Source organism: Streptomyces sp. NPDC001678 (assembly GCF_042892945.1).
Lineage (GTDB): Bacteria > Actinomycetota > Actinomycetes > Streptomycetales > Streptomycetaceae > Streptomyces.
Genome location: NZ_JBIAUP010000001.1, coordinates 581828 through 637758 on the forward strand (window position 1 = coordinate 581828; position 55931 = coordinate 637758).

Annotated in this window: 50 protein-coding genes and 3 tRNA genes (2 of these 53 running past the window's edge); 20 read left to right on the plus strand and 33 right to left on the minus strand. The window is 72.8% G+C overall.

What is annotated here, in order from left to right; all coding sequences use genetic code 11:
* Both ACFYZR_RS02655 and ACFYZR_RS02660 read right to left on the minus strand, forming a co-directional pair.
* Window positions 1-225, minus strand: the 5' portion of a protein-coding gene (locus ACFYZR_RS02655; RefSeq protein WP_391903897.1) for a peroxiredoxin. It extends 234 nt beyond the left edge of the window; only the first 225 of its 459 coding nucleotides appear in the window; the start codon lies at window positions 223-225; its stop codon lies off the left edge, out of view.
* Window positions 226-476: 251 nt separating this feature from the next.
* Window positions 477-917 (minus strand): DUF3052 domain-containing protein, encoded by a 441-nt coding sequence (locus tag ACFYZR_RS02660; protein ID WP_391903900.1) that lies wholly within the window; start codon window positions 915-917, stop codon window positions 477-479.
* A gap of 481 nt (window positions 918-1398) precedes the next feature.
* Here ACFYZR_RS02660 and aceE point away from each other — a divergent pair, with 481 nt between their 5' ends.
* A complete protein-coding gene (gene aceE, locus ACFYZR_RS02665) occupies window positions 1399-4131 on the plus strand; it encodes a pyruvate dehydrogenase (acetyl-transferring), homodimeric type (RefSeq protein ID WP_391903903.1) in 2733 nt (910 codons plus the stop codon).
* 125 nt (window positions 4132-4256) lie between these two features.
* Here aceE and ACFYZR_RS02670 read toward each other — a convergent pair whose 3' ends face one another.
* Entirely contained in the window at window positions 4257-4619 is a 363-nt protein-coding gene (locus ACFYZR_RS02670; RefSeq protein ID WP_391903907.1) for a peptidase inhibitor family I36 protein, read from the minus strand.
* A 99-nt stretch (window positions 4620-4718) separates the two neighbouring features.
* Window positions 4719-6311: an MFS transporter gene (locus ACFYZR_RS02675; protein WP_391903910.1), complete on the minus strand. Its 1593-nt coding sequence runs from the start codon at window positions 6309-6311 to the stop codon at window positions 4719-4721.
* 113 nt (window positions 6312-6424) lie between these two features.
* On the opposite strand from ACFYZR_RS02675, the gene ACFYZR_RS02680 reads away from it, so the two are divergent.
* The 5 genes from ACFYZR_RS02680 to ACFYZR_RS02700 all read left to right on the plus strand — a co-directional run bounded on the left by ACFYZR_RS02680 (window position 6425) and on the right by ACFYZR_RS02700 (window position 11487).
* The gene (locus ACFYZR_RS02680) at window positions 6425-7063 is read left to right on the plus strand and encodes a TetR family transcriptional regulator (protein WP_391903913.1); all 639 of its coding nucleotides are present in this window, start codon (window positions 6425-6427) and stop codon (window positions 7061-7063) included.
* Window positions 7064-7161: 98 nt separating this feature from the next.
* Window positions 7162-8406, plus strand: coding sequence for an alpha/beta hydrolase (locus ACFYZR_RS02685; protein ID WP_391903916.1), 1245 nt, complete (start codon window positions 7162-7164; stop codon window positions 8404-8406).
* A 65-nt stretch (window positions 8407-8471) separates the two neighbouring features.
* Window positions 8472-9335 carry a DUF4429 domain-containing protein gene (locus ACFYZR_RS02690; protein ID WP_391903919.1) on the plus strand — a complete coding sequence of 288 codons (864 nt, stop codon included), beginning with the start codon at window positions 8472-8474 and terminating at the stop codon, window positions 9333-9335.
* Window positions 9336-9508: 173 nt separating this feature from the next.
* A complete protein-coding gene (locus ACFYZR_RS02695; RefSeq protein WP_391903922.1) occupies window positions 9509-10813 on the plus strand; it encodes a sensor histidine kinase in 1305 nt (434 codons plus the stop codon).
* Window positions 10810-11487 (plus strand): response regulator, encoded by a 678-nt coding sequence (locus tag ACFYZR_RS02700; RefSeq protein ID WP_391903925.1) that lies wholly within the window; start codon window positions 10810-10812, stop codon window positions 11485-11487. The genes ACFYZR_RS02695 and ACFYZR_RS02700 overlap by 4 nt, the downstream gene beginning before the upstream one ends.
* Before the next feature lie 372 nt (window positions 11488-11859).
* Here the strand turns inward: ACFYZR_RS02700 and ACFYZR_RS02705 are convergent, their stop codons facing one another.
* Both ACFYZR_RS02705 and ACFYZR_RS02710 read right to left on the minus strand, forming a co-directional pair.
* Window positions 11860-12594: a carbon-nitrogen hydrolase family protein gene (locus ACFYZR_RS02705; RefSeq protein ID WP_391903928.1), complete on the minus strand. Its 735-nt coding sequence runs from the start codon at window positions 12592-12594 to the stop codon at window positions 11860-11862.
* Between the two features lie 7 nt (window positions 12595-12601).
* On the minus strand, window positions 12602-13900 hold the full coding sequence (locus ACFYZR_RS02710) for a pyroglutamyl peptidase (protein ID WP_391903930.1): 1299 nt from the start codon (window positions 13898-13900) through the stop codon (window positions 12602-12604).
* A 90-nt stretch (window positions 13901-13990) separates the two neighbouring features.
* Between ACFYZR_RS02710 and ACFYZR_RS02715 the strand changes: the two genes are divergently transcribed.
* Entirely contained in the window at window positions 13991-14779 is a 789-nt protein-coding gene (locus ACFYZR_RS02715; protein ID WP_391903932.1) for an MgtC/SapB family protein, read from the plus strand.
* A gap of 268 nt (window positions 14780-15047) precedes the next feature.
* Here the strand turns inward: ACFYZR_RS02715 and ACFYZR_RS02720 are convergent, their stop codons facing one another.
* Complete coding sequence (locus ACFYZR_RS02720; RefSeq protein ID WP_391903935.1) at window positions 15048-15959, minus strand: SGNH/GDSL hydrolase family protein; 912 nt, start codon at window positions 15957-15959, stop codon at window positions 15048-15050.
* A gap of 331 nt (window positions 15960-16290) precedes the next feature.
* Between ACFYZR_RS02720 and ACFYZR_RS02725 the strand changes: the two genes are divergently transcribed.
* Together ACFYZR_RS02725 and ACFYZR_RS02730 are read left to right on the plus strand one after the other, a co-directional pair.
* On the plus strand, window positions 16291-16785 hold the full coding sequence (locus ACFYZR_RS02725) for a DUF3145 domain-containing protein (RefSeq protein ID WP_391903937.1): 495 nt from the start codon (window positions 16291-16293) through the stop codon (window positions 16783-16785).
* Window positions 16786-16841: 56 nt separating this feature from the next.
* The gene (locus tag ACFYZR_RS02730) at window positions 16842-17720 is read left to right on the plus strand and encodes an NAD(P)-dependent oxidoreductase (protein WP_391903940.1); all 879 of its coding nucleotides are present in this window, start codon (window positions 16842-16844) and stop codon (window positions 17718-17720) included.
* 93 nt (window positions 17721-17813) lie between these two features.
* Here ACFYZR_RS02730 and fabF read toward each other — a convergent pair whose 3' ends face one another.
* The 5 genes from fabF to ACFYZR_RS02755 form a co-directional block, all read right to left on the minus strand.
* Window positions 17814-19076 carry a beta-ketoacyl-ACP synthase II gene (gene fabF / locus ACFYZR_RS02735; protein ID WP_391903943.1) on the minus strand — a complete coding sequence of 421 codons (1263 nt, stop codon included), beginning with the start codon at window positions 19074-19076 and terminating at the stop codon, window positions 17814-17816.
* Between the two features lie 67 nt (window positions 19077-19143).
* On the minus strand, window positions 19144-19392 hold the full coding sequence (locus ACFYZR_RS02740; RefSeq protein WP_391903946.1) for an acyl carrier protein: 249 nt from the start codon (window positions 19390-19392) through the stop codon (window positions 19144-19146).
* Between the two features lie 105 nt (window positions 19393-19497).
* Window positions 19498-20502: a ketoacyl-ACP synthase III gene (locus ACFYZR_RS02745; protein WP_391903949.1), complete on the minus strand. Its 1005-nt coding sequence runs from the start codon at window positions 20500-20502 to the stop codon at window positions 19498-19500.
* Entirely contained in the window at window positions 20499-21467 is a 969-nt protein-coding gene (locus ACFYZR_RS02750) for an ACP S-malonyltransferase (RefSeq protein ID WP_391903952.1), read from the minus strand. The genes ACFYZR_RS02745 and ACFYZR_RS02750 overlap by 4 nt, the downstream gene beginning before the upstream one ends.
* A 98-nt stretch (window positions 21468-21565) precedes the next feature.
* Entirely contained in the window at window positions 21566-22741 is a 1176-nt protein-coding gene (locus ACFYZR_RS02755) for a PucR family transcriptional regulator (protein WP_391903956.1), read from the minus strand.
* A gap of 81 nt (window positions 22742-22822) precedes the next feature.
* Between ACFYZR_RS02755 and ACFYZR_RS02760 the strand changes: the two genes are divergently transcribed.
* On the plus strand, window positions 22823-23497 hold the full coding sequence (locus tag ACFYZR_RS02760; protein WP_391903959.1) for a pirin family protein: 675 nt from the start codon (window positions 22823-22825) through the stop codon (window positions 23495-23497).
* Window positions 23498-23551: 54 nt separating this feature from the next.
* Here the strand turns inward: ACFYZR_RS02760 and ACFYZR_RS02765 are convergent, their stop codons facing one another.
* Complete coding sequence (locus ACFYZR_RS02765) at window positions 23552-24370, minus strand: serine hydrolase domain-containing protein (RefSeq protein WP_391903961.1); 819 nt, start codon at window positions 24368-24370, stop codon at window positions 23552-23554.
* Between the two features lie 122 nt (window positions 24371-24492).
* Between ACFYZR_RS02765 and ACFYZR_RS02770 the strand changes: the two genes are divergently transcribed.
* A complete protein-coding gene (locus ACFYZR_RS02770) occupies window positions 24493-24963 on the plus strand; it encodes a MerR family transcriptional regulator (protein ID WP_391903963.1) in 471 nt (156 codons plus the stop codon).
* A 6-nt stretch (window positions 24964-24969) separates the two neighbouring features.
* Window positions 24970-25989, plus strand: coding sequence for an aldo/keto reductase (locus ACFYZR_RS02775; protein ID WP_391903965.1), 1020 nt, complete (start codon window positions 24970-24972; stop codon window positions 25987-25989).
* 21 nt (window positions 25990-26010) lie between these two features.
* On the opposite strand, the gene ACFYZR_RS02780 is transcribed toward ACFYZR_RS02775, so the two are convergent.
* Window positions 26011-26841: an EI24 domain-containing protein gene (locus ACFYZR_RS02780; RefSeq protein WP_391903968.1), complete on the minus strand. Its 831-nt coding sequence runs from the start codon at window positions 26839-26841 to the stop codon at window positions 26011-26013.
* 41 nt (window positions 26842-26882) lie between these two features.
* A complete protein-coding gene (locus ACFYZR_RS02785) occupies window positions 26883-27908 on the minus strand; it encodes an NADP-dependent oxidoreductase (RefSeq protein WP_391903971.1) in 1026 nt (341 codons plus the stop codon).
* A gap of 88 nt (window positions 27909-27996) precedes the next feature.
* Here ACFYZR_RS02785 and ACFYZR_RS02790 point away from each other — a divergent pair, with 88 nt between their 5' ends.
* Entirely contained in the window at window positions 27997-28434 is a 438-nt protein-coding gene (locus tag ACFYZR_RS02790; protein ID WP_391903974.1) for a MarR family winged helix-turn-helix transcriptional regulator, read from the plus strand.
* Window positions 28435-28509: 75 nt separating this feature from the next.
* Here ACFYZR_RS02790 and ACFYZR_RS02795 read toward each other — a convergent pair whose 3' ends face one another.
* Window positions 28510-29025 (minus strand): isochorismatase family protein, encoded by a 516-nt coding sequence (locus ACFYZR_RS02795; protein ID WP_391903977.1) that lies wholly within the window; start codon window positions 29023-29025, stop codon window positions 28510-28512.
* Window positions 29026-29198: 173 nt separating this feature from the next.
* Between ACFYZR_RS02795 and ACFYZR_RS02800 the strand changes: the two genes are divergently transcribed.
* Together ACFYZR_RS02800 and ACFYZR_RS02805 are read left to right on the plus strand one after the other, a co-directional pair.
* Window positions 29199-29795, plus strand: coding sequence for a hypothetical protein (locus ACFYZR_RS02800; RefSeq protein WP_391903980.1), 597 nt, complete (start codon window positions 29199-29201; stop codon window positions 29793-29795).
* Between the two features lie 150 nt (window positions 29796-29945).
* Window positions 29946-30509 (plus strand): sortase domain-bontaining protein, encoded by a 564-nt coding sequence (locus tag ACFYZR_RS02805; protein ID WP_391903982.1) that lies wholly within the window; start codon window positions 29946-29948, stop codon window positions 30507-30509.
* Between the two features lie 18 nt (window positions 30510-30527).
* Here the strand turns inward: ACFYZR_RS02805 and ACFYZR_RS02810 are convergent, their stop codons facing one another.
* The 6 genes from ACFYZR_RS02810 to ACFYZR_RS02835 form a co-directional block, all read right to left on the minus strand.
* Complete coding sequence (locus tag ACFYZR_RS02810) at window positions 30528-30953, minus strand: OsmC family peroxiredoxin (RefSeq protein WP_391903985.1); 426 nt, start codon at window positions 30951-30953, stop codon at window positions 30528-30530.
* Between the two features lie 92 nt (window positions 30954-31045).
* A complete protein-coding gene (locus ACFYZR_RS02815; protein WP_391903987.1) occupies window positions 31046-31648 on the minus strand; it encodes a histidine phosphatase family protein in 603 nt (200 codons plus the stop codon).
* Window positions 31641-32039 (minus strand): thioredoxin, encoded by a 399-nt coding sequence (trxA, locus tag ACFYZR_RS02820; RefSeq protein ID WP_391903990.1) that lies wholly within the window; start codon window positions 32037-32039, stop codon window positions 31641-31643. The genes ACFYZR_RS02815 and trxA overlap by 8 nt, the downstream gene beginning before the upstream one ends.
* A 236-nt stretch (window positions 32040-32275) precedes the next feature.
* Window positions 32276-32349: transfer RNA gene (locus ACFYZR_RS02825), tRNA-Ile, on the minus strand.
* Window positions 32350-32539: 190 nt separating this feature from the next.
* Window positions 32540-32612, minus strand: a tRNA-Asn gene (locus ACFYZR_RS02830).
* A gap of 5 nt (window positions 32613-32617) precedes the next feature.
* Window positions 32618-32690, minus strand: a tRNA-Asn gene (locus ACFYZR_RS02835).
* Window positions 32691-32883: 193 nt separating this feature from the next.
* Here ACFYZR_RS02835 and ACFYZR_RS02840 point away from each other — a divergent pair.
* Window positions 32884-33174: a YtxH domain-containing protein gene (locus ACFYZR_RS02840; protein WP_391903992.1), complete on the plus strand. Its 291-nt coding sequence runs from the start codon at window positions 32884-32886 to the stop codon at window positions 33172-33174.
* Between the two features lie 61 nt (window positions 33175-33235).
* Window positions 33236-34675 (plus strand): FGGY family carbohydrate kinase, encoded by a 1440-nt coding sequence (locus ACFYZR_RS02845; protein WP_391903994.1) that lies wholly within the window; start codon window positions 33236-33238, stop codon window positions 34673-34675.
* 18 nt (window positions 34676-34693) lie between these two features.
* Here ACFYZR_RS02845 and ACFYZR_RS02850 read toward each other — a convergent pair whose 3' ends face one another.
* The 4 genes from ACFYZR_RS02850 to ACFYZR_RS02865 all read right to left on the minus strand — a co-directional run bounded on the left by ACFYZR_RS02850 (window position 34694) and on the right by ACFYZR_RS02865 (window position 40915).
* Window positions 34694-35767, minus strand: coding sequence for an RNA polymerase sigma factor (locus ACFYZR_RS02850; protein WP_391903997.1), 1074 nt, complete (start codon window positions 35765-35767; stop codon window positions 34694-34696).
* Between the two features lie 333 nt (window positions 35768-36100).
* Complete coding sequence (gene dnaG / locus ACFYZR_RS02855) at window positions 36101-38053, minus strand: DNA primase (protein WP_391904000.1); 1953 nt, start codon at window positions 38051-38053, stop codon at window positions 36101-36103.
* 45 nt (window positions 38054-38098) lie between these two features.
* The gene (locus ACFYZR_RS02860) at window positions 38099-39361 is read right to left on the minus strand and encodes an NAD(P)/FAD-dependent oxidoreductase (protein ID WP_391904002.1); all 1263 of its coding nucleotides are present in this window, start codon (window positions 39359-39361) and stop codon (window positions 38099-38101) included.
* Between the two features lie 189 nt (window positions 39362-39550).
* Window positions 39551-40915 carry a deoxyguanosinetriphosphate triphosphohydrolase gene (locus ACFYZR_RS02865; RefSeq protein ID WP_391904004.1) on the minus strand — a complete coding sequence of 455 codons (1365 nt, stop codon included), beginning with the start codon at window positions 40913-40915 and terminating at the stop codon, window positions 39551-39553.
* Window positions 40916-41066: 151 nt separating this feature from the next.
* On the opposite strand from ACFYZR_RS02865, the gene ACFYZR_RS02870 reads away from it, so the two are divergent.
* Entirely contained in the window at window positions 41067-41789 is a 723-nt protein-coding gene (locus ACFYZR_RS02870) for a vancomycin high temperature exclusion protein (protein WP_391904007.1), read from the plus strand.
* Window positions 41790-41849: 60 nt separating this feature from the next.
* Here the strand turns inward: ACFYZR_RS02870 and ACFYZR_RS02875 are convergent, their stop codons facing one another.
* Window positions 41850-42920: a hypothetical protein gene (locus ACFYZR_RS02875; protein WP_391904009.1), complete on the minus strand. Its 1071-nt coding sequence runs from the start codon at window positions 42918-42920 to the stop codon at window positions 41850-41852.
* Window positions 42921-43015: 95 nt separating this feature from the next.
* Window positions 43016-43900, minus strand: a complete 885-nt coding sequence (locus ACFYZR_RS02880; RefSeq protein ID WP_391904012.1) for a trypsin-like serine peptidase — start codon at window positions 43898-43900, stop codon at window positions 43016-43018.
* Window positions 43901-44123: 223 nt separating this feature from the next.
* Here ACFYZR_RS02880 and ACFYZR_RS02885 point away from each other — a divergent pair, with 223 nt between their 5' ends.
* Window positions 44124-45041 carry an oxidoreductase gene (locus ACFYZR_RS02885; protein ID WP_391904015.1) on the plus strand — a complete coding sequence of 306 codons (918 nt, stop codon included), beginning with the start codon at window positions 44124-44126 and terminating at the stop codon, window positions 45039-45041.
* Between the two features lie 93 nt (window positions 45042-45134).
* Here ACFYZR_RS02885 and ACFYZR_RS02890 read toward each other — a convergent pair whose 3' ends face one another.
* Entirely contained in the window at window positions 45135-45725 is a 591-nt protein-coding gene (locus tag ACFYZR_RS02890; RefSeq protein WP_391904018.1) for a hypothetical protein, read from the minus strand.
* 224 nt (window positions 45726-45949) lie between these two features.
* Between ACFYZR_RS02890 and ACFYZR_RS02895 the strand changes: the two genes are divergently transcribed.
* The gene (locus ACFYZR_RS02895; protein WP_391904021.1) at window positions 45950-47821 is read left to right on the plus strand and encodes an APC family permease; all 1872 of its coding nucleotides are present in this window, start codon (window positions 45950-45952) and stop codon (window positions 47819-47821) included.
* A gap of 60 nt (window positions 47822-47881) precedes the next feature.
* Here the strand turns inward: ACFYZR_RS02895 and ACFYZR_RS02900 are convergent, their stop codons facing one another.
* The 4 genes in view from ACFYZR_RS02900 to ACFYZR_RS02915 are tightly spaced (at most 26 nt apart) and all read right to left on the minus strand, a layout consistent with a single transcriptional unit that may run on beyond the window.
* Window positions 47882-49162, minus strand: a complete 1281-nt coding sequence (locus tag ACFYZR_RS02900) for a hypothetical protein (RefSeq protein ID WP_391904024.1) — start codon at window positions 49160-49162, stop codon at window positions 47882-47884.
* A gap of 26 nt (window positions 49163-49188) precedes the next feature.
* Entirely contained in the window at window positions 49189-52776 is a 3588-nt protein-coding gene (locus tag ACFYZR_RS02905; RefSeq protein WP_391904027.1) for a hypothetical protein, read from the minus strand.
* Window positions 52769-55141: a hypothetical protein gene (locus tag ACFYZR_RS02910; RefSeq protein WP_391904030.1), complete on the minus strand. Its 2373-nt coding sequence runs from the start codon at window positions 55139-55141 to the stop codon at window positions 52769-52771. Before ACFYZR_RS02910 ends, ACFYZR_RS02905 begins: the two co-directional genes overlap by 8 nt.
* Window positions 55138-55931, minus strand: the 3' portion of a protein-coding gene (locus tag ACFYZR_RS02915; RefSeq protein ID WP_391904366.1) for a DUF6603 domain-containing protein. 3916 nt of this gene lie beyond the right edge of the window; the window shows 794 of its 4710 coding nt (coding positions 3917-4710); its start codon lies off the right edge, out of view — the gene reads right to left on this strand; it ends in the stop codon at window positions 55138-55140. The genes ACFYZR_RS02910 and ACFYZR_RS02915 overlap by 4 nt, the downstream gene beginning before the upstream one ends.

The following is a 55931-nucleotide window of genomic DNA, read 5'->3' on the forward strand; positions in this document are numbered from 1 at the left end:
GGGGGCGTCGTTGGAGACGGCCAGCAGCTGCACGTCGTCGTTGGCGAAGGCGGGCAGGTTGTCGCGCAGGGCGCACAGCTCGCCGGTGCACACGCCGGTGAAGGCGAAGGGGTAGAAGAGCAGCACGACGTTCTTCTCACCGCGGAAGTCGGAGAGCCGGACGGTCTCACCGTGCTGGTTCTTCAGCGCGAAGTCGGGCGCCTTGTCGCCTGCGGCGATAGCCATGGGGGTAACACCTCTCTGGTGACGGGGAGCCGGTCGGCGGGGCCTGTCGGCGGGCCCAGTCTGTCACTGCCCGCACGGCCGTCACGCGCGGGGGATCGTCCTCGAGTGATCCCCCCGGTCCCGGCCCAGCCCCCGCTCGCTCCCCGCCCGGCGCGGGTTCCGCCCCGCGCGAACAGCCGCGAACGCGCGAGCCCCCGGCGACAGGTGTCGCCGGGGGCTCGCGGGCGTCCCGATGCCGGTGTCCTGACGGACTAGCGGCGGCCGCCGGTCTTGGCGCCCTTCGGGGTGGCCAGACGGCTGCCGTTCCAGTCCTTGCCCACGCTGATGGACTTGGTCTGGGACAGACCGGCGGTCTGCACCGCCTCGCTGATGTCGCTCGCCTCGATGTAGCCGTCACGGCCCGTCTTGGGGGTCAGGAGGCAGATCATGCCGTCCTCCTCCAGGTAGCCGATGGCATCCACCAGCGCGTCTGTGAGGTCGCCGTCCTCATCGCGGAACCACAGCAGGACGGCATCGGCGACGTCGTCGTAATCCTCGTCGACGAGCTCCGTGCCGGTGTGCTCCTCGATGGCCTCACGGAGATCCTGATCGGTGTCCTCGTCGTAACCGATCTCCTGGACCACCTGCCCGGGCTGGAAACCCAGCCTCACGGCCAGGGTCCGCTCCTCCGCGTGGTCCGCGGTCGCGCTCACGGATTGCCTCCTGTCATGTTTCGAGAAATTGTCTTGTGTTCCTCGCGTACGCGAGGCATTGGGCGTAGTCCACACGTGCCGGACCGATCGCGCAAGTACCCGGCCGTCAGGCCCGCCGAAACGTTGACGGACGCGGACGTCTCATGGCAACTCCAACCATGAGGCAACAAGCGCGAGTGATTCACGCCACAGCGTTCTGCCGGGTTTGCGAAGTTACTCCTTGCGATGACAGGGGTCGAGCCCGAACGGCCGTACGCGAGCGACCCCCATCGGGGGCGTATGGTTGCGATTTGGCCGCCCTGGGCGACCAACCCTCGACGATTCGTCTCATGTGCGGTGGTTACCGCCCAGTAGAGATGACGTTTGCGCCGCCGAGGTCCACGATGGGAGCCGGCGCGACATATAAGCAAAGACAGTGTTGACCCCGTGCGCAGCATCCCGGCGCGCAGAGCACGACACGACCGAACAGCGAAGGAACAGCGTGGCTTCCGGATCCGATCGCAACCCGATCATCATTGGCGGTCTGCCCAGCCAGGTCCCGGACTTCGATCCCGAAGAGACCCAGGAATGGCTCGACTCGCTCGACGCTGCCGTCGACGAGCGGGGCCGGGAACGTGCCCGCTACCTCATGCTTCGCCTGATCGAGCGGGCGCGTGAGAAGCGTGTCGCCGTGCCCGAGATGCGCAGCACGGACTACGTCAACACCATCGCGACCAAGGACGAGCCGTTCTTCCCCGGCAACGAGGAGATCGAGCGCAAGGTCCTCAACGCGACCCGCTGGAACGCGGCCGTCATGGTCTCCCGCGCCCAGCGCCCGGGCATCGGCGTCGGCGGCCACATCGCCACCTTCGCCTCCTCCGCCTCGCTCTACGACGTGGGCTTCAACCACTTCTTCCGCGGCAAGGACGGCGGCGACGGCGGCGACCAGATCTTCTTCCAGGGCCACGCCTCCCCCGGTGTCTACGCCCGCGCCTTCCTGCTGGACCGACTGTCCGAGCAGCAGCTCGACGCGTTCCGCCAGGAGAAGTCGAAGGCTCCCTACGGCCTGTCGTCGTACCCCCACCCGCGTCTGATGCCGGACTTCTGGGAGTTCCCGACCGTCTCGATGGGCCTCGGCCCCCTCGGCGCGATCTACCAGGCCCGGATGAACCGCTACATGGAGGCGCGCGGCATCGCCGACACCTCCAAGTCCCACGTTTGGGCGTTCCTGGGCGACGGCGAGATGGACGAGCCCGAGTCGCTCGGCCAGCTGTCCCTGGCCGCCCGTGAGGGCCTGGACAACCTGACCTTCGTCGTCAACTGCAACCTGCAGCGCCTCGACGGCCCGGTCCGCGGCAACGGCAAGATCATGCAGGAGCTGGAGTCGCAGTTCCGCGGCGCCGGCTGGAACGTGATCAAGCTGGTCTGGGACCGCTCCTGGGACCCGCTGCTCGCGCAGGACCGCGACGGCATCCTGGTCAACAAGCTCAACAGCACCCCCGACGGCCAGTTCCAGACGTACGCCACCGAGACCGGCGCGTACATCCGTGAGCACTTCTTCGGCGACGACCAGCGTCTCCGCAAGATGGTCGAGGGCATGACCGACGACCAGATCCTCCACCTGGGTCGCGGCGGTCACGACCACAAGAAGATCTTCGCGGCCTACGCGGCGGCCAAGGCCCACAAGGGCCAGCCGACCGTGATCCTCGCGCAGACGGTCAAGGGCTGGACGCTCGGCCCGAACTTCGAGGGCCGCAACGCGACCCACCAGATGAAGAAGCTCACGGTCGAGGACCTCAAGCGCTTCCGTGACCGTCTCCACATCCCGATCGCGGACAAGGAGCTGGAGTCCGGCCTGCCGCCGTACTACCACCCGGGCAAGGACTCGGAAGAGATCCAGTACATGCACGACCGCCGCAAGGCGCTCGGCGGGTACGTGCCCTCCCGTGTCGACCGCTCCAAGCCGCTCGTCCTGCCGGGCGACAAGGCCTACGCGCCCACCAAGAAGGGCTCCGGCCAGCAGTCGATCGCCACCACCATGGCCTTCGTCCGCCTGCTGAAGGACCTCATGCGGGACAAGGAGATCGGCAAGCGCTTCGTGCCGATCGCCCCCGACGAGTACCGCACCTTCGGCATGGACTCGCTGTTCCCCTCGGCGAAGATCTACAACCCGCTGGGCCAGCAGTACGAGGCCGTGGACCGCGAGCTGCTGCTCGCGTACAAGGAGTCCCCGACCGGTCAGATGCTCCACGACGGCATCTCCGAGGCGGGCTGCACCGCCTCGCTGATCGCCGCCGGTTCCGCCTACGCCACCCACGGCGAGCCGCTGATCCCGATCTACGTCTTCTACTCGATGTTCGGGTTCCAGCGCACGGGCGACCAGTTCTGGCAGATGGCCGACCAGCTGGCCCGCGGCTTCGTCCTCGGCGCCACCGCCGGTCGCACCACCCTGACCGGTGAGGGCCTCCAGCACGCCGACGGCCACTCGCACCTGCTCGCCTCGACCAACCCGGGCGTCGTCGCGTACGACCCGGCGTTCGGCTACGAGATCGCGCACATCGTCCAGGACGGTCTCCGCCGGATGTACGGCGAGAACGCGGAGGACATCTTCTACTACCTCACCGTCTACAACGAGCCGATCCAGCACCCGGCCGAGCCGGAGAACGTGGACGCCGAGGGCATCCTCAAGGGTCTGTACCGCTACAAGGCGGGCGAGGCCGGCGCCATCCCGGCGCAGATCATGGCCTCCGGTGTGGCCGTGCCGTGGGCGATCGAGGCCCAGCGCATCCTCGCCGAGGAGTGGAACGTCAAGGCGGACGTCTGGTCGGCGACCTCCTGGAACGAGCTGCGCCGCGACGCCATCGAGGTGGAGGAGTACAACCTGCTCCACCCGGAGGAGGACCAGCGCGTCCCGTACGTGACGAGCAAGCTCGCCGACGTCGAGGGCCCGAAGGTGGCCGTGTCCGACTGGATGCGCGCCGTCCCGGACCAGATCTCGCGCTGGGTGCCCGGCACGTACACCTCGCTGGGCGCCGACGGCTTCGGCTTCGCGGACACGCGTGGCGCGGCCCGTCGCTTCTTCCACATCGACGCGCAGTCGATCGTCCTGGCGGTGCTCACCGAGCTCGCCAAGGAGGGCAAGATCGACCGCTCGGCCCTGAAGCAGGCCATCGACCGCTACGAGCTCCTCGACGTGGCGGCGGCCGACCCGGGCGCGGCCGGTGGTGACGCGTAAGCGTCACATCCGAACGGAACGGGCCCCCGACCAGCAAAGCTGGTCGGGGGCCCGCCCGCTTGTGGGCAATCGTTCCGCAGGGCGGAACGGGTGGGCACAAGCGGCCCGCAGCCGTCAACGGATAGCTACCGCTCCCACACCTTGTACGCCCGCACGACGTACGGCGACTCGGGCACCCAGCTCCCCGACGGATACGTATCGAACTCGCCGGTCTCGGCACACGTACCGCTCTGATAAGTGGTGACCGGATGCCCCGTCCGATTGACGAGCGAAGCCCCCGTCACCCCGGCCGGCAAGGCCATACAGCTCTCGATGTCGATGCCCGCCAGCTCACTGGCGTGGACGGCCCCCCGATATCCCGGCTTGGGCCAAAGACACAGCTGCCCTGCCGAGCAGGCACCCGTGGCACCCGTGGCACCCCGCGCCTGCGCGGCAGGCGCCCCCGCCAGAGCCAGAACGGCGGCGAGCCCGAGAACAACAGCACGCATCACAGAGATCACTCCCCCAGTCCGATGGTGCGAGGAGTCTCACGCCCCGTGATCACCACGGCCAAGGGCTTCCGCCGATCCGTGCCCTGATAGGGGAAGTCAGATGTGCCCGGCCCCGGCCCCCGCCGGGCCCGTGTTCTCCCCCCGCTTGGCGAAGGCCGCGACCAGCGCCGCGACGATCGCCACGCACCCGGCGACCCGGAATCCCACCTGCATCCCCGACACGAACGTGTCATGCGCGACGGTGGAGATCTTCTCCGCGTACCGCGCCGGCGTGCCCGCCGGCACCGGGGCCACGCCGACCGAGACCGCGCCGGCGGCCTGGTCCAGCTGCTCGGGCGCGAGCGGCCGGAGGCCCGCCGCGGCCCACTTCTCCGGCAGCAGGTGCTCGACCCGGGACGCCATCACCGCGCCGAGGACGGCCGTGCCCAGCGAGCCGCCCACCTGCATGGCCGACTGCTGGAGCCCTCCGGCCACGCCCGCGTGCCGCAGGGGCGCGTTGCCGACGATCACCTCGGTCGCGCCGACCATGACCGGCGCGAGGCCCACGCCCATCAGCGCGAACCACAGCGACATGGTGAGCGTGCCGGTGCCGGCGTCCAGCGTGGCCAGCCCGAAGCAGGCCACCGCGGCGCTGGTCATGCCCGCCATCAGCGGGATCCGCGGGCCGATCCGGGTGATGAGCGCGCCCGCCAGCGGCGAGCCGACGATCAGCATCCCGGTCAGCGGCAGCAGATGGGTGCCCGCGTCCACCGGGGACATCCCGTGGACGTTCTGGAGGTAGAAGGTGACGAAGAACAGCCCCCCGATGAAGGCGAAGGCCATCAGCACCATCAGGACCACCCCGGCGGACAGCGGCACGGAGCGGAAGAGGCTCAGCGGGAGCAGCGGTTCGCGGCTGCGGGTCTGCCGGAAGGCGAAGAGGTGGAAGGCGGTGGCCGAGGCGGCGAGGAAGATCCAGGTCCGGGCGTCGCTCCAGGACCAGGCGGGTGCCTTGATCAGCGCCCAGATCAGGCAGAACATCGCGGCGGAGAGCAGGACGATGCCCGGGACGTCGAAGGACCGGGCCGCGCCCTTGACCCGGTGGCCCGCGAGGAAGACCGCGCCGAGCGTCAGCGCGAGGGCCCCGACGGGGACGTTGATGAAGAAGACGGACTGCCAGTTGACGTGCTCGACGAGCAGGCCGCCGACGATCGGGCCGCCGGCCGTGGAGGCGCCGACGACCATGCCCCACAGGCCGATGGCCATGTTGAGCTTCTCGGCCGGGAAGGTGGCGCGGATCAAGCCGAGCGCCGTGGGCATCAGCAGCGCGCCGCACAGGCCCTGGAGCACCCGGAGGGCGACGACGAGCGACACGCTCCCCGACAGGGCGATGAGTCCGGAGGAGAGGGCGAATCCGGTGGTACCGATGAGGAAGACCTGTCGGTGGCCGAAGCGGTCACCGAGCTTGCCCGCGGTGATCAGGGCGACGGCGAGGGCGAGGAGATAGGCGTTGGTGATCCATTGGACGTCGGCGAGCGAGGCGCCCAGGTCCTTCTGGATGGCGGGATTGGCGATGGCGACGATCGTGCCGTCGAGCGCGACCATCATCACGCCGATCGCGACGGATAACAGGGTCAGCCAGGGATTGCCCCGTAAGCCGCTGCGGGGCTTCTGGTCCGGCGTCGCCTCGGCGACGGTGGTCCGAGTCATGCCACCGAGATTATGGCAGCCGCTGACAATCGACAACGAACGCCAAGAGGCGCAGTCTGTCATCTTGGCCACAACTATCCTGAGCAGCGGAAACGCACCGAGAAGAGGCGGCGATGCACACGATCGAGAGCACCACGGGCCTGCGTGAGCGCAAGAAGCGCCGCACCCGCGAGACCCTCGTCCGGTGCGCCCAGGAGCTTTTCGCCCTCCGGGGGTACGAGGGCACGACGGTCGACGAGATCGCGGCCGCCGCGGACGTCTCGCAGCGCACCTTCTTCCGCTACTTCGCGGGCAAGGAGGACGTGGCCCTCGCCGTCCAGCGGATGATCGAGTCGCATATCTTCGCCGCCGTGTGCGCGCGCCCGGCGGCGGAGCCGCCGCTGACCGCGCTGCGCACGGCCGTCGTCGAGTGCTGGGACGGCATCGAGGAGGCCATCGAGTCGGCCGTCCCGCTGGAGCTCTACGTCCGGACGTACCGGATGATCCAGGAGACCCCGCAGCTGCTGGCGGCCCATCTGCGCCGGCTGGCCGAGCTGGAGGACCGGCTCACCGACGAGATCGCCCGCCGGGAGGGGCTGCCGGCGGAGGACCCCCGGCCGCGCATCCTGGTCGCGGCGTTCAGCGGGGTGATGCGCGAGGTGGGCAAGCGCTGGGGCGATCTGCTGGACGGGGACATGGAGGGGTTCCGGCAGCGTACGGCCGCCTATCTGGATCAGATCGGTCCCGCACTGGCGGAAAACTGGCGTTCTTGAGCTTTAGACGTACGAGTGCGCTCAATCACGGCCATTGAAACGTGAGATAGCTCACCGGCTCCCCGGACGCAAGCCGATTTCTCCTAGGGTGGTCGGCGGTGACTTCCTTCCCGGAGCTCGGCTCCTCCTCCATCCCCTGGACCAACGCCTCCACGGCCTGGCGCGCACTGCTGGCGCTGGCCGTGGTGTTCGTGATGCTGGCGACCACCGGCTGGACGGCGGTCAGAAGCCACAAGGGCATGCCGGACCCCCGGGCCGCCTCGCTCAAGGCCTGGCGGCACGGCTCCGTGAACGGCCGCCCGCTGCCCTCCCCCGACGCGGAGCCCTCGGCGCTCTCCCGTTTCTTCACCACGCTCACCGCCAACCAGCGCGAGCGGCTCGCCGACCGCTATCCGCTCGTCGTCGGCAACCTCGGCGGCGCCCCCACCGAGCTGCGCTACCGCGCCAACCGCGCCGCGCTCGCCCAGGCCCGTACGGTCGAGGAGCAGCGCACCCACGACGCCGGGCTGACCCCCGCCGGCCGCTACGAGGCCGGCCGCCGGATGCACCGCTTCGAGTCGCTGCTCGGCCCGGGCCGGCAGATCCTCGCCTTCGACCCCGCCGGGGACGGCCGGGTCGCGGAGGTCTTCGGCGACCTGGACACGGCGCGACGGGTCTCCGTCGTCGTCCCGGGCGTCGACACCAATGTGCTGACCTTCGAGAAGACCCAGCGCGCCTACAGCGCCCCCGTCGGCATGGGCCGCTCCCTCTACGCCGCCGAGCGGAAGGCGAGCCCCGGCGGCAGGACGGCCGTCATCGCCTGGGCCGACTACACCTCGCCCGTCGGCGTCGGTATGGACGCCGCCACCGGCAAGCTCGCGGCCGAGGGCGCGCTGCGGCTGCGCCGGCTCGTCACGGCCCTGCCCGGTGAGTCGAAGGTCGCGCTGTTCTGCCACAGCTACGGCTCGGTGGTGTGCGGCGTCGCCGCCCGCGAGCTCTCCCCCCGGGTCACCGACGTGGCCGTGGCCGGCAGCCCCGGCATGCGCGCCCAGAGCGTCTCCGACCTGGACACCACCGCCCGGATATGGGCGATGCGCGACGCGGACGACTGGATCCAGGGCGTGCCCCACATGGAGGTCGGCGGCCTCGGCCACGGCGCCGACCCCGTCTCGGCGGGCTTCGGGGCGCGGGTGCTGTCCGCCGGCGACGCCCAGGGCCACACCGGCTACTTCGCGCCCGGCACCACCAGCCTCGCCAACTTCGCCGGGATCGGCATCGGAGCCCCCGCCTCCGTCCGGTGCGCGAGCGACAGCGGTGACTGCGCGGCCGGGCTGGGCCCGGACGCCGAGGCCACCGCGATTTGACGGGTTCGACGCGCGTAGCGCCACGAGGGGGGACGGGCGGGCGGGCGCCGCTTACGATGAGCGGCATGGGTGATGTGCTGGCCGGTTTCCACACCGTCTGGGAGTTCGGCACCGACTCCGTGCTCATCCGCTTCGAACGGGGGATCCGCACACCGAAACTGCTCCAGGCGCTCGGCGAGCGACGCGTTCCCTTCGAGGCGCTCGCGGCCGTCGAGGCGGCCCCGGGGAAGCACGGGACGGTGGTGCTGCGCGCCGTGCCCAGACCGGGCGCCGATCCGCTGATGGACGTGGCCGACGGCCAGCTCAAGGAGGGCAACGACCCCTACCGGCTGGTGCTCCCGGCCGAGCGCGAGCTGCTCGCCGAGTACTACGCCGAGCGGATACGCGACGGGCTCGGCCCCCTTGCCGGTGAGCCCGCCGAGCGCCACCTGGTGACCGCGCCGACGCCCCCGCTGACCTTCAAGGCCTACGACGGCAAGGCGTCCTTCGACGGCAAGGCCGTCTCCTTCCGCTGGTTCTGGACCGGCGCCTCCTCCGCCAAGTGGAAGGCCGGCGACCAGCGCTTCCCCCTCGACGAGCTGACCGGTGTCGAGTGGCGCTCCCCCGAAGCCGCCGGCGGCCATCTGCGGCTGGTGCTGCGCGGGGACGACGCGGACCGGCGCCCCGCCGAACCCGACCAGGACCTCGCGGCCGTGGCCTTCGGCATGGGCTACGGGCTCGTCCACGAGTCCCTGCCGTTCGCGGCGGCCGTCCTCGCCGCCGTACGGGCCAAGGTGCCCGCGGCTCCCGGCCACCGTCGCGTGACCGCCCGGCCGGACCCCGCCGGCATCGCCGAGCGCATCCGGCACCTGGGCGAGCTGCACGAGGCGGGGCTGCTGACCGACCACGAGTTCAGCACGAAGAAGGCGCAGCTGCTGGCGGAGCTGTAGCGCTCTGCTGGATGTGCGGTCGGTCGGCTGCGGGCCGTCCGTGGCTGGTCGCGCAGTTCCCCGCGCCCCTTCGGGCGCCAAGGGGCGTGATACCACGGTATGACCCCGCCCCCCGGGGTCGGCACCGTGGTGTGACGTCCGGCGGCGGGCCCGCGATCTACGCTGGTCGGGCCATGCCCACCAAGACCATGACCCCGCTCGTCCGGCTGCGCGAGACCTTCACCCCCGCCGGGCCGCCCACCCCGCTCTTCGGCCACTCCCCGCGCCGGTTCGTCCGGCGGCTGCCGTATGCCGTGGCGATCGTGTTCGTCGCCATCCTGCTGCCGGTCACGGTCATGTTCCTGGGCGAGGGCTACCACCTGAACTCCGACCTGGCGCTGGTGCTCGGCCTCTTCCAGGTGCTGCCGCTGCTGTTCGCCGTGCGGCGGCCGCTGCTGTCCTGGGGGGTCGCCTTCACCGCCCACACGGTCTGCGCGGCGGCCATCCTGGGCTTTCCGCCGGGCCCCAACCCCCAGCCCTGGCCGTGGACGCCGATGGGCATCATCGGCCTGCTGCTGCTCCTGCTCGCCGTCGGCCTGCGCGAGCGCAACCGCACCCTGATCGCGGTGTGGACGCTGACGGGCGCTGTCAGCGTGGTCTTCGAGCTCATCGCCCCGGAGCGCAGCAACGGCTCCTGGGTGGCGCTGTTCGTCATCGGCGGGGTGCTGCTCGTCATCGGCGGCCTGCTGCGCGAACGCGCCGTCACCCAGCGGGCGCTGGCCGAGCAGGAGACCATCAGCGAGGCCGAACGGGCCCGCCGCACGCTGCTGGAGGAGCGCGCCCGGATCGCCCGCGAGCTGCACGACGTGGTCGCCCACCACATGTCCGTCATCACCGTGCAGGCGGACAGCGCCCCCTACCGCATCGAGGGCCTCCCGGACACGGCCCGCGAGGAGTTCGCCTCGATCGCCGCCACGGCCCGGGAATCGCTGACGGAGATGCGCCGGCTGCTGGGCGTGCTGCGCAACGAGGACACCGCCGGCGCCCCCGGCACGGCCGAGCGGGCCCCGCAGCCGGGGGCCGCGCGGATCCCGCAGCTGGTCGAGGCGACGGTACGGGCGGGGGTGCCGGTGGAGCTCTCGATGCCCGAACTGCCCGAACTGCCGCAGGCCGTGGACCTGTCCGCCTACCGCATCACGCAGGAGGCCCTGGCCAACGTCGTCCGGCACGCCCCGGGCGCGGCCACCCGGGTCTCGGTCTCGCCGGACCCGGACGGGACGGGCCTGGTGGTCCTCATCGTCAACGCGGCACCGGAGGAGAACACCCCGCCGCTGGAGACCGGTGACACGGGGCACGGTCTGGTGGGGATGCGGGAGCGGGTCCGGCTGGTGGGTGGCACGCTCGACACCGGCCCCCTGCCGGAGGGCGGCTTCCGGGTCGCGGCCCGGCTCCCGCTGCGCACAGAGCTCCGTACAGAAGAGGAACCCCCCACCGAATGACCATCAAGGTGATCATCGTCGACGACCAGGCCATGGTGCGGGCGGGCTTCGCCGCGCTGCTGGCCGCCCAGTCCGACATCGACGTCGTCGGCGACGCGGCGGACGGCCGGCAGGGCGTGGCCCTGAGCCGTTCCGCCCACCCGGACGTGGTGCTGATGGACGTCCGGATGCCGGAGATGGACGGCCTGGAGGCGGCCCGGCAGATCCTCGACCCGCCGCTCGGAGTGACGCACCGGCCCAAGGTGCTGATGCTGACGACCTTCGACGTCGACGACTACGTCTACGAGGCGCTGCGCGCGGGCGCCTCCGGCTTCCTCCTCAAGGACGCCCCGCCGGCCGACCTGATCTCGGCGGTCCGGGTGGTCGCCGCGGGCGAGGCGCTCCTGGCCCCGTCCGTCACCCGCCGGCTCATCGCGGACTTCGCCAAGCGCCCGGCTCCCCGCCGCCGCTCGGGCACGGTCCGCCCCGGCGGGCTGACGCCCCGGGAGACGGAGGTGCTGGAGCTGATCGCGCGGGGCCTGTCCAACCAGGAGATCGCGGACCGGCTGGTCCTGGCCGAGCAGACGGTCAAGACGCACGTCGGGCGGGTCCTGGCGAAGCTGAACCTCCGGGACCGCGCGCAGGCGGTCATCTTCGCGTACGAATCGGGGCTGGTCACGCCTGGCGAGGGCTGACCGCCCCCCCCCCCCCCGGTACGGGTGGTCGCGCGGCCGAAACCGGGACGGGGAGGCGCCGGGCGCGCGACGATGCCGGTATGCGCTGCAATCGTTGCCACAACGCCATGTGGTGGGACGTGACGCCGGGCCAGCCGCCGTCCTGGTACTGCTCGGTGTGTGTGCATCCGCCGGAGCGGCGGGTCAACGCGGCGGCTGTGCCGACGCCGTGTCCTCGGGGGTGCCGGTCTCCGATTACGGAGCATCGGGGTGGGGAGCGGCGGTTCATCTGCCACTGAGGGGTGCCGAGCCCCGTAAGGGGCGCGGGGAACTGCGCGACCGGCCACGGACGGCCCGCAGCCGACCGACCGCACATCCAGCGGGGCGCTGAGCTCACGCCGCGCCGACGGCGACCGTCGCCAGGACCAACCCCTCCGCGTCACCCGGACCCTCCGCCAGCAGGCCGCCGTCCGGTCCCCACACCGCGCTCAGCCCGCACGCGTCGTAGGGGCCCGCCACCCCGACGTGGTTGGCGAGCAGCACGTGGAGGCCGTTGGCCTCGGCCAGGGCGGGGAAGATCTCCATCCGTTCGCGGGCGCCGCCGCCCCGGCCGTAGAGCGAGCTCGCCAGCAGTACGTCGCAGCCGTCGGCGGCGGCCCGGCGGGCGAGGTCGGGGAAGTGGGCATCGAAGCAGATGACGAGGCCGAAGGCGAGCCCGGCCAGCGCGAAACGGCCGTCCTCCGTGCCCGCCGTGAAGCCCGCCGCTGTCTCCGTGTCCGTGACGTGGCGCTTGTCGTAGCGGGTGAGGAGCTCCCCGTCCGGGCCGTACACGAAGGTGCTGATCGTCGGGCCGGCCGGGGCGCGGCCGGCACAGTTCACCGCCGCCGCGACACCCGCCGTGCGGCAGGCCGCGCGCAGCGGGTCGAGCCGGGGGTCGTCCGGGGCCAGGGTCAGCCGGCCGGGGTCGCCGGTGATGGCGTCGAGCTCGTAGCCGGTGACGGCGAGTTCGGGGAAGACGACGAGGGCCGCGCCCCGCTCGCCCGCCTCGGCGACCAGGCCGGCCATGCGGGTCACGTTGGCGGCGACGTCGCACGGCCGGGCGGTGAACTGCGCTGCTGCGATGATCATGTGCACATCATGACCCGGCCGTGGCTCCCACGGCCACCGCGAGCACGGCCCTGACCTGCGCGGTGATCGCCATCCGCGCGGCGACGAACTCGGGGTCGCTGATCCGCCCGGTGGCGGGGTCGGTGTTGCCCGCGCCGAAGTTCAGCACGGGTGTGTGGAGATGGCCGCCGGGCGCCTTGAGGCCCACGGCGTCACGGAGCAGGGTGGCGCGGTAGGCGATCTCGTTGGAGAGGTAGTCGCCCCCGCCGCCCGCGCGGGCCGTCGAGCCCGGGGTGGGGCCGTCGGGCCGGACGACGGGGGCCGTGCCGCCCGCCGGGATCTCGGTGACGGAGGTGTTGTCACGCACCGGGAACGGGCCGGTCGTGGCCGCCGTGACGGCCCCGTACGGCAGGGTCGTGGTCGTCCACTGCGGCTGCGGGGTCACGGTCGGCACGCCCGGCGGCACCGGCACGGTCTCCGTGCGCGAGGCCCTGGCGTTGTCCGGGGCACCGCCGCGCCAGGCGCCGTTCGTGCGCTCAAGATCGAAGCGGCCGGGGCGGCCCTGGCTGATGGTGGTGAACAGATCGACCTTCCGGGGGCCGGGCCGGAAGTACGGGAGCAGGGTCCGTTCGACCGTGCCGTCGGCGAAGTCCGCCCAGCGCACCGGGAAGACGGCCGCCTCCACGCGCGCCGGGCCGGCCGGGGTATCGATCACGGTCCCGTCCAGGGCCAGCGCTGCCGCCCCGGAGGGGTTGGAGCGACGGATGTCGGAGTCGAGCTGGAACGGGTCGAAGCCGGTGATCAGCACCCGCTTCACCGCGCCACCCTGCGGAAGGTCGAGGGAGTCCTGGCCGCGTGAGGCGCGTTCCACGGCGGCCTCCAGGGCCGCGCGCCGCCGCTCCGGCAGCGGGAACGCCGGCCGCCACTCGCGCAGCGCCCGCGTCATGCCCAGCCGCGCCCAGTACAGCGGACGGTCGTCGTCCCGGCTCAGATCGCCGCCGTCCGGGCCGCGCCCCTGGGCCCGGTCCACGGCCCGGCGCCACAGCCGCCGGCCGTCGGCGGCCGCCAGGCGCTCGGCCTCGGCGGCGCCGCGCGTACGAGCCAGGGCGCGGGCGAAGCCGGGGGCGACGTCGTCGAAGCCGCTGCGGCGCAGGATCTCCTGCGGCACTGCCCCGGGGAGCCGCTGCTCCTCGACGGTGAGCGCGGGGGCGGCGGGCACGGCCCCGGCGGGGGCGGCGAGGGCGAGAGGGTAGCAGGCGAGCAGGACGGCGCCGAGGACGGCGAGCCGGAGCGGGCCCGGCGTCCGGGATATATCACGGGGTCTCATGGGACGGAAGGAAATCACCGTGACCGCATGGAGCGATAGAGGGCTGCCAACACCCTTCGGGTAGTGGCGATTTCAGGCCACAATGGCGAGATGGACACAGTGCAGTTCCTGATGGCCCCGCTGATATCCGCCGGACGAGCCAACACGGCCCCGCTGTTCGACCCGGGGGCGGGCCAAGGCACCCGCCAATTAGCCGAGTTGGCCCTCGCCCTGCTGCTCTCCTCGCTCATCGGGCTGGAGCGGGAGCTCCAGCAGAAGAGCGCGGGGCTGCGCACCCACACGCTGGTCGGCGTGGGCAGCGCGCTGTTCATGGAGGTCTCGATCCACGGGTTCGCGGGGGCGGGCCAGTTCGACGGCTCCCGGGTCGCCGCGCAGATCGTCTCGGGCATCGGCTTCATCGGCGGTGGCCTGATCTTCGTCCGCCGCGACGCCGTGCGCGGTCTGACGACGGCCGCCACGATCTGGCTGACCTGCGCCGTGGGCATGGCCTGCGGCGGCGGGCTGCCCCTGCTGGGCGGTATGGCGGCCGCGGTGCACTTCCTGGTGGTGCGCGGCTTCCCGATGGCGACCCGGCGGCTGGCCGCGGCGCCCTCGCTGGAGCACGTCGAGCTGATCCTGTCCTACCGCACCCGCAAGGGGCTGCTGGGCCGGGTGCTGGAGCTGTGCACCCGGTCCGGCTTCCGGGTCACGGACGTCCAGGTCCACTCCCGGGCCCAGCAGGAGGGGGGCACGGAACGGGCCAGGGGCAAGCTCAGGGAGGCGGGCGTGGTGCTGAGCCTGGAGGGCAAGGGGTCGGCGCATCCGCTGATGGAGGAGCTCGCCGATTGGGAGGGCATCCTCGACATCGATCTCCACGCCCACCGCGAGAGCACGGAATGACGCGTCCCCGCGCGGGTGAACTCGCTTATGAGAAGCGCTCGTTCATCGGATAACGTGCGGGGCGGAAGGCGGTACGGGCCGGTCGCGGTCACCCGTGTCCGCCTTCGGTCACGGCCCGGGCGCCATCGCGCGGGCGCGGTTGGCGCCGGGTGCCCGGGGCGAGGGTACGGGCCCCGGTGCCGGAGGTTCCGCGCCGGGCGCGCCGGTGGCGGACCGGGCCGTGCGCGGTCCGGGGGCGGGGTCACCTGACGGACCCCGCCCCCGCGGCCTACGCGGCGGGCGGCTCCGCGGAAGTGATGGTGCGGTAGGCGAGGGCCGCCAGTTCGCCCTGCCCCTGCTTGCTGGGGTGGAACCAGTCCCACTTGCTGAGCGCCTGACCGCTGAAGCCGTAGCCGTGGACGGAGCCGTCGAAGCGGCACAGCTCATCGCGCGCGCAGACGCTCTTGAGCACGGTGTTGTACTCGAGGACCCGCTGCTCGACCCGTACGCGCCGGGCCTCGGCCGCCGCGTCGTCGGAGCCGGAGTCCGCCAGCATCGACGGGCAGACCGAGCCCAGCTTCCAGATCTCCGGCCCGATCAGGCTCTTGCGCCCCTCCGCCCACAGCCGTCGCAGGTCCGGCACCCCGGCCACATACACCTGGGACTTCGGCAGGGCGGTGCGCAGCTCCCGCAGCGACTTCTCGAAGTCGGCGCGGAAGTCGTCCACCGTGGTCATGTCGTCCACGTTCTTGCGGCAGGCGTCGTTGGCCCCCATGAGCACGGTCACGAGCTGCGGCTTGTTGACGACGGCCGCGCGCGTCTGCTCCGGCAGGTCGGCCATCCGGGCGCCGGTGCGGGCGTGGTTCCAGCTGCTGGTCCCGGGCGAGGCGAGCAGCCGCCGGGCGAGGCTGTCGACGGAGGTGCCGGTGGCCCAGGACGCCTCGGGGCAGTCCTTGAGCACGGAACAGGCGTCGAAGCCACGGGTGATGGAGTCGCCGAGGGAGGCGATCGACTCGGGGTGGGTGTTCCAGGCCGGACGGGCGGGCTTTGGCTTCGCCGGAGCGGCGGCCGCCTTCTCGGCGCCGGTGCCACCCGCGCTCTCGCAGCCCGAGGCCAGCAGGGCGACGCAGACCACCGCCACGGCCGCTTTGCCGGCCGCCCCTCGCCTCTTCCCCCGCTTCTTCCCCCGTGCGACGTTCATGCTCGTGATCCCCTCCGGCCGGGTGATATCTGTCCGGGACCGACGGTACGTCACGCCCGCGACACGCCCGCACGGTAGCTTTTCCCCGGGTGATCGAGTCGGTCCGGCATCTTTCGGTCCGTCTTTCGCTCTACGACGGCCCTAAATCACAACACGTCACATCCTGTCCCTTTTCAGGAGAATTGCTCCCGATGGTGTTTACTGTTGGTAACCTCGCGGGCTGGTGCGGGAGTGGCCATTGGGGCAGAATGTCTGCTGCTGTCCCGGGCGGGACCGGTTCGGCTGCGAGGCCGCTGGGGAAGGCGAACCTCGAACCGCACTGGAGGACCCGGTGACGACACGTGGAGTTCTGTATGTGCACTCCGCGCCCCGAGCGCTCTGCCCGCACGTCGAGTGGGCCGTGGGCGGCGTCCTCGGCGCGCGTGTCACCCTCGACTGGATCCGGCAGCCCGTCTCCCCCGGCACCTGGCGCTCCGAGCTCTCCTGGCAGGGCCAGGTGGGCACCGCCTCCAAACTCGCCTCGGCACTGCGCGGCTGGCACCTGCTCCGTTTCGAGGTGACCGCCGAGCCCTGCGCCACCGCCGAGGGCGAGCGCTACAGCTCCACCCCGGACCTCGGCATCTTCCACGCCGTCACCGGCATCCACGGCGACATCCTGATCCCGGAGGACCGCCTCCGCGCCGCGCTCTCACGCGCCGACCGGGGCGAGACGGACTTCCGGGCGGAGGTCGAGAAGCTGCTGGGCAAGCCGTGGGACGACGAGCTGGAACCCTTCCGCCACGCGGGCGAGGGCGCGCCGGTGCGGTGGCTGCACCAAGTGGTGTGACCACGCCTCGTGCGCGGACTTGCGTTGGAGCCCGCTCCAGGCCCTAGCGTCGACGCATGACCTCACCCAGCACCGTCACCGTCCTCGGCACCGGCATCATGGGCTTCGCCATGGCCCGCAACCTCGCCCGCGCCGGGCTCCCCGTCCGGGCCTGGAACCGCAGCCGCGACAAGGCCGAGCCGCTGGCCGAGCACGGTGTCACCGTCGTGGACACGCCCGCCGAGGCGGTCACCGGCGCCGATGTGGTCGTCACCATGCTGTACGACGGCCCGGCCGCCCGCGATGTGATGCGCGCCGCCGCCCCCGCCCTGCGCCCCGGGACGCTCTGGGCGCAGTCCACCACCGCCGGGCTCGACGGCACGGCCGTGCTCGCGGAGTTCGCCCGCGAGCACGGCCTCGTCCTGGTCGACGCCCCCGTCCTGGGCACCCGGCGGCCCGCCGAGGAGGGCACGCTCACGGTGCTGGCCGCCGGGCCGGAGGAGACCCGTGACACCCTGGCGCCCGTCTTCGACGCCATCGGCTCCCGGACCGTCTGGGTGGGGGACGACGCGACGGGCGGCGCCGCGACCCGGCTCAAGCTCGTCATCAACAGCTGGGTGCTGGCCGTCACCCACGGCACCGCCGAGGCCCTCGCGCTGGCCGACGGGCTGGGCGTGGACCCGGCCCGTTTCCTGGACGCGGTCGCGGGCGGCCCGCTCGACATGGGCTATCTGCGCGCCAAGGCCGGGCTGCTGAGGGACGGCGCCCTCACCCCGCCGTCCTTCGCGACCACCACGGCCGAGAAGGACGCGCGGCTGATCGTCGCGGCCGGGGAGGCCGCCGGGGTGCGCCTCGACGTCGCGGCGGCGGGCGCCGAACGCTTCCGCCGGGCGATCGAGCAGGGCCACGGCGACGAGGACATGGCGGCCTCGTACTTCGCCAGCTTCACGAAGTGAGCGGCTTCACGAAGTGAGCGGCTTCACGAAGTGAGCAGCGCGAAAGGGCCCGCCCCCGGCCGGGGGCGGGCCCTTCGCACAGGATCGGGTCCGTCAGACCGTGCGCAGCGCGAGCACCACGTTGTGGCCGCCGAAGCCGAACGAGTTGTTGATCGCCGCGATCGTGCCCTGCGGCAGCGGGCGGGGCTCCTCGCGGACGATGTCCGCGTCGATGTCCTCGTCCAGCTCGTCGATGTTGATGGTCGGCGGGGCCGTGCGGTGGTACAGGGCGAGCACGGTCGCGACCGTCTCGATGCCGCCGGCGCCGCCGAGCAGGTGGCCCGTCATCGACTTGGTCGCGGAGACCGCGACGTGGTCGAGGTCGTCGCCCAGGACCTTGCGCAGCGCCTTGATCTCGGCGGCGTCGCCCTGCGGCGTGGAGGTGGCGTGCGCGTTGAGGTGCACGACCTCCGCCGGCTTCAGGTCGCTGCTGTCGAGCAGGTTCTGGAGCGCCGCCGCGATGCCGCGGCCGGTCGGCTCCGGCTGCGCGATGTGGTGGCTGTCGGCGGACAGGCCCTGGCCCAGCACCTCGCAGTAGACGCGGGCGCCGCGCTTGGCGGCGTGCTCGGCCGACTCCAGGACGACGATACCGGCGCCCTCGCCGAGGACGAAGCCGTCACGGGCCTTGTCGTAGGGGCGGGAGGCCTTGAGGGGCTCGTCGTTGTTCTTCGACATCGCCATCATGCTGGCGAACGCCGCGACGGGCAGCGGGTGGATGGCCGCCTCGGTGCCGCCGGCGACGACGACGTCGGCGCGGCCGGAGCGGATCATCTCGAAGGCGTAGCCGATGGCCTCGGCGCCCGACGCGCAGGCGCTGACCGGGGTGTGGACGCCCGCCTGGGCGTTCACCTCCAGGCCGACGTTGGCGGAGGGGCTGTTGGGCATGAGCATCGGCACGGTATGCGGGGAGACGCGGCGGGCGCCCTTCTCCCGGAGCACGTCGTACTGGTCGAGCAGGGTGGTCACACCGCCGATGCCGGAGGCGACGACCGCGCCCAGCCGCTCGGGGGTGACGCCGGTGTCGTCACCGGCCTTGTCGGTGAAGCCCGCGTCGGCCCAGGCCTCGCGCGCCGCGATCAGCGCGAACTGCGCCGAGCGGTCCAGCTTGCGCAGCAGGGGGCGGGGCAGGACGTCGGCCGGGTCGACCGCCACGGGGGCGGCGATACGGACCGGGAGGTCGGCGAAGCGCTCGCCCTCCAGGGGTTTGACGCCGGAACGGCCCGCGAGCAGGCCCTCCCAGGTCGAAGCGCTGTCGCCACCCAGCGGTGTGGTTGCGCCGATACCGGTGACGACCACGGTGCGATTGGTCGAGTTCATCGGGATTCTGTCTCCACGTGTAGAGGTGCTGGAACCGCCACCGCCGGGGTGGCGACGAACGCTACGGTCAGTCCTGGTGCTTCAGGATGTAGCCGGCGGCGTCACCGACGGTCTTGAGGTTCTTGACGTCCTCGTCCGGGATCTTGACGTCGAAGCGCTCCTCGGCGGCGACGACGACCTCGACCATGGACAGCGAGTCGACGTCCAGGTCGTCGGTGAAGGACTTGTCCAGCTGGACGTCCTCGACCGGGATGCCGGCGATCTCGTTGACGATCTCGGCGAGACCGTCGAGGATCTCCTTCTCGGTGGCAGCCATGTGGCGCTCCTTCTATGTATTGCGTTGTGCTGATGATTAAGGGAACTGCTGGGGCGGTGAGGTCCCCCGACGGCCGGCACCGGGTGCCGGTCCGGGGAATCTCGCCTAGGGGAGGGTAACGACCGTGGCGGCGTACACGAGACCCGCCCCGAAGCCGATGAGGAGCGCGGTGTCCCCGCTCTTCGCCGCGCCGGTGGCCAGGAGCCGCTCCATGGCGAGCGGGATGGAGGCCGCGGACGTGTTGCCCGTGGTCTCCACGTCACGGGCGACCGTGACGCTCTCAGGCAGTTTGAGGGTCTTCACCATCGAATCGATGATCCGCATATTGGCCTGGTGCGGAATGAAGACGTCCAGGTCCTCGGGGCTGACGCCCGCCTCGTCCAGCGCCTGCTGGGCGATCTTCGCCATTTCGAAGACGGCCCAGCGGAAGACCGCCTGACCCTCCTGGGTGATGGCGGGGAAGCGGACGTCCGTCTCCTCGCGGTAGACGTCCCAGGCGACGGTCTGCTTGATCGTCTCCGCCTTGTCGCCCTCGGAGCCCCAGACGACCGGGCCGATGGCGGGCTCGGCGGACGGGCCGACGACCACGGCGCCGGCGCCGTCGCCGAACAGGAAGGCCGTCGCGCGGTCCTCCAGGTCGGTGAGGTCCGAGAGCCGCTCGACACCGATGACCAGGACGTACTCGGCGGAGCCGCCGGTCACCATGTCCTTGGCCATGGTCAGGCCGTAGCCGAAGCCCGCGCAGCCGGCCGAGATGTCGAAGGCGGCGGGCTTGCCCGCACCCACCTTGTGGGCGATCTCGGTCGCGACGGCCGGGGTCTGCTTGAAGTGCGACACCGTCGAGACGATGACGGCACCGATCTGGTCGGCGGTGATGCCCGCGTCGGCGATCGCCTTGCCGGCGGCCTCCAGGGACATCGCGCTGACGGTCTCCTCCGGGCCGGCCCAGTGGCGGGTGGCGATGCCCGAGCGCGAGCGGATCCACTCGTCCGAGGAGTCGATGTGCTTGAGGATCTCCTCGTTCGGCACCACGCGGACGGGCCGGTAGCCGCCCACGCCCATGATGCGCGCGTACGCGGCGCCCTTGGCGGGCTTGATCTTCGCGGTCATGCTTCTCGGGCTCCTTGTTCGGCCGGGGACCCGGCGGCCGCGTGCTCGGCGATGAGCGCGCGGGCGGCGTCGAGGTCCTCCGGGGTCTTGAGCGCGAGCGTAGTGACACCCGGCAGGGCACGCTTGGCCAGCCCCACGAGGGTGCCACCGGGCGCCGCCTCGATGATGGCCGTGACGCCCAGCTCCTTGAAGGTCTCCATGCACAGGTCCCAGCGGACCGGGTTGGCCACCTGGCCGACCAGCCGCGCGACGACCTCGGGTCCGCCGACGACGACGGCGCCGTCCTTGTTGGAGACGTAACGGGTGCGGGGGGCGGCCGGGGTCAGCTCGGCGACCGCCGCCTCCAGGGCCGAGACGGCCGGGGCCATGTGCTGGGTGTGGAAGGCACCCGCCACCTTGAGCGGCACCACACGACGGGTGCCCTCGGGCTTGTCCTCGGCCAGCGCCGCGAGCTGCGCGGCGGTGCCGGCGGCCACGATCTGGCCCGCGCCGTTGACGTTCGCGGGGGTCAGGCCCAGCTTCTCCAGGTGCGGCAGGACGACGTCCTGCTCGCCGCCCAGCAGGGCGGCCATGCCGGTCTCGGTGACCGCGGCGGCCTCGGCCATGGCCAGCCCGCGCTTGCGCACCAGCCGCATGGCGTCCTCCTCGGGCAGCACACCGGTCAGCGCGGCGGCGGCGAGCTCACCCACGCTGTGCCCGGCGACGGCGCCCACCTTGGCGGCGAGGTCGTCGGCGGCCGGGAAGAGCTGCCCGGCCGAGAGCAGCGCGGAGGCCACCAGCAGCGGCTGGGCCACGGCGGTGTCGCGGATCTCGTCGGCGTCGGCGTTCGTGCCGTAGTGGACAAGGTCCAGGTCGATGGCGTCCGACCACGCACGGAGGCGGTCGGCGACACCGGGGAGGTCGAGCCAGGGAGTCAGGAAGCCGGGCGTCTGAGCGCCCTGGCCGGGAGCGACGAGTACGAGCACCCTCACACTCTCTCTCGTGGACGGCTCCGCCCACCCGTGGGGACAGGGACCAAGAACCGTCAGGGGAATTGTTGGCGTTCAACAAAAGCGTAAGTGGGTCACTCCGCGTCGGCCAGCCGCCCGAGGATCAGTGCGATGCGCAGTGTGAAGGCGGAACGGACATCGGAGGGTGACCATCCGGTGACGTCCGTCACACGTCGCAGCCGGTACCGCACGGTGTTGGGGTGGACGAACAGCATCCGTGCCGCGCCCTCCAGGCTGCTGGCCTGCTCCAGGTAGACGCTCAGCGTCTCCAGCAGGGCCGAGCCCGCCTCCTCCAGCGGTCTGTAGATCTCCTCCACCAGCTGGTCGCGGGCGGCCGGGTCACCGGCCATCGCCCGCTCCGGCAGGAGATCGTCGGCGAGCACCGGCCGGGGGGCGTCCGGCCAGGCGGCGCACGCCTTGAGGCCGGCCGCCGCGGCCTGCGCGGACCGGGTCGCCGCCAGCAGGTCGGGCACCACCGGCCCGGCCACCACGGGGCCCGCCGCGAACGGTCCGATCAGCGACTTCGCCGTCTGGAGCGGATTGTCCGAACCGCCCGCGATCACCACCAGCCGGTCGCCCAGCACCCCCGTGAGGACCTGGAGCTTGGCGTGGCGCGCCGCCCGGCGGATGGCCTCGACGGTCAGCTCGCTGTCCCCGTTGGGCGCCGTGCCCAGCACCACCGCGACATGCGTCGGCGCGTTCCAGCCCAGTGCGGCCGCGCGCGACAGGGCGCCCTCGTCGGCCTCGCCCGACAGCACCGCGTTGACGACCAGCGACTCCAGCCGGGCGTCCCAGGCGCCGCGCGCCTCGGCGGCCTGGGCGTACACCTGGGCCGTGGCGAAGGCGATCTCCCGGGCGTAGACCAGCAGCGCCTCGCGCAGCGCCGACTCGTCGCCGGGGGCGGCCACCTCGTCGATGGCCGACTCCATGACCTCGATGGTCGTGCGGACCATCTCCACGGTCTGGCGCAGGGTGATCGCCCGGGTCAGCTCGCGCGGCGCCGTGCCGAACACGTCCGTGCTGATGGCCTGCGGTGTCTCCGGATGCCGGAACCACTCCGTGAACGCCGCGATACCGGCCTGGGCGACCAGGCCGATCCACGACCGGTTCTCCGGGGGCATCGCCCGGTACCACGACAACTGGGCGTCCATGCGGGCGATGGCCGCGGCGGCCAGCGTCCCGGAGGACTGTTCCAGGTTGCGGAGGGTGGCGCGGTGGGGGTGGGGGGGATGAGCGGCTGGTTCGGGCACGGGGACAAGCCTGCCTTATTCGGGTGCGATACGGAGCCGCCGGGACCCCTCCGGGGCGCCCGGCGGGGCTACGGTGGGCCGATGACGTACGTGCAGCGGGCCGCCGATCGCTTCCGCGGCGGCGATCCGGCGGCCGGGATCGAGACCTGGCACGCCTTCTCCTTCTCGGGCTTCTACGACCCCGACAATGTACGGTTCGGCCCGCTCGCGGCCTGCAACGAGGAGCGGCTGGCGGGCGGCGCGGGCTTCGCCGAGCATCCCCACCGGGACGTGGAGATCGTCACATGGGTGGTCGAGGGCGAGCTCACGCACGAGGACTCCACCGGGCGGACCGTGACCGTCCGCCCCGGCGACCTCCAGCGACTGAGCGCCGGCTCCGGCGTCCGGCACACCGAGCGCAACGCGGGGTCGGTGCCGCTGCGGTTCGTCCAGATGTGGCTGACGCCGTCCGATTTCGGGGGCGAACCGTCGTACGAGGTGGTGCGGGGTATCTCCGATGGGACGCCGTACGCCTTGCGGCGGGCGGAGGCGGTGTTGCACGTTCGTCGCCTGCGGAGTGGCGAGTGCGCGGGGCTGCCGGACGCGCCTTGGCTGTACGTGCATGTCGTACGAGGCGCGGTGCGTCTGGGCGGCGAGGTGCTGCGGGACGGGGACGCGGCTCGGGTGTCCGATGCCTCCGGCGTGACCGTCGAGGCGATCGGCTCCGCCGTCGAGGTGCTCGCGTGGGAGATGCACGCCGAGCCGCGTTTCGAGTAGGCCCGGCGCTGCGCGCCGGGATTCGCCCACCCTCCCGCCCGATTACCCGGACCGTTACCGCTGACGAAGTTCGCTGATCACCGCGTCCGTCAGCAGAGGCCATGCCTCGATCGCCCAGGAGCCGAAGGCCCGGTCCGCGAGGGCTACGCACGCCGCGCCCAGCTCCGGGTCGACCCACAGGAACGTGCCGGACTGCCCGAAGTGGCCGAACGTCCGCGGCGAGGACGACGTGCCCGTCCAGTGCGGGGACTTGCCGTCCCGGATCTCGAAGCCGAGGCCCCAGTCGTTGGGCCGCTGGTGCCCGTAGCCGGGCAGCACGCCCGTCACCCCGGGGAAGACCACCGTCGTGGCCTCGTCCAGCGTGGTGCGCGACAGCAGTCGCGGCGCCTGGAGCTCGGCGGCGAACCGGGCCAGGTCCGTGACCGTCGAGACGCCGTCCTTGGCGGGCGAGCCGGGCAGGTCCGTGGAGTCCATGCCGAGGGGCTCCAGGACCGCCTGCCGGAGGTACTCGGCGAAGGGGATGTCCGTGGCCTTGGCGATGTGGTCGCCCAGGGCGTCGAAGCCGGCGTTGGAGTACAGCCGCCGGGAGCCCGGCTCGGCCATGGCGCGGTACTCGTCGAAGGCGAGGCCGGAGGTGTGGGCGAGCAGATGGCGCACCGTGGCACCGGGCGGGCCGGCCGGCTCGTCGAGCTCGATCGCGCCTTCCTCGACGGCGATCAGCGCGGCGTACGCGGCCAGCGGTTTGGTGACGGAGGCCAGCGGGAAACGGTGCCGGGCCGGGCCGTGCGCACCCGCGTAGGTGCCGTCGGCGCGTACGACGGCGGCCGCAGCGGTCTTGACGGGCCAGTTCTCGATCATCCGCAGGCTGTCCATGGCAAGGAGCCTAACGCGCGGCGGGATCGGTCCGGATCACGTCGATTCCCGCTTGCTTCGAGTGCACTCCAACTCTCTAGGTTGGGGACGCACCGCACGGGGCGAGCGAGGGGGAAGCGGCAATGACATTGATGGACACCGAGAGCGCGCCGGCGACAGCGGTGGACGACCTCCGCTCCCCGCTCGCCGGCGAGCGCCAGCGTCGCCCGGAGGGCCGGGACCGCTACACGATCAGCGAAGTGGCCACGTACGCCGGGCTGTCCGCGCACACCCTGCGCTGGTACGAGCGGATCGGGCTGATGCCCCACGTCGACCGCTCCCACACGGGGCAGCGCCGCTACACCGACCGCGACCTGGACTGGCTGGACCTGGTGGGCCGGCTGCGGCTGACCGGGATGCCGGTGGCCGACATGGTCCGCTACGCGGAACTGGTCCGCCAGGGCGAGCACACCTTCCCCGAGCGCGAACGGCTGCTGAGCGCGCACCGCGACGACGTGCGGATGCGCATCGCGGAGCTGCGCAGCACGCTGGAAGTACTGGACTACAAGATCGACATCTATGCCGACGCCCGCCGGGCGTCCGAAGGGGCATGACGGAAGATGAGCAACGACAAGATCGCACGCGTGGCCCTCGGCGACAACGGTCCGGAGGTCGGCGTCCAGGGCCTGGGCTGCATGGGCATGAGCTTCGCCTACGGCCCGACGACGGACGAGGCGGAGGCCCGGGCGACGCTGGAGCGGGCGCTGGAGCTGGGCGTCACCCTCTACGACACCGCCGACATGTACGGGATGGGCGAGAACGAGAAGTTCATCGCCCCCTTCATCCGGGCCAACCGGGAAGACGTGGTGCTGGCGACGAAGTTCGCCATCGACGCCAACCCCGAGAACCCCGCGGACCGGACCATCCGCAACGACCCGCCGTACATCCGCAAGGCCGTCGAGGGCAGCCTGCGGCGGCTGGGTGTCGAGCAGATCGACCTGTACTACATGCACCGCCGCGACCCCGAGGTCCCGCTGGCGGAGTCGGTGGGCGCGATGGCGGAGCTGGTGGCCCAGGGCAAGGTCAAGCACCTGGGCCTGAGCGAGGTCACGGGCAGCGAGCTGCGCGAGGCGCACGCCGTGCACCCGATCGCCGCCGTGCAGTCGGAGTGGTCGCTCTTCAGCCGGGACATCGAGGAGAACGTCGTCCCGGTGGCCCGTGAGCTGGGCGTCGCCCTCGTGCCGTACTCGCCGCTGGGCCGCGGCTTCCTGACGGGTGCTTTCACGAACGCCGACAAGGACCTGTCGTCCGACGACTGGCGCCGCACCCAGCCGCGTTTCACGGGTGACAACGCGTCGGCGAACGTCGCCCTGCTGGAGCCGCTGCGGCGGATCGCCGAGGCGCGGGGCGTCACGCTCGCCCAGGTCGCGCTGGCATGGGTGCAGCAGCGGGCGGAGGTGGAGGGCCTGACGGTCGTTCCGATCCCGGGCACGCGCAAGCGCTCCCGTCTGGAGGAGAACGTGGGCGCCACCCGCGTGGAGCTGACGGCGGACGAGCTCGCGGCCCTGGAGCCCATCGCCGGCAAGGTCGCCGGCGACCGCTACCCCGACATGCGGTTCACGTCGGCGGGCCGGGAGTAGCGGGCCGGGAGCAGTCGTCGCTCAGACGCCGGAGGGGCTGACCACGTCGGCTCCTCCGGCGTCCGAGGGCCCTTCGGCGTCCGAGGACCCTTCGGCGTTCGAGGGCCCCTCCCCCGTCTCCCCCGTCAGGTCCCGCGCCAGCAGCGTCGCCCCGGCCACGGCGCCCGGCATCACGAACACCGCGACGAGCGGCACCAGGAAGAGCAGGGTCAGCGGCACTCCGAAGCCCAGCACCAGCAGCTTGCGGGAGCGCAGCAGCTCCAGGCGCTCCTTCAGCGGAACCCTTCGCCGTTGCAGGGCGACGGCCGTGAGTTCCTCTGTCAGAAAGAAGCCGGAGACGCAGAAGCCGATGGCCGGGACCACCGTCTGGCCGACGAAGGGCACAAAGCCCAGGGCGAAGAAGAGGACGCCCCACAGCGCGGCCCGGACGAGCACGGCGAGGCTCTCACGGGCCGAGATCCACAGCTCCCGCCAGAGCGGCAGCCCGGACGACGGGGCGCTGCCGCCCTCCGCCAGGTCGACCCGCTCGGACAGCGCCTCGTAGAAGGGCTGTCCGACGAGCAGCGTCACCGCGGTGAAGGAGAGCAGCGCCAGCAGCAGACAGCCTCCGAAGAACAGCGCCGTCAGTGCGCCGCGGAAGAGGCCGAGCCAGGGCAAGCCCCAGCCGTCGGCGAAGGGCGTCGCCCAGTCGACGACGTCGTCGGACCGGAGGACGAGCACGGTCATCGCCGCCGCGTACCCGATCAGGGTGATCAGCCCGGGCAGCAGCCCGAAGCCCCACTGCCGGCGGTTGCGCCCCACCCAGCGCTGGCCCTTGACCAGGTACGACATGCCCGTCACTAGATCTCGCATGGCGGCACATCGTAGCCGCCGGGGTGGGCGGCCCCGTGCCGTCAGAGCGTGACGATCATCTTGCCGGTGTTCTCCCCGCGCAGCAGTCCGAGGAACGCGTCGACGTTGTGCTCGATGCCCTCGACAACGGTCTCGCGGACCTTGAGCTCGCCGGAGCGGATCCAGCCGCCGACCTCCTCGACGAACTGCGGGCGCAGCGCGTTGTGGTCCGAGACGATCATGCCCTGGACGCGCAGCCGCTTGGCCAGGATGTTGACCATGTTGCGCGGGCCGGGCACGGGCTCGGTGGCGTTGTACTGGGCGATCATGCCGCAGATGGTGACGCGGCCGTGGAGGTTGAGGGCGCTCAGCGCCGCTTCGAGGTGCTCGCCGCCGACGTTGTCGAAGTAGACGTCGATGCCGTCGGGGGCCGCTTCCTTCAGCTGCTCGACGACCGGGCCGTCCTTGTAGTTGAAGGCGGCGTCGAAGCCGTACTCCTCGCGCAGCACCCGGACCTTCTCGTCCGAGCCCGCGCTGCCGATGACGCGCGCGGCACCCTTGAGCCGGGCGATCTGGCCGACGAGGCTGCCGACGGCACCGGCGGCGCCGGAGACGAAGACGGTGTCGCCCTCCTTGAAGGAGGCGACCTCCAGCAGGCCCGCGTAGGCGGTCATGCCGGGCATGCCCAGCACGCCGAGGTAGGCGGAGAGCGGGGCAGCCTTGGGGTCGACCTTGACGGCGCGGGCGGCGTCGACCACCGCGTAGTCCCGCCAGCCGAGGCCGTGGAGGACGTGGTCGCCCACCTCGAAGCCCTCGGCCCGGGAGGCCACGACCTCGCCGACCGCGCCGCCGTCCATCGGCTGGTCCAGCTGGTACGGCGGGATGTAGGACTCGCGCTCGTCCATGCGGCCGCGCATGTAGGGGTCGACGGACAGGTGGATGTTGCGGACCAGGATCTGGCCCTCACCGACCTCGGGGAGGGTGACCTCGCGCAGAGCGAAGTCCTCCGGCTTCGGCCAGCCCACGGGGCGGGCGACCAGGTGCCATTCCCGGGCGGTCTCGGGGATGCGGGCGGCTGTGGCGGTCATGGGAACAACCCTCCAGATACTTAAGAACCTCAACCAATCATGTGCATCGATATTTCACTATGTCAAGCAACCGGTTAGTCTGGTCCCCATGACACCCCCTCCGCAGCCCGCCGACGCCCTGACCCTTGAGGTGGTCGACCTCATCGCGACCGTCGTCGCGCGCTACCACGAGGAGTACGAGGAGGCGGCCGCCCGGCACTCGCTCACCGGCGCCCAGGCGCGCGTCCTGGCCCTGCTGGCCCGGGAGCCGCTGCCGATGCGGCGGATCGCCCTGAAGCTGAAGTGCGAGCCGTCCAACATCACGGGGATCGTCGACCGGCTGGAGGCCCGGGACCTGGTCGAGCGCCGCCCGGACCCGGACGACCGCCGGATCAAGCTCGCGGCGGCCACGGAGGAGGGCCGCCGGACGGCCGCCCGGCTGCGGGAGTCGCTGCACTTCGCGCGCGAGCCGCTGGCCGGGCTGTCCGAGGCGGAACGCGCCGCGCTGCGGGACCTGCTGAAGCGGATGCTGGGCGAGCCGGTCTGACGGACGCCAAAGCGCGCGTGCGGCCCGAGCGGCCCGCCCGGTGAGGGCTACGCGTACAGACCTACGCGTACAGACCTACGCGGACAGCCGCAGTTCCCCCGCCGTGACGACCGTCCCCAGCCGCGGCATGTCCAGCGCCACCGACGCCCGGTGCTCCTCGGCCGTCAGCGCGCTCATCGCGTCCTCGACGAAGACGAGCTCGTAGCCGTGGTCGGCGGCCGCCCGGCCGGTCGACTCCACGCCGAGGTTGGTGGCGATCCCGGCGAGCACCAGCGTCCGCACCCCGCGCTCGCGCAGCCGGTCGTCGAGCCCGGTGCCGTGGAACGCGCCCACGGTCCGCTTGACGATCTCGATGTCCCCCGGCTCCGCGACCCCCGCGAGCAGCCCGCTGCCGGGCGGCTGCTCGGCGAGGCCGGGCCGCTCCACCCGGACGACCACCACCGGCGCCCCCGCCTTGCGGAAGGAACGCGCCAACTCCGCCGCCGCCCGTGCCACTTCGTCGCCGGGGTGGGGCGCGAGGGGCAACGCCACGAGGCGCTCCATGAGGTCGACGAGGACGAGTGCGGTGCACTGGGGGTCGAGTTCCGTCATGGACCCAGACCGTACCGGCCGCGACCTCGGCGTGGGCGGCCTCCGGGCCAGCTCACGGCTGCCGGTAGGTAAAGCTTCCGCGAAAGGGGGACTTCGGGGCACGCGGCCGGCAACTCGCCGAGGTTTTCCGATGCGTTGCCGAAAGGCGGGGCGGGTGCGCCACGATGGCACGCATGAGACCGTCTTCCGAGCCCGCCCCCGGGCCCGCCGCCGCCTTCGGACCCCTGGAGTTCCAGCTCGTGCTGCTGCGCCGGATGGCCGACCACCAGCCCGGGCTGGTCGAGGACGCGCTGCGCGAACTGGGCGTCGGGCGCGCCGAGATGCGTGAGGCCAACCGCCGCTGGCAGGCCATGACGCGCTCCCCGCGCGGCCGGGGCGCGGGGCCCCGCTACCGCTCCGTCCTGGGCCCGCCGGAGAGCACCGGGGAGCGCCGCGTCGGCGATCTGGCCTTCGAGGCGGCGTCCTGGCCGGTGCCGCTCTGGCCCGGGCTGCGCTTCGAGGTTTTGAGCGCCCCCGGCGGCGCGGTGTGGAACGAGTGGCTGGTCCGCGCGCCCGGGGCCGGGCCGGCCGTGCCGCGTACGGTCGAGGAGCTGCTGCCCTGGTCCTGCACGGTGGACGAGGTCGCCCGCGCCTTCCCGCCCGCCCGGCCGATGGAGGGCACCGCCCCGACGCGCTGGCGGCTGGCCTTCACGGCGCCGGACGCGGGCGGGGTGCGGAGGGAGTACGTCGCGGAGTTCACGTGGGGGTTGTTCCAGCGGTTGATCCCTTGAGCGTTCCGTTGGATGTCCGGTACGTCGTCCGCGGGTGCGTCGTGGCTGGTCGCGCAGTTCCTCGCGCCCCTTCGGGGCGCTCCCGGACCGAGGGCGGAATGGCCGTTCGGCCGAGGCGGAGGCGTCGGAGCAGGGCCTAGGTTGGGGCGCATGCCCATGTCCGTGCCCCGTTCCCTGACGGCCCTGCTGCTGGTGCTGGCCGCCGTGCTGCTCGGCGCCGCCTGTACGCCGGGCGGCGGGACCGGCAAGGCCATCGGCGGTCCGGCGCAGGCCGAGGAGCCGTCCCGGGTCGCCATCCCGTCCCTGGGCGTGGACAGCCCGCTGATACGGCTGGGCAGGAACGGCGACGACGCCGTGCAGGGGCCGCCGCCGGAGAAGGGCAGGACCGCGGGCTGGTACCGGGACAGCGCCAAGCCGGGCACCCGGGGCGCCGCCGTGATCATCGGCCATGACGCGACCGGCGACGGCAAGGCCGTCTTCCGCGACCTCCACAGGATCCAGGAGGGCGACGTGATCGACGTCGAGCGCGGCGACGGCAAGATACTGCACTTCACGATCACCGGCACGGAGAAGGTCGCCAAGAGCGCCTTCCCCCTGCGGAAGGTCTACGGGGAGACCCAGGAGAAGGCGCTCCGCCTGGTCACCTGCGCGGGCGACCTCGGCACGGCCGGTCGCCCGGCGGAGAACCTGATCGTCTACGCGAGGCTCGCGTAGCCGGCGACGCGGGAGGCGTCAGGCGAGCTCGGCGTCCAGGGTGATCGTCGTCCCGGTGAGCGCCTGGCTGACCGGGCAGTTCTTCTTGGCGCCCTCGGCCGCCTCCGCGAAGCCCGCCTCGTCCAGGCCCGGCACCGTGCCGCGGACGGAGAGGTGGATGCCGGTGATGCCCTCGCCGGGCTGGAAGGTCACCTCGGCCTTGGTCTCCAGCCGGGTGGGCGGGGTGCCGGCGCCGGTCAGGGCGTGCGAGAGGGCCATGGAGAAGCAGCTGGAGTGGGCGGCCGCGATCAGCTCCTCCGGGCTGGTCTTCCCATTGGCCTGCTCGGCGCGGGAGGCCCAGGTGACCGGGTACGTCCCGATGCCGGACGACTCGAAGGCGATCTCGCCATTGCCCTTGATCAGCTCGCCGTTCCAGACGGTGGTGGCGATGCGGTTGGTGGCCACGCTGTCTCCTCTATGCAGTACGGGTAATGCGGTACGGGTCGTAGAGCGGTGTCAGGACGACCGCCCGATCATTCTGTGCCCGGCGGCCGCCCTCAGGCTCCGACACGCCCGTTCCAGGCGACCAGGGCGGGGCGGCCGTGCTCGGTGCCGATGCGGCTGACCGTGCCGGTGTCCAGCCGGAACAGCGCGCCCGCCGACGGCGGCAGCCCGAGCCTACGAGCCGTCAGCACCCGCAGGAAGTGCCCGTGCGCGACGAGCGCGACGTCGCCGGGGACACCGTCCGCCAGGCGGGAGGCGATCCGGGCCAGCACCCGGTCGGCACGGGCGCCGACCTCCCCCGGTGACTCGCCGGGGTGCTCCGGCGGACCGGGCGCGACCCCGTCGTCGAAGAGGAACCAGCCCGGCCGGTCCCGCTGGATGGCGGCCGTGGTGACGCCCTCGTAGCCGCCGTAGTCCCACTCCCGCAGGTCCGGCTCGGTCTCCGCGCCCTTCAGCCCCGCCAGCTCGGCCGTGCGCACGGCCCTGATCCGGGGGCTGGTGAGCACCAGGGCGATGTCGCGCCCCTCCAGCACCGGGCGCAGCGCCTCGGCCTCCCGCTCCCCGCGCTCGGTCAGCGGGAGGTCCGTCCAGCTGGTGTGCCGGCCGTCCCGGCTCCAGGCCGTCTCGCCGTGCCGGATCAGCAGCAGCTCACCCATCGCTGCCGGGAGCCGCCGCCCCCTCGGCCCGGGCCTGCTCCACCGAGGCCCGCACCTCGTCCATGTCCAGGGCCCGCGCCTGCTTGATGATGTCCTCCAGCGCGGGCTCCGGCAGCGCGCCGGGCTGGGCGTAGACGGCGATGTTGTCCCGCACGATCATCAGCGTGGGGATCGACCGGATCCCGAACGTGGCCGCGAGCTCGGGCTGGGCCTCGGTGTCCACCTTCGCGAAGACCAGGTCCTGGTGGCGCTCGGCCGCCCGCTCGAACACGGGCGCGAAGTTCCGGCACGGGCCGCACCACTCGGCCCAGAAGTCGATGAGCACGAATCCGTTGCCGGAGACGACCTCGTCGAAGTTGTCCTTGGTGAGCTCCACGGTGCTGCTGCTCATGAGCGCCTTCCCGCTTCCGGTTGTCGCGTTGCCACGTGCCTGCGCGCGTGCGTCCGGGCCAGTGTGGCCCACGCACGCCAACAGGCGGGGAGGGCGGCCTATTCCGGTGAGATCGGCGTCACACCGGGTGCCGCGACCCCGTACCGCCCCCGGAAAACACCGCGCCCCGGCCGGGAGTACCCGGTCGGGGCGTCGAAACGGCAGGCGAGATCGTTTCTGCACCTGAACCGCGCGTGTGGGGCGGGTGGGACTCGAACCCACGGCCGACGGATTATGAGTCCGCTGCTCTAACCGGCTGAGCTACCGCCCCGTTCACGGCGCGTCGCGCACAACTGTGCGCGCCGTCTGCCGCAGCATAGCCGCTCATACGATCTGCTGCCCCGGTGGGTCCGTATCGTGTGATCGGTCTGACCATGAGGACTTCGATCACGCCCGTTCGGTTCCCGCTTCCGGCGGTTTCCGGCATGAAAAAAGGACCCCGAGGGGTCCTGATCTCTCTGCTCCTCCAACTGGACTCGAACCAGTAACCTGCCGATTAACAGTCGGCTGCTCTGCCAATTGAGCTATAGAGGATCGCGCTCCCCCGACTGGACTCGAACCAGTAACCTGCCGGTTAACAGCCGGCTGCTCTGCCAATTGAGCTACAGGGGATTGTCGCGTTTGCCTCGAATGCTCCTCCGGCCGGTCTCCCGGGCGGCGTGCGTTCGCTGCGAGACATACATTAGCGCAAGCAGGGGGGTGCTCCGCCAATCGGTATCCCCGCGGCCCCCTGGAGTGACCTTCGGCCCGGCCGGGTAAGCGCCCGGGCGGCGGGCTCAGCGGACCCAACGGAAGGACGGGCGCGATGCGCTACCGGCTGACCTTCATCACCGGCGCGGCTGTGGGGTACGTCCTCGGCGCGCGCGCCGGGCGCGAGCGGTACGAGGAGCTGCGCAAGGGCGCGCGGCGGATCGCGCAGAACCCGGCGGTGCGCAACACCGCCGAGACCGCCGCGGTGAACGGCCGGGCGCTGGTCACCCGGACCTTCGACAAGGTGGGGGACCGGCTGCCCGGCTCCGTCGCGGACCGGATCCGCTCCCTGCGCGAGCGGGGACAGGGCGACCTCGAGGACGACTGGGGCACGAGCAACACCTGACCGGCCCCCGAATGGCACGTCCGGATGCCGGTGGAGCCGAAAGGTTTGGCATCATCTCGGCATGGGCATAGTCGCGGGGTTGGGCAGTTCCTCCGAGGGCACGAGCGTCGTCGTCTGCGACGCGGAGTCGGGAGCCGTGCTGCGGCAGGGCTACGCGCCCCATCCGGCGTCCGCTCCGGAGGGTGACCCTCAGGCATGGCTGATCTCCCTGGGCGAGGCGGCCACCGGCGGAGTGCTGGAGGGCGTCCAGGCCATCGGCGTCGCCGCGCAGCAGCACGGGCTGCTGACGCTGGACGCGGGCGGCGTCCTCGTCCGCCCCGCCCTCCTCGGCAACGACAAGCGCGTCCAGGCCGCCGCGGCCGAGCTGACCGACGCCCTGGGCGGCCGGGCCGCGTGGGCGGAGGCCGTCGGTTCGGTGCCGCAGGCCGGGCAGGCCGTGGCGAAGCTGCGCTGGCTGGCCCGTAACGAGCCGGAGTCCGCGGCCCGGGTGGCCATGGTCCTCCAGCCGCACGACTGGCTGGTCTGGCAGCTCCTGGGCCGCCCGGTGCGGTGCGCGACCGACCGCGGCGACGCCTCCGGCACGGGCTTCTGGTCGGCGGCCACGGGCGAGTGGCGGCCCGATCTGGTGGAGCTGGCCCTGGGCCGCCAGGCGACGCTCCCGGACGTGCTCGGGCCCGCCGAGCCGGCCGGGCACACCCCCGAGGGCCTGCTGATCTCCGCCGGCACGGGCGAGACGATGGCGGCGGCCTTCGGGCTGGGCGTGGGGCCGGGCGACGCGGTGGTCTCGCTGGGCGCCTCGGGCTCCGTCTTCGCCGTGCACCACTCCGCGCTCGCGGACGCGACCGGCACCATCACGTCCTTCGCCGACGCGACCGGCATGCACCTGCCCGTCGTCCACACCCTCAACGCCGTGCGGGTCCTGCGCGGCACCGCCGAGATGCTCGGCACGGACCTGCCGGGCCTCTCCGAGCTCGCCCTGCGCTCCTCCGCCGGCTCCTACGGGCTGGTGCTCCTGCCCTACCTGGAGGGCGAGCGGACCCCCCACCTGCCCCACACGGCGGGCACGCTGGCCGGCCTGCGGCGCGAGAGCATGAAGCCCGAGCATCTGGCCCGGGCGGCCTTCGAGGGCATGCTGTGCGGCCTCACGGACGCCCTGGACGTGCTGCGCGGGCGCGGTGTCGAGGTGCGCCGGGTGTTCCTGCTGGGCGCGGCGGCCGAACTGCCGGCCGTGCAGGCGATCGCGCCGTCGCTGTTCGGGGCGCAGGTCGTCGTGCCGCAGCCGGCCGACTACGCGGCGCTGGGCGCCGCCCGGCAGGCGGCCTGGGCGCTGGGCGCGCAGCAGGGCGTGCTGTCCCCGCAGCAGCCCCCGCTGTGGCCCGCCGCGGCCAGCGCGGTCTTCGACGTCGCGGGCGAGGACCTGGCGCTCGGGCAGGCGGTGCGCCAGCAGTACGCGACCGTGCGCGAGCAGACCCACCCCGGGGCCTTCGACGCCGTCCAGTAGCCCCCGCGAGCGGGCGCCTCAGTCCAGGTAGCCGCGCAGCTGGTCGGCGAAGGCGTGGTCGCGCAGCTTGTTGAGGGTCTTGGACTCGATCTGGCGGATGCGCTCCCGGGTGACGCCGAAGATCCGGCCGATCTCCTCCAGGGTGCGCGGCCGGCCGTCGACGAGCCCGTAGCGCAGCTGGACGACCTTGCGCTCGCGCTCGCCGAGGGTGGAGAGCACGGCCTCCAGGTGTTCGCGCAGCAGCAGGAAGGCGGCCGACTCGACGGGCGAGGCGGCGTCGCCGTCCTCGATGAGGTCGCCGAGGGCGACGTCGTCCTCCTCGCCGACGGGCGCGTGCAGCGACACCGGTTCCTGGGCCAGCCGCAGGACCTCGCTGACGCGTTCCTCGGACAGGTCGAGGGTGGCGGCGACCTCCTCGGCGGTGGGTTCGTAGCCGCGCTCCTGGAGCATCCGGCGCTGGACGCGCACCACCCGGTTGATCAGCTCGACGACGTGGACGGGGACGCGGATGGTCCGGGCCTGGTCGGCCAGCGCCCGGGACATCGCCTGACGGATCCACCAGGTCGCGTACGTCGAGAACTTGTAGCCGCGCGCGTAGTCGAACTTCTCAACCGCCCTGATGAGACCGAGGTTTCCCTCCTGGACGAGGTCGAGCATCGTCAGCCCGCGGCCGATGTAGCGCTTGGCGACGGAGACGACGAGGCGCAGATTCGCCTCGATGAGACGGCGCTTGGCCATCCTGCCGAGCACGACCAGCCGGTCGAGGTCGAGGGCGAGCTGGGTGTCGAGGTCCGGGGTGCTGCCGAGCTTCTCCTCGGCGAACAGGCCCGCCTCGACCCGGCGGGCGAGCTCCACCTCCTCGGCGGCGGAGAGCAGCGGGATCCGGCCGATCTCCCTCAGGTACTGGCGGAAGAGGTCGGAGGAGGGGCTGCTCGTGTCGGCCCGTGCGGGCCGTTCGGCCCGTTCGGGGACCGGCTCCGGGGCGGGATCGTCGGGGAGGGCCAGGGTCTCGGACGCTGGCGGCTCGGCCTGCTGGGGCACCGCCGCCAGCGGGTGGGCCGGGGCCTTCAGGGTCGGGGTCCGGGTCTGCACGGGGGCGACCTCCAGGTGATCGCTGCTGAGGCGGCAGAACGAGCGGCTGGACGTGCGGCTTGACGTACGGCGGAGCGGTCGGGCGCGACGGCTGCCGGGGAGCCGGCGCGGCGTCGGACATCGGGGGGATTCCGGTCCGGCACACCGGACCTGCCGCGCTCCGGGCCCCCATGAGGCACCGCCCACCAGTGTGGGGCACGACGCGTCCCCGCCACGAGGGGCGTGCGCTCACTTTCTGAGCCCGGACCGTGACCGGGTGCTTACGGCGGGGGTGCGTTACCGCGCCCCGAAGGGGCGCGGGGAACTGCGCGACCGGCAACGGACGGCCCGCGGCTAGAGCGCCGCCGCCCCGCGGTCCTTCAGTGCCCGCCCGTACTGCTCGAGCACCCACAGCTCGTTCTGCACGGCCGCCAGGTGCTCCGGATCCGGCCGGTCGCCGAGGCGGACGAGCCCGGCCTGGACGTCCTGGATGCGCCGCTCGACGGCCCGCAGCCGCACCTGTACGAGCTGGACGCCCGCGTAGCCCTCGTCGACGGTCTTCGCGCGGATCGCCTCGACGGCGAGCTCGGTGACCAGGGACCGGACGGTGTCGTCGGGCGCGGCGTCGCGGACCTTCGCCAGATAGCCCGCGTCGGCGTGGGTGACACCGCCGGCCGCCTCGATAGCGCGGCGCACGAGCACGTAGGGGGCGGCGGTGAACTCGTCCTCGCCGTAGGCGTCGAAGGCCGGGGCCACCAGGTGGGGGTGCTGGAGGGCGAGCTTGAGCAGCTCGCGCTCGGTGAGCGCGGCGGGGCTGCGCAGATTGAGCGCGGGCCCGCGCGGGCCCTGCGGGGCCGCTGCCGTGGGCTGCGGCGCACCGGGGGCCCGGCCCGCCGGACCGCTTTGCGGCCCGCCTGCGGGGCCGTTTTGCGCCCGGCCCGCGGGGCCGCCCTGTGCCCGGCCGGCGCCGCGCTCGCGCGCCCAGCGGGCGAGCTGCCCCACGCGCGTGACGACGAACTGCGTGTCGAGAATGCCCAGCAGGCCGGCCAGCCGCACGGCGTACTGGTGGCGGATGGAGCTGTCCTTGATGTTGGCGACGATGGGGGCGGCCGCCTCCAGTGCCGCCGCCTGGCCCTCGGGCGCGCTGACGTCGTGCCGGGCCACCGTGGAACGGATGGCGAAGTCGAACAGCGGCGTGCTGTCCTCGACGAGCCGTAGTACGGCTTCGTCGCCCTGGTCGAGGCGGAGCTCGCAGGGGTCCATGCCGCCGGGGCTGACGGCGATGTTCGTGCTCGCGGCGAACTTCTGGTCGTCCTCGAAGGCGCGCAGGGCGGCGCGCTGCCCTGCCGCGTCCCCGTCGAAGGTGAAGATCACCTTCGCGCCGGAGTTGTCCATCAGCAGTCGGCGCAGGATCTTCACGTGGTCGCCCGCGAACGCGGTGCCGCAGGTGGCGATGGCGGTGGTGACGCCGGCCAGGTGGCAGGCCATGACGTCGGTGTAGCCCTCGACGACCACGGCGCGGTTGGTCTTGGCGATGTCCTTCTTGGCGAGGTCGATGCCGTAGAGGACGTGCGACTTCTTGTAGATCGCCGTCTCTGGGGTGTTGAGGTACTTCGGGCCGTTGTCGTCGTCGCGGAGCTTGCGGGCGCCGAAGCCGATGACCTCGCCGGTGATGTCGCGGATGGGCCACATCAGACGGCCGCGGAAGCGGTCGATGGGCTTGCCGCTGCGGCTGTCCTGGGCGAGGCCGGAGAGCAGCAGCTCCTTGTCGGAGAAGCCCTTGCCGCGCAGGAAGCGGGTGAGGTGGTCCCAGCCGGCCGGGCTGTAGCCCACGCCGAAGTGCTCGGCTGCGGCCTGGTCGAAGCCGCGGCCCGCCAGGAACTTCCGGCCGATCTCGGCCTCGGGGCTCGCCAGCTGGTCCGCGTAGAACCGGGCGGCGATCTTGTGGGCCTCGATCAGGCGGATGCGCTCGCCCTGCTGGCGGCCCGGGGTGTAGCCGCCCTCCTCGTAGCGCAGGGTGATGCCGGCCTGGGAGGCCAGGCGCTCGATCGTCTCGGCGAAGGAGAGGTGGTCGATCTTCATGACGAAGTCGACGGTGTCCCCGCCCTCCTGGCAGCCGAAGCAGTAGAAGAGCCCCTTGGCGGGACTGACCTGGAAGGACGGGGACTTCTCGTCGTGGAAGGGGCACAGGCCCTTGAGGTTGCCGCCGCCCGCGTTGCGCAGCTGGAGGTACTCGGACACGACGGCGTCGATCGGGACCGCGTCCCGGACCGCCTTCACGTCGTCATCGTTGATCCTGCCTGCCACGCCGTGAATTCTACGGCCGGGCACCGACAGCGCGAGCCCCCTCGGCTACGGCACGAAGGACCGCAGCGGCACGGAGGGGTCGGCGAGGGCGTCGAGGTCCGGGCGGGCACCGGCGCGGATGAGTTTCTGGATGTCCTCGGTGACGTCCCACACATTGACGTTCATCCCGGCGAGGACCCGGCCCTCGGCGAGCCAGAAGGCGATGAACTCCCGCTTGCCGACGTCGCCCCGGCAGACCACCTGGTCGTAGGCGCCGGGCGGGGCGTAGCCGGAGTACTCCATGCCGACGTCGTACTGGTCGGAGAAGAAGTACGGCACCCGGTCGTAGGAGACCTCCTGGCCGAGCATGGCGCGGGCGGCGGCGGGGCCCTCGTTCAGGGCGTTGGCCCAGTGCTCGACGCGCAGCCGGGTGCCCAGCCAGGGGTGCTCGGCGGCGGCGACGTCGCCGGCGGCGTAGATGTCGGGGTCGGAGGTGCGCAGGGAGGCGTCGACGGCGATGCCGCCGCCGTCGGCGCGGTCGACGAGGGCGAGGCCGGCGGCCTCGGCGAGGGCGGTGCGGGGGGCGGCGCCGATGGCAGCGAGGACGTCGTGGGCGGGGTGCTCCTCGCCGTCGTCGGTGCGGGCGGCCAGGACCATGCCGTCGTGGCCGGCGATGTCGGTGAGGCGGGCGCCGAAGTGGAAGCGGACGCCGTGCTCGGCGTGGAGGTCGGTGAACAGCTGGCCGAGTTCGGGGCCGAGGACGGTGTGCAGCGGGGTGGGCTCCGGCTCGACGACGGTGACCTCGGCGCCGTAGCCGCGGGCGGCGGCGGCGACCTCCAGGCCGATCCAGCCGGCTCCGGCGATCACGAGGTGGCCGTTGTCCCGGCCGAGGGAGGACAGCACGCCGCGCAGCCGCTCGGCGTGGGCGAGGCGGCGCAGGTGGTGGACGCCGGCGAGGCCGGTGCCGGGGATGTCGAGGCGGCGGGGCTCGGCGCCGGTGGCCAGCAGCAGCTTGTCGTAGTGGACGAGGGTGCCGTCGCCCAGGCGCACGGTCTTCGCGGCCCGGTCGAGGTGGACGGCGGGCTGGCCGAGGTGCAGCTCGACGTCGGCTTTGGCGTACCAGTCGGGCTTGTGGACGAAGACGCTGTCCCGGGCGTCGCGGCCCGTGAGGTACCCCTTGGAGAGCGGCGGCCGCTCGTAGGGGTGCTCGCGTTCGTCGCAGATGAGGATCACCCGGCCGGTGAATCCCTCCTGCCGGAGGGTCTCGGCCGCCTTGGCGCCGGCCAGTCCTCCTCCGACGATGACGAACGTCTGGTTCGCGTCCACCACTTGCTGCCTCCTCGCTGCCGCCGTGCCACGCCCTGCGTGGTACGGCCATCGGGTCTCACGTCCGCGGGCCGCGCCTCCGGGCGGACCGCACCACCGCGGAAGGCGCCAACGCCGAGCGTGCCGTACCCCGCGTGCCGCCGGTAGAGGGAGTACCCCGGACGGGGCGGCCCCCGCAAGGGGTCGGGCGGGTCACGGCCGGGGCCGGCCGGCCCCGCCGCCGACGAGCCGGGCGTGGAGGGAACGGGCGGAGCTGTCGGTCAGGGCGGCGATCTGGTCGACGACCGCGCGCAGCCGCCCGGCGTCGTCCTTCGCCTCGGTCCACAGGGAGTGGAACTGCGGGTCGAGGCCGTCGGGGGCGCGGGCCACGAGGGCCTCGGCGAGCTCGGCGATGACGACGCGCTGTTCGGCGCGGAGCTTCTCCTGGTCCTCGCGCTGCATCACATAGCGGTCGGCGACGGCCTTGAGCACGGCGCACTCCAGGCGGGTGCCCCGGGGGACGACCAGCTCGGCCCGGTACCGGGTGAGCCGACCGGGCCCTCCCCCAGAGCCTGAACGGCCTGGGTGGTACCCCCATGCGGACCTTGTGGCCTCCTCCGCCGCCAGGCAGAAACGGCCGATGAGCTGGCTCGTCGCGTCCTTCAGGCGGGCCTGGGAGACGGCCGAGCCGTCGTAGCCGTGCGGCCACCACTCCTGTTCCAGGAGCCGGTCGAGGGCGTCGGAGAGCTCGTCGGGGGCGGCGCCCGGGGCGTAGCGGCCTGCGGCGACGGCGAAGATCTCCCGGCGCTCGGACTCGGCGAGCAGCACATGCGGGTCGAGGTGGCCGGCGTGGAGGCCGTCCTCGACGTCGTGCACCGAGTAGGCGACGTCGTCGGCCCAGTCCATGACCTGGGCCTCGAAGCTGCGGCGGTGGCCGGGGGCGCCCTGGCGCAGCCAGGCGAAGACGGGCATGTCGTCGGCGTAGACGCCGAACTTCCGGGAGTCCGGCTCGGTGGGGTGGCCCCCCTGCGGCCAGGGGTACTTGGTGGCGGCGTCCAGGGCGGCGCGCGTCAGATTGAGGCCGACGCTGACGACCTCGCCGGTGGCGGGGACGGTGACGAAGCGCTTGGGCTCCAGGCGGGTGAGCAGCCGCAGCGACTGGGCGTTGCCCTCGAAACCGCCGCAGGGACCGGCCACTTCGTTGAGCGCCTGCTCGCCGTTGTGGCCGAAGGGCGGATGGCCGAGGTCGTGGGCCAGGCAGGCGACCTCCACCAGATCGGGGTCGCAGCCGAGGGCGGCGCCCAGCTCCCGGCCGACCTGGGCGCACTCCAGGGAGTGCGTCAGCCGGGTGCGGGGGCTGGCGTCCCAGCCGCGGGCGCTGGTGCCCGGGGTGACCACCTGGGTCTTGCCGGCCAGCCGGCGCAGGGCGGCGGAGTGCAGCACCCGCGCCCGGTCGCGCTGGAAGGCGGTGCGGCCCGGCCGTTTGTCGGGCTCGGGCGCCCACCGCTCCAGATCGGCCGGGTCGTATCCGGCGATGCCGTCCTGCTCTGTCACGGGCCCTGCTGCGCTGCCGTTCATACCCCCGACGGTAGCCCCAGGGTGTGACAGCAGCGATGCGTGCGGGGGTCCTCGCGGGGGTCTCGGCAGGGGCCTGCGCCGGCGCCGGGGTGCTCCGGGAACCCGCGGCTCCGCCGCGACGTTGGCCCTTCGCGATACGGGGGAGGTCCATATGGGTGTGACGAGCGGTGCCGGGCTGCCCGGGCTGCGGTACCGGCTGCGCCGGGGGCCGTGGCTGCCCACGACCGTCGCCGGGCGGCGGCGGGCGGTACAGGGCGTGATGGCGGCCTGTGTGCTGGCGCTCCTGCCCGTGACCTGGGTGCACACGGCGGGCACGCCCCGGGTGCGGACCGCCGGTGACGTCCCGGAGGCCCCGGTCGCCATGGTCTTCGGCGCGGGCCTGTGGGGCGGCGAGCCGTCCCCGTACCTGGCCCACCGCCTGGACACGGCGGTGGACCTGTACCGCGCGGGCAAGGTCCGGGTGCTGCTGGTGACGGGCGACAACAGCCGGGACGACTACGACGAACCGGACGCGATGCGCACGTATCTGACGAGGCGCGGGGTGCCCGACGACCGGATCGTCAGCGACTTCGCCGGTTTCGACACCTGGGACTCCTGCGCCCGCGCCAAGCGGGTCTTCGGGGTGGACCGGGCGGTCCTGATCAGCCAGGACTTCCACATACGGCGCGCGGTGGCGCTGTGCGGGGCGGCCGGCATCGACGCGTACGGCGTCGGGGCGGGCGAGAAGCACGACGTCACCTGGCTGGCGGGCGGGGCCCGGGAGGTCTTCGCCGCGGGCAAGGCCGCGCTGGACGCGGTCGTACGGCCCAGCCCGGCCTTCCTGGGCCCCCACGAGCCGGGCGTGGAACGGGCACTGGAGACGGCGGGGCGGTAGGCCTCGGCCGGACGGCCTTGACCGGTAGGCCGTGACCGGGCGGCCGTGACCGGGCGGGGGTCAGTGGAGCTGGACCAGCGCCAGGAAGGGAGTCCCGCGCTCGTCGCCCTTCCGGGCCCGTACCAGCAGCTGGTCGCGGTCGTTGATCGCCTCGATCGCCACCGGCGTGCTGCCCGTGCCGAGGACCGGCGACTCGTCGAGCCGGTGCAGCCCGCCACGCGGGTCCCACACCACCGGGACGTCACCGCCGCCGCCCGTCGCGTCCGTCCGGACGGAGCCGGTGATCCAGCCCCGGTCGTTGATGCCGGTCGCCTCGCCGCCGAAGCCCAGGTCTGTCAGTTCCTCCGGGTTCGCGGGGTCGTCCCAGCGCGTCGGCGTGACCGTCACACCGTCCGCACGCCGCTGTCCGCCCACGAGCACCTCGCGGTTGTTGACGCCCTTCGCCCAGGTCCACGAGGTGTGTCCCGGACTGGCGGCGTAGGTCTCCGTCGTGCCGTCGGGCCGCCAGGCCGCCGCGAGGGGCGGCGCGACCGCCGGGGTGCTTCCGACGATCAGGCCCTCGTCGTCGATGGCCGCGGCGGAGGCGCCGGGCACCATCGGGGCCAGTTCCCGGAACCCCGTCTCCGGCCGCCACCGGTAGTACGAGCCGACGGTCCGCGGGCGGGGCCCGGCCTGGACGTAGTGGTAGGCCGCGAGCAGCACGGTGCCGTCATCGGATATCCGGGGGGATGAGCCGAGGACCCCTTGCTGTCCGGCGGGCACGCCGATCCTGGTCGGGGTCCCGTCGGCATCCCAGATGAGCAGGCCGTCGGTGCCGTGGATGCCCACGACCCGGCCGTCATCCGTGATGTCGCTGGGGAGGATGTTGCTCCCGCCCTGGAGAGTCCGGTGCTCGCCCGTCCTCAGGTTCCACACCATGGACTCGCCCTGCGGGTTCCGGAACACGATCTCACCGTTCCTGTTCACGGCGTGGGCGCCGTAGCCGTCCTCCAGGGTGCCGATCACCCGCGCGTCCAGCCGCGCCCGTCCGGGCCCGTCGGTTCCCCCCTGCCCCGCCGTGGCGGTTCCGGCCGGCGCCAGCAGGCCCACCAGCGTGGCCACCGCGATCGCGGCACGTCTCCAGCTCGACATCGCTGCCCCCTCTTCGTGCTCTCGCATGAGAAGGAACACCCTGCTCGCCATCGCCCCGGGCCGTGGCCGGAACACCCCACCTTGGCGGGTTCCCGTCAATCGCGCCGGGGCTCGCGCCCGTTGATCGCGTCCAGGTAGAGCTTGAAGATCTCGTCGTCGTTGACGGGGCTGTAGGAGACGCGGTCGGCGTCCTCGCCGTCGGGCCCGCCGCCGTTGAGACCGCCGAGGACGCCGACGAGGTCGCCCGTTCCGGTCTTCTCGCTGAAGTGGACGAGCCAGGGGCTGCCCGAGGTGCCCGAGAAGAAGCCGTCGCAGCGCATCCTCAGCTGGTTGTGGCCCTCCAGCCGGGCGGTCAGGGCCGTGCAGCGGACGGCCTGGTCGGCGGGGTCGCTGTCGGCGCTCGGATAGCCGATGACGGTGACCAGATCGGTGAAGCCGGGCGTGCGGACCAGCCGGTTGGCGCCCGTGACCCGCTCGATCTGGCGGCCCCGGCCGTCGGGCCTGACCGTGGCGAAGGCGAAGTCCAGGTCGGAGCCGTCGCCGTAGTCGTCGCGCCGGGGGTCGGTGAAGGCGCGGTCCACGGTCCACACCCCGTACGGCTGGGCGCCCGCGCCCTGCCGGTAGCCGGGGACGAAGGAGGCGCCCTCGCCGAAGCCGCAGTGCCCGGCGGTGACGATGAGGTTGCCCTTGGGACTGTGCACCACGCTGGCCGTGCAGTGGTGGTCCTTCATGTCCTCGCCGGCGTAGAAGAGCACGCCGACCGAGGGCACCCCGGCGAAGTGGCGCGCGCTGCCGGTGATCCGCCGGGCCCCGCTCGCGGCGCCGTCCGCCCCGTCGGCGGCGTCGGCGGTGTCCGCCGTACGGGTGGGCCCCCAGAAACGGCGGGCCTCGTCGCTGGACCAGTTGCCGCCCCGGCCGTGCCCGCCGGCCCCCCTGGGCACGGCGGCCGCGAGCACGACGACGTACAGGCCCGCGAGCACGGCCCGGACCCAAGGGACCCTGGACCACCGGAGGAAACGCACAGGCACCCCCACCACGTCAGGAAGGCTGTCGACAGGCTAACCGCAACACCCGGGATCGCAGCGCACCGAGCAGCTTTCCGGAAGGTCGGTAGTGCGAATGACCGATGAATTCCCTCCGGCGCCGCCCCGGCGCGCGGGCCCTCACATGTGGCTCGACACGGGCACGAGTACTGTCGGCGCCATGACTGGCTGGAGCGCGAAGGACATCCCCGACCAGAGCGGCCGCACCGCCGTGGTGACCGGCGCCAACAGCGGCATCGGCTATGTGACCGCGCGGGAACTGGCCCGGCGGGGCGCGAGGGTGGTGCTGGCCTGCCGCGACGCCACCCGGGGCAAGGCCGCCGAGGAACTGATGAGAGCTCAGGTACCGGACGCTGACCTGCGGTTGGCGAAACTCGACCTCGCCGACCTGTCGTCGGTACGGGCCTTCGAGAAGGAACTTCCGGACCAGCGCGTCGATCTGCTGGTGAACAACGCCGGGGTGATGGCGCTGCCGCAGCGCAGGACCGTGGACGGCTTCGAGATGCAGTTCGGCACCAACCACCTCGGCCACTTCGCGCTGACGGGCCTGCTGCTGCCCCGGCTGCGCGCCGCCGGGCCCGGGGCGCGGGTGGTGACCGTCTCCAGCGGGCTGCACCTCCTCGGCACGGTCGACCCGCGCGATGTGCAGATGGACCGCCGCTACCGGCGCTGGATCGCCTACGGCCGTTCGAAGAGCGCCAATCTGCTGTTCGTGCACGAGCTGTCGCGCCGGCTGACGACCGAGGGCGGGGCCGTCGTGGCGGCGGCCGCGCATCCGGGGTACGCGGCGACCAATCTCCAGACAGCGGGCGCCCGGATGGAGGAGCGGGCCTGGATGGAGCGGGGCGCTGAGCTGCTGAACCGCGTCGTCGCGCAGAGCGCGGAGGACGGGGCGCTGCCGTCGCTCTACGCCGCCACGGCGGCGGGCGTACGACAGGACGACTTCATCGGCCCACGGGTCCAGCTGTGGCGCGGCGCGCCCACCCGCTCGGTACGGGCGTGGTGGACGCGCGACGACCGTGCGAGCGCGGGCCTGTGGGCGGTGTCGGAACGGCTGACGGGCGTGACGTATCCCTGAGCGGGGCTTTCCGGGGACGGGACCTGCCCGACAGGACCTGCCCCCGGGCCGGGCGGGGACGCAGGACGCCACCCCAGGCGGGGACGCCGGGCGCTACTCCAGCCCCGCCGACCGCAGCAGCCTGCGCGCGCCCTCGCCGTCGATGCGGTCCGCCAGCGCGCCCAGCGGCATCGCGCCCTCGCGCAGCAGGCCGGTCTCGCGGGCGCGGCGCACGCCCGTGTCGAGGTGGTGCCAGATCAGCGGGTTCGCGGTCAGGACCTTGGGGTCGAACTCCACGCGGTTGCCGCCCACGTCCCGCAGCACCAGCCGTGGTGACATGCCGTCCGATCTGCGCACCCGGGTGAGCAGATCGGTGCGTACCCGGCGCTCGCGCAGCAGGCCCCGCACCGCCAGCCAGTTCTCGCCGGCCGTGACGCGCGCGGGCCACAGCACGGCGACGAGGGTCACGCCGATGGCCGCCCAGCAGCCGCCGCGCGGCCAGTTGACGCTGCCCCGGGCGACGTCGGCGAGGAGCAGCGCCCCGCCGAGCCCCAGCCCGCACAGCCAGGCCGAGCGGGCCTCGCGCCGCCAGCCGAGGTCCAGGGCCAGGACCCGCCCCGGCGCCCCGGGCTCTCCGGGTTTCCCGGCGTGCGTCCGTCGTACGTAGCCACCGTGCCGCGCTCGTAACGTCTGTCGCCGTCCCATGCTCCTGACGCTAGAACCGCTGACTGAACCCGGCGCGGGATGTTGACGGCGTGCTGACGTGGCTTTGGCCAATCCTTGCGCCGCCCTGACGCCTCTTCCGTATCTCCCGTCAATAACTCGTATGGAAAGCGCCAAAACGCGCCAAGAGGCCGCCAAGGCCGGTCGCGGCCCTCTCCACGCGAGCGCACGCTGAGCGCTCGGACACCACGGAGGTACGACAAAACATGTCCATGCTGGCCAATTCGGAGAACGCCGCCGGCACCGGCGAGGAGCCGCCTGATACCGGCGCCGCGCGGTCCGCCGAGGACCGGCACCGGCTGACGGCCGTCCAGGGCCTGGCGGCCCTGTCGCTCGACGCGATGGCGTCGGTGGCGTACGGGCCCGAGTCGATCGTCCTCGTACTGGCGGCGGCCGGGGCGCACGGCCTCGGCTTCACGCTGCCGGTCACGCTGGCGATCGCCGCCCTGCTGGCCGTCCTCGTCGCCTCCTACCGGCAGGTCATCGCGGCCTTCCCCGACGGCGGCGGCTCCTACGCGGTCGCCAAGCGCCACCTGGGCCGGCGCACCAGCCTCTTCACGGCGGCCTCCCTGGTCCTGGACTACGTGCTGAACGTGGCGGTCTCGGTCACCGCCGGCGTCGCCGCCCTGACCTCGGCCTTCCCCTCCCTCTACGCGGACCGGCTGTGGATCTGCCTGGCCGTGCTGGTCCTGGTCACCGGCGTCAATCTGCGCGGCATCGTGGAGTCCGCCAAGGCGTTCATCGTCCCCACCGCCGTCTTCGTGGGCTCGATCCTCGCCATGATCGTCGTGGGGCTCTTCCGCTCCGCCCCCGCGAGCACCGAGGCCGCCGCCGGGCACGCCTCCGCCCTGGCCGGGAACGCCACCGCCGTCGGCGCGCTCCTGCTGCTGAAGGCGTTCGCCGCGGGCTGCTCGGCGCTCACCGGCGTCGAGGCCGTCGCCAACGCCGTCCCGTCCTTCCGCGCCCCCGCCACCCGGCGTGCGCAGCGCACGGAGGTCGCCCTCGGCGCGCTGCTGGGCATCATGCTGATCGGCCTGTCGGTGCTGATCGGCCGCTTCCACCTCCAGCCGGTGGAGGGCGTCACCGTCCTCGCCCAGCTCGCGGACGCCTCGCTGGGCCACAACTGGGCGTTCTACGTCGTCCAGTTCGCCACGGTCGTGCTGCTGGCGCTGGCCGCGAACACCTCCTTCGGCGGACTCCCGGTCCTGATGGGCCTGCTGGCCCGCGACAACTACCTGCCGCACGTCTTCGGCCTCAAGGCCGACCGCCAGGTCCACCGCCACGGCGTGCTGGCCCTGGCCGCCGTCTCCGCGCTGCTGCTGGTCTTCTCGGGCGGCGACGTCAACACGCTCGTGCCGCTCTTCGCGATCGGCGTGTTCGTCGGCTTCACCATCTGCCAGGTCGGCATGGTGCGGCACTGGCGGGAGGAACGTTCCGCCGGCTGGCGGGGGAAAGCCGTCCTCAACGGCTTCGGCGCGCTGCTGACGGGCGTCTCGGCGGTGGTCGTCACGGCCACGAAGTTCGCGGAGGGCGCCTGGCTGATCGTCGTCGCGCTCCCGGTACTGGTCCTGGCCTTCGAGGTGGTCCACCGGGCGTACGAGCGGATCGGCGAGCGGCTGGAGCTGGGCCGGGTGCCGGAGGCGCCGCGGCGCTGCCACTCGGTGGTCGTGGTGCCGGTGTCGTCCCTCTCCCGGCTGACGAGCAAGGCGCTGACGGCGGCCGTGTCGCTGGGCGACGAGGTCGTGGCCGTGACGGTTTCCCAGCCGGACGCGGAGGGCCGGCGGGCGGCGGAGTCGCTGCGGCGGGACTGGGAGCTGTGGAACCCGGGCGTGGATCTCGTCGAACTGCCCGCGCCGACGCGCGCGCTGGGCCGGCCGATCGTGGACTACGTACGCGAACGCTCGGACCGTCACCCTGACACCCGGGTGACGGTCCTGATACCGGAGGTCGAGCCCGCGCGGCTGTGGCAGCGGCTGCTCCAGAACCAGCGCGGGGCCGTGGTCGCCCACGCGGTGCGGCGGGACACGGATGCGGTGATCTGCCGGTTGCGGTTCCGGATCGGGGCGGCGCAGGGGTGACGCGAGGGCGCCGGGGCCCGGCCCGTGAGGGGCGGGGCCCCGGCGCCTCGACGGTGACCGCTACTCGAAGTAGAACTCAGAGGCGCCGCCATCGGCCAAATAGACCCCACCACTGTCAATCTGGTTCAGGTTGTAACCGTTGTCCACGCCGTCGGACCTGTAGTGAATCAAACGGTGTGCCTCACCGCGGAAGACGAGGGACTTGCCCGTCACAGAGATCCCTGAGGCCGATACCGTCCCCGAGACGTCGATGCCCTCCCCGAACTTCACCGTGCTGCCGCCACCGGTGCTGAGCTTGTAGGGAGATACCCAGGCGGAACCGACGTCCAGGTCCTTCTTGACCGAGGCGTTGCCGGTGACGGTGAGGTCTCCGTCCGCGCTCAGCGCCTTCATGTCGGTGGCCCCGCCGATGGAGGCATCACCGCTCACCGTGAGCTTCGCCCCCACCGTGACCGCATCGTTCGCCGTGAGCGCCCCGCCCACCGTGGCCGCGCCGACCGCCGTGAGCGACCCGGCCGTCGCCGAGCCGACGACCGTCGCGTCACCCTCCACGCGCAGCGCCGCCAGGCTCGGGTCCGGGACCGTCACCGTCGTCGTCAGGCAGTGCGTGGCCTGGTTGACGGTGTACGTCAGGTAGAAGGTCGTGTCACGGGTGACCGTCCCCTTCCACTCCAGGTCGCGGATGGTGTTCTCCTGCCCGGTGGCCGCCTTCGCGCCCGAGCCGTACGAGATCGTGTAGTCGATCGTCGTCGGGCCGCGCCACGTGAGGTGGACGTCGCCGCCCGACGCCGCCTCCGGCTTGTCCGCCCGGAAGTCGTTGACGATCTGCACCGGAACCTCCGGCGCCGGGAACTTCGTCAGCGCGCACGTCGTGTAGCCCACGCTCGTCGGCCAGTTGCCGAGATCCTTCGTGGCCGTCTCGCGGATCTCCACCCGCGCCGTGCCCGGCTCCTTGCTGATGCGCAGGTTCTTGAGGGTGATGGTGATGCCGGAGCGGTCCACCTTCGCCTTCTCGTCCTTGTGCGTGGCCCGGAAGTGCTCGTATTCGCCCTCCGGGAGGGCGATGTCCAGGCCCGGTGTGCCCGGGTCGACCTGCTCCACGGTCCAGCCGGTGGCGCTGCCGTCGCCGTCCTTGTCGCCGTCCACCAGGCTCTGGGCGAGGTCGCCGTGCGGGAGGGAGAAGAAGATCTCCCGGCAGTAGACGGACTCGGTGCCGCCGTTGGAGACGACGATGTGGAGCGTCGTGGGCGGGGCGCCTTCGGTCGCCGCGTACAGCGGGAACGGCTCGGTGATGACGGCGTAGTCCAGCAGCGGCTGGCCGAGGGGGGCCGGATCGGTCACGGGAGTGGTTCCTTTCGGGGAAGAGGTCACTGGGCGGCACCGCCGTCGAAGGGGTTGGTCAGGCGCAGGAAGCCGGTGCGGACGACCGGGCCGTCCTCGTCCAGGCGGGCGTTCTGGTCGGTCTGGACGATCGGCCGGTGCTCCCACCGGGCGGTGGTCTCCCCGTCGGGGACGACCAGTTCCGCCCAGTCCCACGTGCCCTGCGGGGACGCGGGGTACGGCAGGGCCAGCGGCTCCGGCGTGCCCGCCGGCGCCGTGGCCGGCAGCTTGCGGGCGGTGGTCAGGACGGGGCTCAGCCGCAGGGCCGGCTTCAGCGCCGCCATCGCGTTGCGCGTGAAGCGGGCCGGCAGCCGCAGGTCGGTGACGGGCAGCAGGTCGGTCGTGGCGTGGACGGCGGCCTGGGGGTCGAGCAGCAGCGTCAGGTGCGTGTGCTCCTTGGAGTCGGCCGCCAGGCGCGGCCAGTTCGCCTCGCCGATCTCGCTCACGTAGCCCGTGGGCGTCTCGGTGTCCGGCGTGGCCACCGCGTGGAAGGCCGAGTAGTCGGTCTCGGTGAAGTAGCCGATCAGGCCGTCGCCCCGCTGTCCGGCGTTGCCGAGCCGGACCGGCCACCGGTAGGCCACGTGCGCGATCTGCTCGGGCACGTCCTTCCCCGTCGTCCCGTGCTCGTCCCACTCCAGCGGGGTGCGCCAGTCGAGCGCGTACTGCCAGCCCGGGTCGGCGACCGGCGGGCCGTCCAGTTCGAAGCCGAGCCGGGCGCGGACGAGGGCCAGGGGCCGGCCGAGCAGCGCGCCGAGCACCTCGTCGCCGTACGGGTTGCCCGGGTCGATGCCGGTCAGCGCCCGGTCGACGGTGGAGAGCAGGTCGGCGAAGGCGTCGGGGCCCTTGGCGACGAGCTCGCGCAGGCACGCGTACAACTGCGGGCGCACGGTGGCCAGGTCGTCGAGGGTACGGACGGCCGAGTCCGGCAGCGCGTCCCAGCCCAGCACGGTGGTGACCCCGTCGGGCGAGGACGCGTCCGCGCGCAGCTTCAGGCGCAGCTCGCCCAGCGGGGTGCCGTCGGGGGCGTAGCAGAGCAGCGAGCGGTCCACGTAGCTGGGGATGATCCAGGCGCACACCGGGGTGGTGCCGGCCTCCAGGTCGACGAGCTTGTCGTCCTGCCGCTCGTCGACGAAGTCGAAGCGCAGCCGGGCGGGCTGGAGGAGGCGCGGCGGCAGTTGGACGAAGCGGTCCTTCAGTACGTCGTCGGCGCGCTTCTCGCCAGGCAACAGGCTGTCGCCCACGATGGGGTGGAGGTAGGCGGCGTCGCCGGGCAGCAGGACGTCCAGGGTCTGGCCGAACTCGTCGACGACGGTCAGCGCGGCCATGGCGAACTGCCCGGCCCGGATCTGGGAGAACCCGGACGGCAGCCAGCCCTCGAACGGCACCGGGAGCGGTCCCCTGTGCGCCAGGTGACCCCGGGCGTCGCCGACGAGGTCGCCGATCGCGCCGGGTGGGCTGAGGTTGGGGGCCTTGTCGCGGCCGGCGAACCGGTCGGTGAGGCCGTCCAGCTTCTGCGAGAGCAGGTCCAGGTCCCCGGCCTGCCCGGCGGCCGCAGCGTCGGCGCCGTGGCGGTCGAGGCCGGCACCGAGCGTCTGCTGGAGCAGCGGTACGAGGAAGCGCCGTCCGGTCACGTCGAGGGTGTGGTCCGTGTCGGCGTCGCCGCGCTGCCACTGGTAGCGGGTGCCGTCGAACTCCCAGTTGCCGTAGGGGACGTTCCAGTGCCTGACCTGCCACTGGTACAGCAGCGGCTTCCACGGCTGCCGCCACTGCGGCAGCGCGTTCCCCCCGAGCTGGTCGAGGAACTCGCCCAGCAGCGCTGCCACGATGGGCGGCAGCCCGTCCGCCTTGAGACCGGCGAAGGGGGCGGGCAACGCGCCGCCCACAGGGACGCCGCCGGTGATCTGCGCGGGCAGCCGGACCTGGAGGGGGTCGTTCTTGCCGCCCGCCTTGCCGCCCGAGCCGCCTGACAGCGCCGCGTGCGCCGCCGTGTGTCCCTTGGTCCCGGACAGCACCACCGACGGGTCCGTCACCTGCCAGAACGGCGGCAGCGCCTCCCGGCGCAGCTCGCAGCCGGCGGGCCGACCGACCGCGTACGCGGTGACGGCGCGCTCCGCCTCCGCCAGCTCCGTCTGCCGCCTGGCCACCTCGGCGGCGAGGCCCTGCGGGTTGGCCGGGTCGATCTCGGCGCGGAGCTGCTCACGCGTGTACTGCCGCGCGATGAGGGGCAGTCCGTGGGTGAACCACAGCGCGTACAGGCGCTGCTGGAGGTAGGCGAGTTCGCGTGCCTTCTTGTCGTGGTCGTCCTGGAGGCCGTTCAGCCCCGCCAGCCACTGCTCCTGCTCGGGGGCCGCCCCGGACCAGGTGACGGACTTCGGGTCGCCGGAGGCGTTGCCCTGTCCGGTGCTGTCGGCGAGCCGCCAGACGTAGCCGCCGGGCACCTGGCTGAACCAGCCCTTGTGGAGCTCCTGCGCGGTACGGATCTCGCCGTCCGGGCCGTCCAGGGTGTCGGTGAGGCCGCTGCTCAGCGCGTGCAGCAGGGCGTGGTCGGTGTGCGCGAGGGCGTTGCCGGTGTCGGCGGGCAGGGCGGTGTGGGCCAGGGCCGTCATGGCCGCGTGGGCCTCGTCCGCGCTGCTGCCGACCGCGATCGTGACGGCGCTCTTGTCCGGGCGGTCCGACGCGGGGGCCCCGCCGTCCCGGTCCCAGGCCAGGCCGGCGACCCGACCGCAGTAGGTCGTGCTGCCCGGCTTCCAGCCGTCGGGCAGACCGCCGTCCACCGCCCAGCCGAGCCCGGCCAGCACGCCCGCCGCCGTCGCGTCCGGCGCGGCGAGCAGCCGGCGCAGCTCCTCCTGCGCGGGGTCCGAGTACCAGCCGACGACCTGGTAGTCGACGGCGTCGGCCTTGTCGATGCCGGTGAGCGGGTCGTGCAGGGAGAAGACGTTCTGGTGGTACGGCTGGTAGGCGTGGAAGGTCATCAGGCCCGGGCCGACCGCCGTCAGGAACAGCTCCTTGCGGGACGCTTCGGAGTCGGCCGGCTCGCTCCACGCCGTACCGTCCGGGCCCGGACCGATGTCGAGGGCCCGGCCGGCCTTCGTCGGGATGATCGTGGAGCGGAACGGCGTGCCCGAGGGGTCGCCGATGCCCGCCTTGAAGGGGTGCACGAAGCGGGACGTGCCGTTCTCCGGGTCCAGGAAGTCGCTCTCCACCACCCAGGCCGCCAGCTGCTCCGGCCGGTCCTTGACGTACCGGACCACCAGCCAGCGGTTGGGCACGAGCGGGAACTCGGTGCGCCCGCCCGCGGTGCGGGCCGCGCCCCTGCGCAGCGCCTCGGGCAGCTCCCAGCGCACGTACACGCCGTCGTACTGCTTGTACGCGCTGTCGTCCTCCCCCTGGTGCGTGGCGTTCCACGGCACCTCGTTGGTGAAGGGGTCCGGCTCGGGGGTGCGGTTGTGGCGCAGCAGGTTGAAGTTGGGCTGCCAGCGGCGGAAGCCCTGGCCGTCCCGCTGCCGGAGCGTCTGGTTGACCACCAGGGCGTCCACGGTCACCGGGACGATGAGCGTGTCGTCTCGGTCAGCCATTGCGGTGGTCTCCTGTCGTGACGGGTGCGGTGGTGAAGGTGCGGCGCTGGGCGGCGTTGATCATCTGGATGGCGAACCGGGCCGGGCTGAGGGGCGGTTGCAGGCCCAGCGCGCCGGCGAGCCCGTCCGCGAGCTTGCCGATGCGCAGCACGGTGTCGGGTTTCCCCTCCCCCGGCCGGCGTACGTAGTCGTGCAGTCCGGGCTGCGTCGGGAAGAACTTGCCCGGCAGCTCCTGCCCGATGGGTCCGGTCGTCCCGTCGACCGACCGCAGCCGAATGATGCCGTCGTCCAGGGGCGCGGCGGCGTTGCCGTCGTCCGGTTCGTCGATGCCGAAGTGGACGCCCTGCTGGGGCTCGGCGATCTCGACCCGGCCCGGTATGCCCTCGAAGAGGACGAGCAGCACGTCCTCGGCGAGCGCCTCCCGGCGCAGGACGCGCAGCGGCGTCGATCCGGTGCTCTCGCCCGATTCCACGTAGGGGCGGACCTCCAGCGCCGGCCAGCCGCTGACCAGCCGGGATCGCAGCAGCAGGCCCGTGACCGGGGCGGTGGGCTCCGGCAGCGCGCCCAGGGGGCCGAAGAGCAGGTCGTCGCCGGTGAAGTCGAAGCGGTGGGCGAGGCCGACGCTCAGGGCGCCCTCGACGAGCGTGGTCGTCCAGTCGGCGTCCATGTGGAAGAAGCGCAGGCTCTCCGCCGGGAGCATGCGGGCGTCAGGGACGAGGTGGGCGAAGGGGACGCCCGTGAGGTTCCGCAGCCGCAGCAGCCAGTCGCGTACGGCGGTGAAGTCCTCGTCCGGGCCTTCGGGCTTGCCGCTGCCGCCGGTGATGTCGCCGACGCCCTTGTCCAGCCGGTCGCGCAGGTCGGCGTCCGTGCGCAGCCGCCGGACGGTGATGTCGGCGAGGGCGGGCAGGGCGGTCGCCTCGGCCACGGGGGTGACCGCCGGACGTACCGCGTTCGCGGCGGCAGAGGCGATGACGGCCACGGGCTGCCGGTGGAGCTCCTGGAGGTGGCCGACGAGCCCGTTGGCGGCCAGGTGCTCGATCCGGGCGCGGGCGGCGACGGCCGGGGCCGGGTTCAGGGCCTGCTCGGCCGCCGTGCGCACCTTGCCGCGCAGCCGCAGCAGGGACGCGGCGAACTGGTGGTCGGCGAGCGCGACGCCCCGGCCCGCCGTGAAGGCGGTGGCGAGGGAGACGTCGAAGACGCCGTACTGCTCCAGGTGGATCAGGGCCTCGGCCGCGCACCGGCGCCGGTCCCGGTCGGTCCGCTCCTTGACGGGCTCCGCGACGAGCGGCCCCCGGTACCAGCCGAAGGTGCCGCGCCCCGACTCCGTACGGCACGAGACGGGCAGGTATCCGTCGCGCAGCCGCCCTGCGACCTCCTGCTGTTCGGTGCCGGACAGCGGCAGGTCGCCCACGGGGACGCGCAGCAGCAGCTCGGTCCCGTCCTTGCCTTCGGTGTCGACGAAGTGCTCGGTGAGGGCGGCGAAGCCGGGGATGTGGTCGGCGAGGGTCTCGAAGGACCAGGACCACAGGGAGATCAGCCGCAGCCGCTCGTCCGGGCCGGTGTACACCTCCTTGCCCTCGCTCCCGTCGGGCAGGCGGTCCAGCCAGCCCTCCAGGGAGACGAGGTGGGCGATGTAGCGTCCGCCGGCCGGGCTGGGCAGCCGGTTGCCGGTGACGACGGCGTAGTCGCCGATCTGGATGCGGTCCTCGGTGAGGGTGACGCCCTGGTGCTGTTTGTTGACGTGCCGGACGTGGGTGAGGAGCGGCAGTTCGTCCTGGGCGGGTGCGACGGCGTGGAAGACGGCGCGGGGCACGAGGACGGTGCGGCACACGCGCTTCAGCTCGTCGTCCGCGATCGGCTCGGTGGTCGTGTCGAAGGCGGGCAGGACGACGCCGTCCTCGTGGCCGGTCGCCAGCTGGTCGACGGTGCGCTGGTCGTCCTGGCTCGGGCCCAGGCAGTGCGGGTCGTCGGGCAGCTCGCCCTCGCCGAAGACGAGGAGGGCGAGCCAGGGCAGGCGTTCGCCGCCGGTGCCGATGTGCTCCTCCCGTTCCCAGGGGAGCGTGGGCCGGTCGAGCGTGATGTGCGGCAGCACGTCGTCGTACAGGCCGGTGGCGCCGGGCGGCGGGTAGGCGCCGTGCACCCACTCGGGCTCCACGGCGAAGCGGGGCGCCCGCACGTCGATGTGCCGGGTGACCGGCTTGTCGGCGGTCGGCAGGTAGTCGTCCGGGGCGCCGGTGAGGGTCTGGTACGCGGTGAGCGTGTACTTACCCGCCGTGATCCGAGGGACGAGCGAGTCGCGGAACTCGACGTTCAGCGAGGGGTCGGGCTCGGGGGCGGGGTCGGAAAGGTGCTCGGGCCGGCTCACGCCGCACCGCCTTCCTTGGTTCGTGAGTTGTCGGCGTTGTCGGCGGCCGGGACGGTGACGGCCAGCGCCAGCGGGTCGTCGGTGAGCTGGACCGTGTCGGGCAGCAGCGCGGGCGGGTTCGCGGCCAGGTCGACGACCCGGAGCTTCCGGTCCTTCGCCAGGGCGACGTAGAGCCGGTCACCGGCGGTGGACACGGCGAGCGCGACGGGCTGGGGGCCGACCCAGACAGGCTCGCCCGTCTCCACGGGCTTGCCGGCTGAGGCGGGCGAGGCGCCCGAGGTGTCGAAGACCGAGACCGTGCCGGCGGTGGCGCTCGCCACGTACAGCCGGGTGCCGTCCGGGGAGGCGACCAGGGCGCTGGGGTCGGTGCCGGTGCGCAGCGTCGTGACCACGGCGGCGGAGTCGCCGGTGGCGGCGGTGACGTCGACGACCGTGACGGTGGACCTGCCGGCGTTGAGCGCGTAGATCCAGCGGCCCTTGGGGTCGACGGCCAGGCGGGTCGGCGAGGGGCCGGCGGTCAGCCAGGCCAGCGGGGTGGGGTTGGCCACGCTGGAGACGTCGATCTTGACGACGGTTCCCTCGTCGGGCAGGGCGATGTACGCCAGTGGCTTCCCGTCCTGCGAGAGGGCGGCGGCCACCTCGGCGGGGATCGCCTGCTGCCAGTCGGGAGTGATCGTGCCGTACTCGTGAACCCTCTTCGCCACTTCTCCGCTCAGGTCGAGGATCACCAACTGGTTCGGCTGCGGGTAGGTGACGTAGGCCCACTTGCCGTCGGGCGAGTACGCCGCTC

Bases quoted from the DNA above. Each gene is read 5' to 3' on its own strand.
- ACFYZR_RS02760 (WP_391903959.1), top strand. From the start codon at position 22,823: ATGACGTACGTGCAGCGGGCCGCCGATCGCTTCCGCGGCGGCGATCCG.
- ACFYZR_RS02670 (WP_391903907.1), bottom strand. From the start codon at position 4,619: ATGCGTGCTGTTGTTCTCGGGCTCGCCGCCGTTCTGGCTCTGGCGGGG.
- ACFYZR_RS02890 (WP_391904018.1), bottom strand. From the start codon at position 45,725: ATGGGACGGCGACAGACGTTACGAGCGCGGCACGGTGGCTACGTACGA.
- ACFYZR_RS02845 (WP_391903994.1), top strand. From the start codon at position 33,236: ATGGGCATAGTCGCGGGGTTGGGCAGTTCCTCCGAGGGCACGAGCGTC.
- ACFYZR_RS02765 (WP_391903961.1), bottom strand. From the start codon at position 24,370: ATGGACAGCCTGCGGATGATCGAGAACTGGCCCGTCAAGACCGCTGCG.
- ACFYZR_RS02895 (WP_391904021.1), top strand. From the start codon at position 45,950: ATGTCCATGCTGGCCAATTCGGAGAACGCCGCCGGCACCGGCGAGGAG.
- fabF (WP_391903943.1), bottom strand. From the start codon at position 19,076: ATGAACTCGACCAATCGCACCGTGGTCGTCACCGGTATCGGCGCAACC.
- ACFYZR_RS02815 (WP_391903987.1), bottom strand. From the start codon at position 31,648: ATGGGTGAGCTGCTGCTGATCCGGCACGGCGAGACGGCCTGGAGCCGG.
- ACFYZR_RS02840 (WP_391903992.1), top strand. From the start codon at position 32,884: ATGCGCTACCGGCTGACCTTCATCACCGGCGCGGCTGTGGGGTACGTC.
- ACFYZR_RS02790 (WP_391903974.1), top strand. From the start codon at position 27,997: ATGACACCCCCTCCGCAGCCCGCCGACGCCCTGACCCTTGAGGTGGTC.
- ACFYZR_RS02695 (WP_391903922.1), top strand. From the start codon at position 9,509: ATGCCCACCAAGACCATGACCCCGCTCGTCCGGCTGCGCGAGACCTTC.
- ACFYZR_RS02785 (WP_391903971.1), bottom strand. From the start codon at position 27,908: ATGACCGCCACAGCCGCCCGCATCCCCGAGACCGCCCGGGAATGGCAC.
- ACFYZR_RS02905 (WP_391904027.1), bottom strand. From the start codon at position 52,776: ATGGCTGACCGAGACGACACGCTCATCGTCCCGGTGACCGTGGACGCC.
- trxA (WP_391903990.1), bottom strand. From the start codon at position 32,039: ATGAGCAGCAGCACCGTGGAGCTCACCAAGGACAACTTCGACGAGGTC.
- ACFYZR_RS02775 (WP_391903965.1), top strand. From the start codon at position 24,970: ATGAGCAACGACAAGATCGCACGCGTGGCCCTCGGCGACAACGGTCCG.
- ACFYZR_RS02770 (WP_391903963.1), top strand. From the start codon at position 24,493: ATGACATTGATGGACACCGAGAGCGCGCCGGCGACAGCGGTGGACGAC.
- ACFYZR_RS02780 (WP_391903968.1), bottom strand. From the start codon at position 26,841: ATGCGAGATCTAGTGACGGGCATGTCGTACCTGGTCAAGGGCCAGCGC.
- ACFYZR_RS02710 (WP_391903930.1), bottom strand. From the start codon at position 13,900: ATGAGACCCCGTGATATATCCCGGACGCCGGGCCCGCTCCGGCTCGCC.
- ACFYZR_RS02870 (WP_391904007.1), top strand. From the start codon at position 41,067: ATGGGTGTGACGAGCGGTGCCGGGCTGCCCGGGCTGCGGTACCGGCTG.
- ACFYZR_RS02885 (WP_391904015.1), top strand. From the start codon at position 44,124: ATGACTGGCTGGAGCGCGAAGGACATCCCCGACCAGAGCGGCCGCACC.
- ACFYZR_RS02715 (WP_391903932.1), top strand. From the start codon at position 13,991: ATGGACACAGTGCAGTTCCTGATGGCCCCGCTGATATCCGCCGGACGA.
- ACFYZR_RS02680 (WP_391903913.1), top strand. From the start codon at position 6,425: ATGCACACGATCGAGAGCACCACGGGCCTGCGTGAGCGCAAGAAGCGC.
- ACFYZR_RS02800 (WP_391903980.1), top strand. From the start codon at position 29,199: ATGAGACCGTCTTCCGAGCCCGCCCCCGGGCCCGCCGCCGCCTTCGGA.
- ACFYZR_RS02740 (WP_391903946.1), bottom strand. From the start codon at position 19,392: ATGGCTGCCACCGAGAAGGAGATCCTCGACGGTCTCGCCGAGATCGTC.
- ACFYZR_RS02730 (WP_391903940.1), top strand. From the start codon at position 16,842: ATGACCTCACCCAGCACCGTCACCGTCCTCGGCACCGGCATCATGGGC.
- ACFYZR_RS02705 (WP_391903928.1), bottom strand. From the start codon at position 12,594: ATGATCATCGCAGCAGCGCAGTTCACCGCCCGGCCGTGCGACGTCGCC.
- ACFYZR_RS02720 (WP_391903935.1), bottom strand. From the start codon at position 15,959: ATGAACGTCGCACGGGGGAAGAAGCGGGGGAAGAGGCGAGGGGCGGCC.
- ACFYZR_RS02805 (WP_391903982.1), top strand. From the start codon at position 29,946: ATGCCCATGTCCGTGCCCCGTTCCCTGACGGCCCTGCTGCTGGTGCTG.
- ACFYZR_RS02795 (WP_391903977.1), bottom strand. From the start codon at position 29,025: ATGACGGAACTCGACCCCCAGTGCACCGCACTCGTCCTCGTCGACCTC.
- ACFYZR_RS02700 (WP_391903925.1), top strand. From the start codon at position 10,810: ATGACCATCAAGGTGATCATCGTCGACGACCAGGCCATGGTGCGGGCG.
- ACFYZR_RS02865 (WP_391904004.1), bottom strand. From the start codon at position 40,915: ATGAACGGCAGCGCAGCAGGGCCCGTGACAGAGCAGGACGGCATCGCC.
- ACFYZR_RS02675 (WP_391903910.1), bottom strand. From the start codon at position 6,311: ATGACTCGGACCACCGTCGCCGAGGCGACGCCGGACCAGAAGCCCCGC.
- ACFYZR_RS02875 (WP_391904009.1), bottom strand. From the start codon at position 42,920: ATGTCGAGCTGGAGACGTGCCGCGATCGCGGTGGCCACGCTGGTGGGC.
- ACFYZR_RS02690 (WP_391903919.1), top strand. From the start codon at position 8,472: ATGGGTGATGTGCTGGCCGGTTTCCACACCGTCTGGGAGTTCGGCACC.
- ACFYZR_RS02745 (WP_391903949.1), bottom strand. From the start codon at position 20,502: ATGACCGCGAAGATCAAGCCCGCCAAGGGCGCCGCGTACGCGCGCATC.